We start from the raw sequence: 57,671 nt of genomic DNA, 5'->3' as shown, positions 1-57,671 counted from the left end.
CACGAGTCTATCATCATAAAAATTAGACACACCAAGTGCTCGTATCTTACCTTCCTTATAGAGTTCTATCATTGCCTTCCAAGAACCATAGTAATCACCGTAAGGTTGATGAATTAAATAAAGATCAACATAACTGGTTTGTAGTTTATTGAGCGACAATTGAAAAGCCTCTTTTGCTTTTTCATATCCTGAATCTTTATACCACAACTTTGTAGTTATAAAAAATTCTTCACGATCAATTCCACTATCCTTAACTGCTTGTCCAACAGATTCTTCATTCCCATAAATAGCAGCCGTATCAATTAAACGATATCCGATATCTATTGCATTCCTTATTGCCTTAACAGTATCGTCGGCATTAGTCATCTGAAATACTCCAAAACCAAGTTTTGGCATCTTCAATCCATTATTTAAGGTTAAAAATTCCATACTTTTTCTCCTTTCTTTAAATAGAAATTCTACTAAGTTATAACTTTAAGACCCCACTTCATTAAGTGACTAAAACTTAAACGAATGCAACCTTTTAACAAATTCAGGATCAAAGTGATTGACAATCTCACTATGACCAATATCCATAGTCTTGATTTTATCCATATCATCCTGTGACAGTTCAAAATCAAACACATCAAAATTCTCTTTCATTCTATCTTCATGCACAGTTTTAGGAATAACAATTACTCCCCTTTGAATGTTCCAACGAAGTGCTACCTGTGCAGCAGACTTTTTATATTTTGAACCTATACTTGTGAGAATTGGGTCATTGAAGAAATCTCTATTGCCTTCATTGAATGGTCCCCATGCTTCTGGCAGTACTCCATATTCTTTCATCATTTCTAAATTGAGTTGCTGTTGAAAAAATGGATGCATTTCTACTTGATTAATCATTGGCTTAATCTCAAAAGTCTCACAAACATCAACAAGAACATGCGGATAACAATTTGACACACCGATTGCTCTAATTTTACCTTCTTTGTAAAGTTTTTCAATACCCTTCCACGCACTCACATAATCACCCATAGGTTGATGCAACAACATATAAGATCAATATAATCACATCCTATACGTTCAAGCGTGCGATAGGTAGCCTCTTGTACACCCTCATATGAAAAATCATGCATCCAAAGCTTACTCGTTACAAAAACCTCTTCCCTCGATATGCCACTTTCCTTAATCGCATCACCGACTGCTTTCTCATTCATATAACGCTGGGCAGTATCAATCAGTCTATATCCAACCTTTAGTGCTGAAAGAACTGCTTTCTTTGCATTTTCATAATCCGGTATTTGAAACACACCAAAACCAATTATAGGAATTTCAACCCCATTATACATAGTCAAATGTTTCATAACAGCCATCCCCTTTCCCTACCCTAAGATTCAAGATTGCCTTCTCACATTTTCATTTAATCACATATCTTCCACCATTTTCAAGATGAAAACTTCCATTCTTAGCTCCAATCTCAAAATGGAGCATTGCAATTCCAAGATTAACAAGATCCCATTGATCTTCCTCATTAACTGACATTGTAATAATTTCATCTTTTATGTTAAGGACTGGACTTTGTTTGTTAACTGCACTTGGTGCAAGCTTTACAGCCTCCATTCCATCGACTACAAATTGAGGTATCGTAGAATCAGAAATAATACGACTATTGATGTTTTTCCTATTTTTACTTCTCATCACAGCACGAAGTGCCTTATCCTTAATAGAATTCTCAATATTACCAAAAGGTATAACACAAACTAATTCTTCTCCATCTTCAATTGTAAAAATACTGGCATCATATGTTACTCCAACCCAGCAAGCTCCAAGACCTAAGTCAGTAAGCTTCAAAACGAGCTCCTCTCCATAGTACCCAATTTTAATTCTTAAATTCTCCTCACTGGTTTTGCCTTTCATAACAAGTATCGAACGAACATTAGTAAAAACCCCATAACTTTTTTTAAAATTCTTGAATGCATCTCCACCATCTTCAATAAATTCAATATCCAAACCTGATCTTTCATTAATTTCATTAACCCAAGTTTTTATTTTAAGAATATTTTCATAACTTACAGGTATTTTCGTATAGTTTCTTCTTGAAATCCTTTTCTTGATTGCCAAATTCACGCAAATATCCCCTCTCAAAATCATTAATTTTAAAAACTCATATTGCTAACCAGCGACAAACATGATGATAATGGATATACATTTAAAAATCTACCACTAAAAGGTTAAAACTACGAAACCAAAAAATCCAAAATATCTTTGTAAATATCTTTAAGTCCAATTTCATTTAACAATTCATGTCTTTTATGTTTGTAAAGTTTGCTCAAAATATTTTTATACCCCAATCCATTCAAAAAATCTTTAAGCTCATAAAACTTTTTCTCACTCTGAATTACAGGATCATCAGCTCCTGCTATCAAAAAAATAGGTAAAGATGGATTCTTTACATCCCAATCTTGTTTGATGAATGCTTCCTTTAGCAATTTATATAAATTAATAAATCCATTTGTCGTAAATGTAAATCCGCACAAACCATCTCTATTATATTCATCTACTGTTTCAACATCAGAGCTTATCCAACCATTCTTAACATCGCATCCTTTGTTATAGGCTCTTAGAGATAGTTTATCCAAGAATTTATTTGGATCATATTTGCCATATAATGTTTTTGTAATCGTCGCCAGAGTTAAGGCAATATTCACAAGTCCATTTTTCGTAGGAGGACCACACAAAATAATTTTATCAATTTGGTCATCATACTTTTTTAAATAATTCCTAGCAACCAAAGTCCCCATACTATGACTGAAAATTGAAATACCAAGCTTTGTATATTTGGCTTTTATGTACTCCGTCACTTGAAATGCATCATCAACGATGAAGGAAATATCCTCGGTGTAAAAATACCCAAGATGGGAAGAGTCTTTTACACTTGCGCCATGACCTCTATGATCGTGAATGACACATACATAACCACGAGCAGAGAGATAGTCCATAAATTTAAAATAACGTTCTTTGTGTTCTGACATGCCATGAACAAGTTGAACAATACCAATAGGTGTGATTTGAGGACCACTAATAGCCATTTCAAGTATCAAATTGTCTTTTGAAGATTGTATTTTTTCAATTATCATTTACATTTACATCTCCTTTGACTTTAATCTCAAAAGCCGTTTTATTATCTACAAAAATGTTGAGAGCCTTTTTATAAAACCTTTCCAAATCTTTTTGGATTTCACAATACAGCTATAACCCTGCCAATATAACTTTAATTTTTTAAATTATTTTTCCTCATTAACGAAATATTATAGCTTTCTTCAGAAATTATCACTTTGAAATATTATACCACTTCTTAATCCTTTGTTAAAATATAAAACCCAACCACCTACTGTTATAATATCTGTTCTAAAAAAATCCTATAGAAGATTTACTCATCTCTTATTTTAGATTTCTCATAAAATAATTTAATAGAAATTAATTTTTTATGATCTCGACAGTGCTAACTACTTTACCTTCAGAATGAAAATATAAAAAGGTTAATCTAGACAATGTAGATTAACCCATGAATATAAAACGTTTTACATTTTGTGAATTTTAAATCACTTAGCTTCCAATATTTCTCGATTTACTTTTTCCGTTTACACGGACATACCACCTTAAAAATTCAGTAAAGTAATGTCCTACAAATACAAATAGTGCCATTATTGCAATATAATCTGAAAGGAAAGATATCAAAGGTTCTTCGAAATCAAAAAATACAAAATGATGCCTAAGAAACATATAGTTCCCAATATCTCTTTTGATAAATGCTAAAACACCATAGACTGCTAATAAAAATCCCATAAACCGAAATACCCAAACAAATCTTCCCACTTGTTTATTAAAGTGCTTTTTAAAAATTCCTATCATCATCAACCAATGGAAACCATATGCATACTCATTAAAATATAACCGCTATATGCACATACCATATGAATATTTCTCATAAGCAAACTCCCAATACGAATTTGCAAAAATGAAAAAATCGTCTGAGATAAAATGATTCCACTTATCATGGAACCTAACATCGTTACTAGTATACAAATAACTAATGCTGTTTGAAAAACACGGACCACCGTATAACGCCCTTTAAAAATATTCAATATCCATTTTCCATTCATAAAATGGTGAATGATAAAAAACACAAACATCGCTATCCCAATCCACTCATGGATTGCTTGACCAATTAGTTCGTAAGTCATTAGCAATATCAATATTACAGTCATGATAAGGTCAATTGCTATTTTTATCATCATTTTCGATTTTATTTCCACAACCTCCTTTGTTCTTTCTTACAAAACATGTAGATAAGTTCAATTTACTTATGTGATCATGCCCTCTTGAAAGATCCACTTTATGTAATGTGCTTCACCCTATAATCCCAAATCTTTCACCCATGATATTACATCATTCTCTGAAGCTCCAGATCGGAATCGACGTCCCTCTTGCCAATCACCAGTTCCAGATATTTTTGCAAGGAGCTCACCACTCTGTCTCATGCCAGAGCTAGTGGAAGTTGCAAAAGGTATAACTACCTTACCCGTAAAATCATTAGTTTCAACAAACTCATTAACTGGCCATGCAGCAATTCCCCACTAGATCGGATATCCAATAAACACAGTATCGTACTCACTCCAATCATTAACCACCATAGATACAAGTTTCACATCTCTCTCATTTTCATTTCTATATTCCTTTGTTACACGACTATTGTCATCTCTCCAATTTAAATCATCACTGTTATATGGATTGATCGGTTCAAGTTCAAACAAATCTCCTCCTATAGTATCTGCAATCACATTTGCCACATCTTTGGTACTTCCAGAAGCAGAGTAATAAACAACCAACTTCTTTTTACCAGACTCTTTCAACTCAGAAGTTACTGAATTTTGTGTTTCTAAAGTTATAGATTCACGTGAATTATTTTTGCTACAAGCAGCAAGACATAACACGAATACAAAACTTAAAATCAAAGTAATCAGTTTTTTCATTTTTATTAACTCCTTTCATGATTAAAAACACTCTTTGAATATCAAAAATATTTCTTCATGAATCATTTTCTTATAACATTCACATATAATTTTACAAAAATTAGCGATAGATTTCAAATCAATATTCTCATACAAACCTAATCCATGTAAAGAAGTAGGTAACCCAATTCTACAATGAAATCTTTCAACACCTCTATGCTAGAAAAACAATCTCCTAATCCGATTTTCCCATCAGCAGAAATTGCCCAAACATTCAAAGCCAGTACGTTTACCTAAATTTGATAATACGGTTTTTGCCATAGTCGACTCCCACATAAGATTGCTTCTTGCAATATAATCTTCTGGGTTATGTATAACAACTCGTACATCTCGGATTACACCACACAGTTTATAACCACACCACCGTTTACGCTCACTACCAGTACCTGCACTGTCACAATAACACAAAGATGTAATCAAGGAAATCCGAATTCAGATAACATTGTTATCTTCCCGCTCAACATTCTTGGTTTTTATCAGATGTAATCCTCATGATGCATTCTCTCAAACAATTTAACGCATATAATCTCCTCTAATAAATTTATCTGTTCCATAACAGCAACCTGAGTAATATATGCTTCTTCCGCTGCCTTACTAAAACTACCGCCCTCTGACTAGATACCCTCGATATCGCCTCATCTATCCTCTCTATCGCTTCCTCCGCATTCCCTACTCCTATCACATCTATTCCTCCTAGCCCTAACTCCCTGCTCCTCATGTTACCCACGCTCAATCCTATCATTTGCTCCCTATTCGCTCCTACTTGTAATCTTATACCTTCTTCTTCTACCTTAACTTCGTTGCTGAAGGTAAACCCTCCACTCTTTCCTGTATCTATCTTTGAATCCAAGTCCTTTAAATTTAACGTTATTCCTCCTAACTCAAATGTCTCATCAGCTTTAGGAGTATCTAATGTGAAACTATCTAATAAATATTTCTTTCCTCCATTAAACTCTGAATTGTCAAATAATTCAATCGTTACTGCATCTCCTTGAGCAGCGTGTGTTAACTTGAATTCAAACGTCCCCTCCCCTAATTTCAATAACTCTTCTCCTGTACCTGCAAATATTGCTTTTAAATTATCATTAGTTATACCAGCAGTATTAGTATTAGTTCCTTGTTTTACCTCATACTCCTTCCCTGATATATTCCCATTCAACACCTTGTTAGTTTAAAGTTCTAGCTTGTCCTCACACGTATCTCACACAAATCTTCCACACATCTCCAAATCTATCTAAATCTTTATTGTTATTTACACTTTTTTCAACTTATCAATTTTATAAACAATCATATCAACCATGATACAGCAGGATATAACCGCAAAATAATAGAGATCACTCAGTAAAGTGATTGATTGACCAAGATTATCATCTTCAAAGATAGTTCATCGTAGATTTCAAAATCTAAGATCACAATTAAATATTAAGTACTAAACCTACACATGCAGAAACGCCTCTGAACCTCAGTTGGTCTAGAAGCGTTTTTATTATTTCCCTTCTCCAATGCTGCTGATAGCAGTATAAGAATCCTGGGATATTATAAAATTTTTTATACTTAGATCACATGATACTCTCGCAGAAGTTTTTCAATATCGGTTCCCTTGATAAAGTTCAGTGCTTTTTCTACAACAATTTTTTGTTTAAAACTGAGCTTCATATCAGTTAAAGGAGCACCGTCACGCATACTGATCATTGCCTTTAGAAGATCTCGAATATCATAAATGCTTCCCCAAACCTCCGGCACGCCACGATCCACATTCATCAGAGTATAAACAGCAACCATCGCTGTTCGCATGGAATACTCTGTTGTAAATACTGTATCCCGTGGTACCTCAGCAAAATTTCCAATGAAAGCAAAGTTTATAGAACCTTTTGGAACAACATCTGGTCGATCTCCCGCTGCACGCGGCATAAAATACGAACTTGCAAATGGCATCATAACAGGAATTGTTTTTGCACTATTCTCTGCAAGTTCTTCAATTTGATCAACTGGCACCCCGATATGATAGAGCCACTCCATGCAGATTTCCTTACCCGTACAATCACGCATATTCTTTTTCACATAATCACCAAGCCGATTCGTATATAATCCGTAAAGCCAAATCAGGCACTGGTCTTTAGGCTGCGAATGGAACTGTGGCTGACGGTTGATCGTCCAACTTAAAAGCCATCCTGAATCTCTTGCGGTAACGATTCCACCTGTCACAACCTTACCTGAAAGAGGATCACGTTTACATATATTCCTGATATATGGCAAAATCTTATCATCCAATGTATTGACAGTAACCCCCATCCAGTTGCACTCCTCTGGATTTCCATAAAACTTTTCTGGACGCCCAAATGAAGAATCCTGTGCAGCGATTTTACGCCATAGATCAAATGATCCACCAGCACGAGGTTCTTTAATATACTCGCAAGTCTTATTCTGACCACCTATCGAAGAATTCTCTACATTACTACCGTTGGTGATGAACAAATAGTCATTTTCCGTAAGATCCAAAAACTCTTGATTCCCATCAGAAAGGAGTTCCACACGTCTTGCGATCTTTTTCTCGCTGCTTATTTCAAACTGCACGTCCATAACCTGCGTATTAAAATGAAACTGTACTCCGTGGTTCTCCAAATATTTTACCATTGGCATGATCATTGATTCATACTGATTGTATTTTGTGAAACGAAGAGCACGCAAATCTGGAAGACCGTCAATATGATGAATAAATCGTTGCATATAACGTTTCATCTCCAAAGCACTGTTACAATTGTAGAAAGCGAACATTGTACGCCAATAAGTCCAGAAATTACTATTCAGCACCTCGTCATCCAAAACATCAGTAATTCGCTTTTCCTCTAATTCCTCGTCCGTCATAAAGATCATGCGTGTTAACTGTAGTGCAGCTTTGTCACTTAGACAAAACTTCCCATCTGTATGTGCATCCTGTCCTCGCTTCTCCGTTACACGACATAGAGAATAATTTGGATCTTCCTTGTTGAGCCAGTAATACTCGTCCAAAACACTCACTCCCTCTGTCTCTATCGAAGGAATAGATCGAAACAAATCCCACATAACTTCAAAATGATTATCCATCTCACGTCCGCCACGCATAACGTAACCAATTTCAGGATAATTCCACCCATCGCATGCTCCACCAGCTATAGGATCACGTTCAATAAAGTGTATGTTCTTACCAGGCATCTGCGCATCCCGTACAAGAAAACACCCTGCCGAAAGAGCTGCCAGACCTGAACCGATAAAATAGGCTGACTTATGCTCTATCCCTTCAGGCTTTTTAGGACGGGCAAATGCCTCATAATTACCACTTGAATAATACATGTGAATACCTCCTTGAATTTCATCGTAATTTCCTTTCGGTATATCTAGATTTTACTCCTCGTCAAAAGGCATCACAATAAACAAAGCATCCCAGATATCGAAAATTCAGATATCCAGAATGCTTTGATGAATTTTACAACAAAACCTTTCGTTTGTCGAAGGTTTAACTATATTTATCAGTTCGACACTTTTCCAACATACGCAAAATATCTCCTCCAATAAATATACTGAGACGTTCAATGATTTTCTCAGGAGACGGTTTCATATCTTGTTTAATCCAGTCAAGCATGATTCCAACAAACGCAAATTTATAAAAATCAGCAATAAATCGTTTATCTTCATCTCTGACGGTCATTCCTTGTGAACACTCATTAACGACATTAATTATCAATTGATATACTACTCGATATAGATACTGTATAATTTGCTCATGACTTACATGGCGATAAACATTCAAAATTAACGGTCTATTCTCTTTTACAGCGTGAAAAATGTTAAGGAATCCCTGCTCCCATGTATCATAAGTTTTATTTCCATCCATAGCCTTTCGTGAATCCTCTTCACAGGACCACTCGATCAGATCATAAATATTTTGAAAATGATAATAGAATGTAGCTCTATTTACACCACAGTCTTCGGTAATATCGTTGATTGTAATTTTATTAACAGGTTTTTTCAAAAGTAAATTCTTCAACGAATTTTCTAATGCCTTTTTTGTGATTTCTGACATAGTACCACCTTTAGAATAGATTTTTATTTTACTTTACAGATCTTTCTGTAATGATATTGCTTTTATTATTTGGTATTCAAATAACTGTTACAACCCCATCATAAAAATATTCATACCACTGATTCAATCCTATACAAATTTTAGTCAATAATTTTATCAGAGCGATTTTTGATAACTAATTATTTCTCAAATACTGATACTCAAATGATCAAAAAGCTTTATTTTACACTACTTTTTCACACCTTGCAGTTTAGCTTTCTATATCAATGCTACACACAAAAGTACTCTCATTATTCTAACAAAGTTCCCCTGTCTTCCTATCACTGAAGTGCATTGGAAAACGAAACTTTATATGTTTAAGAAATCTTACATATGGATACTCCTGCTCATAAATATCCACTTATTTTACAAAATTATTCTTTCTCAGTACAATAGAACTCACAATGTAACCTATAAAAATAAATTGCTAGGCATTCCCTTCCAATATTTTATATTATTGGATATTTATCTAGAAATTCTCTGTATACTATTTTTCTTGACTATACTGCTGATAGTAAAGTCCCAACTATACTATCATCTTATTAGGAAGATAATCAAAACGGAAAGTATTTACAAATACCTAGAAAAAATTTCCAAAACGTTTCCTTAGGATATTTTCAACATAGGGAAAATCAAGTTTACAGATGAATAACCATAAAATATAAAAAATACTCTACCAATATCCTTCATATTAAATACATATAAAATTTATACCAATCTCTTACAGACATAAATTTTACAAATCATATACAAAAGAAAAAAATATACTAGATAATCATTGATAAATTTTAATGTAACTGACATACAGAACAATTTCTTTTTGCTTTAACAAAATATCGTTATCGGATTTTATTTACAACTAGAAGTAAGCTTACTGAATATGCTGTATTTCCATTAGATGAGATGGCTGGTTCTTCAGTACTATTCAAACTGGTTTCCGCTCATTTAACAATGTCCAAGACATTTTATAATAATCCTGCAAATAGTCTCATAAATAAATGTCCTAAACGCAGATATGCACTCTGTCCTATACGATATTCTTCTGTCACTTCCCGACAATCATCCATTGTTGCCTTCATATCATCTCTTATATCTAATACTACCTGACTGTTTACTATAAAACATCCATTTTCAAAATGGTGATATAGACTCCTGTAATCAAGATTTATCGTTCCACAGGTTGCCATACAATCATCTGCCACACTCATCTTAGCGTGACAAAATCCAGGTGTCCATTCATAGATCTTTACCCCATGCTTAACCAGTACATGATAAAAAGAACGCGTAATATTATAAATAAATTTTTTATCAGGAATCCCCGGTGTTATGATTCTGACATCAATTCCCTGCTTTGCAGCAAGACACAAAGCATGCGTCATCTCATCTGTTATAATCAAGTATGGTGTCATAAACCAACAGTATTTTTCAGCCTTATTTACTATACTAATGTAAATTTCCTCACCAACTCGTTTCCCATCCATAGGACTGTCCGCATAGGGTTGAATAAATCCTGTCCCCTTTACATGATAATCCGGTTGTAAAAGATACTTCTTAAAATCAATATCATTTTCTTCCTCATTACTGATAGCATTCCACATTTCTAAAAAAGTTATTGTCATAGATTGGACAGCCTCTCCTTCTATACGAACACCCGTATCCTTCCATTGTCCATACGGATGCGTATAGTTAAAATATTCATTCGCCAGATTATATCCACCTGTGAAACCCACTTTCCCATCAATGACCGTAATCTTTCTATGATCACGGTTATTTAGGAATACATTCAATATCGGTGTAAATGGATTAAATACTCTGCACTTAATCCCAAGCTGCTTCATCTTTTTGACAAAATTTGTATTGATAAATCCTATGGATCCAATATCATCATACAAGATACGAACCTCGACTCCTGCTTTTACACGTTCCACCAATACTTCCTGAAACTCTTGCCATGCCTTGTCATCTTCGATTGCATGATACTCCATAAAAATAAATTTTTTTGCCCTTGACAAATCATTAAGCTGTGCTCTCAAACCTTTTATCGCCTCGTCATAATATGAAATATCCGTATTCTGATACACTGGATAATACGTGTTTCTCTGGATATATTCACTTATATTTCCTGCTTTTGGAATTTTATCTCTGATTTTTTCCATGCATTCATTATTTTTCGGAAGCAACGGCAACAGTTTTCTATCGATATGTTCATATCGCTGTTTCATTTTATATGTACCACCATTTAGTCCGATTAGAAAATATAGTGACACTCCCATAACTGGAAATGTAAGAATTAAAATTATCCAGGGCATTTTCATAGAAGAAGTTTTGTCGGCTGAATACAACGACAAAACCAAAATTACTGCTAATAATCCTGTGATTATATTAACAGCCTCTGCATATTCATTCAGTTTCGTAAACATATTTATTATAAATATCGCCTCCAGCAAAATACAAAATACTGAAAAGCATAGTCTCTTTACACCATTTTTCATAAGTGCTCTACCTTCTAAGGTTTTTTGCTTCATACAAATTATCCCCTTTTTAAGTCTCTATATTTTTCCATATTTCGGCTGCAATTTTTATCGCTTTATTTCTTCACTCTTATTTATATAATGCTTCCTCTCTTCACAAACAGAATATTCCTATCTTTCATAAAGCTTTTATCCTTATAGCTACGCATCCCTCATTGAATTTCCGTAAAATCATTATCCAACTGCTCATATCCGCTATTAAATTCATTATCCATAACAGAACCCATCATTATACAACTCCACTTTCGTGGCATCTTAATCATCAAATGGTACATACGCCGATCACCAGAGCTTGTAAACAAAATCGGTCCATCACCCACATGGTCGAGAACATATTTCGTAACCTTAGATGGTAACTGGCCTTTATTCTTCTTAGCCTTTTTCGCAACTTTTTTATTAGAATCATTTTCTTTCAATAAGGATTCCTTTACTCTCATAAACTCTGGTGTTGCGATTGCACCCACCATAACGCCTGCTACTGTTACACCATACTTTCGCATTTCGTACCACAATCCCTCGGCAAGCGTCAGTTCAAAAGATTTTACTGCTCCATACACTGCGTTGGCACCACACCCTACAGCTGCTGCAATATTAGAACACAACAAGATACATCCTCTATGTTTCCGTGCCATATGCCTACAAAGATACCAACATAACTTCATAGGAACAATCGCATTTCCTACAACCCGTTTTTCGTAATACATTTCATCAACCTTAATAAAATATCCCACATGCTCAATAGCAGTATTATAAATCAACATGCCAATATCCAGACCACGGATATTTTCAATTATGGTATCAAAAGCGTTCTCTTCGTCAATATCTACCGTAAATTCCTTTGTTAAAATACCATACTTATCACGAATTCTGGCAGAGACTTCTTGCAACTTTTCAAGTTGCCTTGCACAAATAATAATATTGAATCCCCGTTTTGCACGCTCCTCTGATCAACAGACTCCTAATCCTATGGAAGCTCCCACGACCAGAGCCCATTCTCCAAATTTTTCTGAAAGACCATCATCTATTTTACTTTTTCTTAATTTTATCATATCCTACATCCTTTCTCTTTAGCATTATCGATTCTTAGTGAAATTAATACATTTTCTAATATGATATCTGCTTGCTATGCCTTGACGCATTACTAAAGGGATAATGTTATCATGTCTTATTACGTTTGAACCCATAATTATTTCTCCATTTTATTTTTTGCCTTTTGGTTATCAGGAAACTCTATTCGAAAGCCGCCAGAAACCACAACATCTTCTTTTTATTATATCCGCCGTGTCAACACTTCTTATTATTGTCATAAGTTACTCTGTCTTCGGCAATCATAATCAAATCCTAATTTTCGCTCTCTTTCAACATCTTACTATAAGTTAACTAACCAACCTTCCATATCATTATTGTCCATCCACAACTCGCACTGCGTCATTACGGTCTGAACAGCGTCATCCATGCCTTCCGGTGGATAACGATGTTTCTTCAAGAGTTTCTTAATCATCATCCGCATTTTTGCTCTGGCCGAATCGCGCTTCTGCCAGTCAATCGTGCGATTCTTACGGAGTGTATCCGCCAACTCTTTTGTGATGGCAATAAGTTCTTCATTTTCATAGAAGTCCTTAATCACCTGCGGTTTTATCAGGGCATCGTAGAATGCTAGCTCATCTGCTGTAAGGCCAAGCTGGTCGCCTTCCTTATGAGCTGCTGCGATTTGTCTTGCCAGATTGAGAAGCTCTTGTATGACTTCTTCATTTGTTAGCATACCGTTCAGGTAACGGTTCATAGCACTTTGGATGATCTCACTGAATTTTTCAGACTTGACCACATTGGTACGTCGGTAAATCTTCACCTGTTCTGCGATCAGCTTTTTCAGTAATTCGACTGCTAAGTTTTTCTCCTTCATCTTTGAGATTTCCTCAAGGAATTTAGGATCAAACAGTGAAAACTCCTCTTTAACATCTGAGAACAAATTGATAACACCATCGCTCTTGATACTGGATTTCAGAAGTTCGTTGATACGAGCATTCATTTCCGGAAAGGATATTTTCTTTCCCTCGCCTTGATTCATAAGGCGCATAACAAGCACACGAACCGACTCAAAGAATGTGGCTTCAATACGGAGGCTTTCCTCTACCAAGGAGGAACAGAGTGACAAAGCCTGATGGAGCATAAGTGCTTCCTTCAGAAAATCTTCGCGCTCACGTTCTTTATCAACGGCAACAATAAAGTTGACAGCACCACTAATAGCCCTTGAACGTTCAAGGCCAGTGCCGGTCGTAAACTTGGAATAATCATATCCGTAGAAAATATCGCGGCAGATAAAAAGCTTCTCCAAGAACTTCGGATAGGCAACCTTCGCAACATCGGTATCACCATAGTTCTTCTTATCACGGGAGGTGTAATCATTCATCGCTTCCTTAAGTGCAGCTGCGATGCCGACATAATCTACAACCAGTCCACCTTCTTTATCTCCAAATACACGGTTTACACGTGCAATCGCCTGCATAAGGTTGTACCCCTGCATGGGCTTATAAACATACATCGTGGCCAGCGCAGGAACATCAAAGCCCGTCAGCCACATATCCACAACAATAGCAATCTTGAGCGTACTGTCATTGTCCTTGAACTGCTTTGCAAGCTCATCCTTGCGACGCTTATTTCCGATAACAGCACGCCACTCCTCCGGGTCTTTATTGCTTTCCGTCATAACAACAGCGACCTTCTCTGTCCATGAAGGCCTGAGCTGCATGATACGATCATAGATCTTCATTGCAATGGCGCGGGAATACGCAACAATCATCGCCTTGCCGGTGAGCAGATTTGCGCGATAATTCTCATAGTGGTCAAAAATATCATCTACCAATGAAGAGATTGTCTGGTCATTACCGAGGATAGCTTCCATCTGACCCAGCTCACGTTTGCTCTTAGCAATAACATCCGGATCGGCGTTATTAGCCATAATGTCATACTCGGCATCAATCAGGCGCAGCGTAGTCTCATCCAGCTTAAGTTTAATAACACGGTTCTCATAATAAACCGGACGGGTAGCGCCATCCTCGACCGCCTGCGTCATATCATAAACGTCAATGTAATCTCCGAAGACTTCACGTGTGCTTCTATCTTTCATGGAAATAGGTGTACCGGTGAAGCCTATGTATGTAGCATTCGGTAAGCTGTTACGGATGATTCGCGCTGTGCCGATCTTGATTTTACCGGTTTCTACATCGATCTTTTCTTTTAAGCCATACTGCCCACGATGTGCTTCATCTGCCATAACAACAATATTTCTACGCTCAGACAGAGGCTCATGGGATTCTTGAAACTTCTGCATGGTGGTAAAGATGATACCGTTCGCTTTTCTGCCATCAAGCAGGGATTTCAGATGCTCCCGACTTTCAGCGTGCATAGGCTCCTGACGCAGGAAGTCCTTACACTTTACAAACTGCCCATACAACTGGTCATCCAGATCGTTACGGTCCGTGAGAACAACTATGGTCGGGCTATCCAATGCCTCCTGAAGCAGATTGGCATAAAAGACCATTGACAGGGATTTCCCGCTTCCCTGGGTATGCCAGAACACACCACCCTTACCATCTGTTTCCGTAGCGTGCTTGGTAGATGCCACAGCTTTATTAACCGCAAAATACTGATGGTAGCCTGCAAGAATTTTGAACTGCTTTGTACCTTCGTTGGAGAAACAAATGAAGTTCTTTATGATATCCAGCAGACGCTCCTTTTCAAAGATACCCTCAAAGAAGGTATCAAACTGAGCATACTGTGTATTCTCGTAGCTCCCGTCCTTCATTTTCCATTCCATAAATCGGTCTTCGCCGGATGTAATCGTGCCAGCTTTGGATGTCATAAGGTCACTCATGACACAGATACAGTTGTAGATAAACATGGATGGGATCTCATGCATGTAATTCCGGATCTGCGAGTATGCCTCTGATGCATCGGTTTCCTCACGGGATGGAGATTTCAATTCCACTAGTACAACAGGCATACCATTTAAAAACAACAGAACATCTGGACGCTTATTGCTATTCTCAACAAATGTCCACTGATTCGCCACGATGAATGAGTTGTTACCGAGATTATTATAATCCACAAGGTAAACAAGACCTGAACGCTCCTCACCTTTTACAAAATAGCACACTTCCACACCATGCTGCAGATAATCCATAAAAAGGGCATTCTTTTGCACCAGCTCGGCATTTTCAAAATTCTTCAGCTTATACAGAGCATCTGCGATTGCATCCTTCGGCATGGTCGGATTCAAATGGTGCAGTGCCTCGTTCAATTCTTCTTCATACAGAGGGCTTTTAAAGTCTCGCTCCAAGTCGGGGGCATAGACGTACCGATACCCCATGTTCTGAAGCAGCTCTATGACGGAATTTTCATAGTCTGCTTCGGTATAAAAGCCTGCCATAATTCACCAACTCCTTATCCGTAAATTTATGTCAAATTAGTGTCAACTCGTTTCACTGTTCTTTATCTCCTATTAAACAAGAATTTAGCAGTTTAAATCTCGATATCTGAAACATTAAGCTCACCGGACATTAGTTTTGGTAAAAGGGTGTCACGTGTTGTGGCTAAACGTACATTTTCATCTTTGTTATGACCAATTATCTCAAAAATCGGCTTTACGATTGATGTATAATTGTGAACATCTTCAGAGTTTAAGTTACTTATTGGCATAGCAGCTATGTGTTGAGGATAAATGTGAGGCTGCGCAGAGCCTGTTTGGGCATCGTAAATTTCTTTTTGTCGTTTTTTTAGCAACACATACCAAAAATAAACATCGTCTGTCATAGAACTATCAATGAAAGATGAGTCAGATGACCAAATAGGTATATTCCATAAGCTTATGTATCCAGCATTAGCACCTGAACCAGATATAGCAAGAACTGGAGCTACGGTGTTAGCAGTATTGTGATAAGTTGATGGTTCTAATCCGCCGGCTACTACTGGAACATTCCCCAATATAGCGTTTTTTAATAATAAACCTTTTCCTCTTTTGGGTGTTATAGTATCACTGATGGTGTTTTCACCATCGGAAATATTCGGGAACATATTATCAAAAATCGTCTGAGCTTGCTCCTCTAAATTCTTGTTTATCCTATTATTTAGTTCTATTTCGTCATCTAAGTCTCGGAGTATTGAAGCTACTACCTTCTGTTCCACTAGTGATGGTAATTCCACTTCAATACCATCAAATGTGTCTCGCGTAATAGTATCAAACACCGAGCCATGAGTATTCTTTTTCAAAACCACCACATTGTGATTAATCAAGTAATATAGATATTCCTCATCAACAAGACCTTCTTTTGTGCGAAGTCCATAACACGACTGATTAAAAGCCATGGGATATGGAATCATCGCCATTTCTCCGACAGTACCACGCGCTGAAATTATTGAATCATTTCGCTTTAGCAATTTCGTCGAACTATTATTAAGTCCAGCTTGTGTAATGGTCTTCTCTGTTTCATATACGTAGCGATAATCATTGTTAAAGTCTTTTACAGAAAGCCAAGGAATGTCACCATTCCAATATTCCGGCTTACTTGTCTTCGGAGTTCCACCACCAATAATATACATTATTTCTGAGAGTTTATATTTCATATCCAATCGCCCCCAGTTTCTTTCTGATCTCGTTCTCCAGTTCATGAGACTTTGCAAACATATCCGACAGTTCCGATGTCAGACGTGCCATCTTCTCCTCGAACGGCTCTCCATCATCTTCCTTCTCCTCAATGCCAACATAACGGCCAGGGATGAGAATATAGTCCTGCTTTGCAATATCCTCTAAAGTTGCTACCTTGCAGAAGCCCGGCACATCTTCCAATGTGCCGTTCTGGAATGCCTCAAAGTTATCAGCAAGTTTCTGGACGTCCTCATCAGTAAAATCACGATGCTTGCGATCAACCATGTGTCCCATCTTGCGTGCATCAATAAACAGTGTCTTGCCAGACTGCTTCTTGCCTTTTGTGATAAACCAGAGCATAACCGGAATTGTAACACTGTAGAAAAACTGTGTTGGCATAGCGATGATGCCTTCAATCAAGTCATCTTCGATGATATTCTTTCGAATGTTTCCTTCACCACTGCTCTGTGTAGACAGCGCACCATTAGCCAGAACTAGACCGATTTTTTCCGTTCGGTGCAAGGTGATGGATCATATGCTGAATCCATGCGTAGTTGGCGTTGCCCGCAGACGGTGTGCCGTACTTCCAACGTTTATCATCCAGCAGTTTTTCATGATTCCACGGATGATAGTTGAATGGAGGGTTGGCAAGGATAAAATCTGCCTTCAAAGTCGGATGCAAGTCATTGGTAAAGGCATCCGCATTGTAAGGTCCTAAGTCTGCATCGATACCTCGGATGGCCATATTCATCTTTGCCATCTTCCATGTATCTGGGTTTGCTTCCTGTCCATACACAGAAATTAAACCACGCTTATAGCCGTGTGCCTCGATTAATTTTTCACTCTGAACGAACATGCCACCACTGCCACAGCAGCAATCATATACTCGACAGTTATCGAACGGACGCAGAATGGATACCAGAGTCTTTACCACACTGGACGGTGTATAGAATTCACCGCCTCCGACACCTTCCTTTTCTGCAAACTGTGCAATACAATATTCATAAGTACGTCCGAGCAAATCTTCGCTTGCCATCGTATTGCTCATGTCTATATTGTTAGTGAAGATGTCGACCACATCGCCCAAGACACGCTTGTCCAGATCAGGACTTGCATAGTTCTTCGGCAACACGTTCTTCAGCTTCTTGTTCTCTGCTTCAATGGCTCTCATGGCATTATCGATAGCCGTGCCGATTTCTGGAGTATGCGCCTTGGATGCGATATTGTCCCACCGAGCCTCTTCCGGCACAAAGAATACACTGTCCATCTCGTATGCATCGCGGTCATCCTCAAATCCGTCACCTTCATTTATCAGCTTCTGATACTGCTTATCAAATGCTGCTGAAATATAACGAAGGAAAATCAGTCCAATGATGATCTTCCTGTATTCTGCCGCCGATGCCCCCACAGGACGCAGGCCGCATCCCACAATTGTTTTTCAAAGCCGATATTGGCATTAGTTTTATCAGTTATATGAATCTACTCCCAAGTAAACGCATGTATCCATGCTTATTTTATTCTTTCTGGTATACTAAAAAACGGACTCAGTCGTCATCGACCATTTCCATTATGTCGCTGACATCGCATTGCAAAGCTACACAGATTTTCTCTATAATCTCTGTGTTTACGTTTTCATTCTTACCAAGCTTCGTCACGGATGCCGCACTGATCCCAGCTACATGCTGCAAATCTTTTTTCTTCATATCTTTATCAATTAACAGCTTCCATAATTTCTTGTAACTAATGGCCATGTGCCAACCTCCATTTTCTGTCAAAATATCTATACATAAACTCTGACTTACTCGTTATATCATATCTCTCATCAAATTTCAAGATTATCTCCTGCGTTTGCAGAATTTATTTTCGTTTTCTATTGAATTTTACAATCTGATCTTCTATAATAACATAGACGACTGGCTTTTCAGTCGATTTTGCACTAAGGAGGTATGGCGTTCATGATCTTTATAAGCGGTGTCCACGGTGTTGGAAAGTCCTATTTTTGTGGTATGGTCAAAGAATCCACCGGCATTGAGTCCTACTCGGCCAGCACCTTAATCACACAGAAAAAGCATTCCTGCTTTGTCAAGGACAAGCTCATTCCAGATATTAACAACAACCAGCAATACCTTCTTCAGACAGTCAACGAATTAAGAGATTCCGGGGAAATCTTTATTTTGGATGGACGCTTTTGTTTATTGAATGCGTCTGGGAAGGTTACACGGATTCCTTATGATACCTTCACCGCTCTGAAACCAGAGGCGATCATTTTATTGATGTATAAGCCCGATGGGATTGAATCCCCGGTTCAAGACATTGAGGATTTTCAGCAGAAAGAATGTACCTACGCAAAAGAAGTCGCCGTTGATATCGGTGCAAAACTCTTTATCTCTGGCGGTTCCAGAGACCTTGCACAGGCAATTGATTTTATAAAGTCGCTTTAGGGAGGAAATGTTTATGGCAGGCAAATTTGAGCGAAAGCTATTCTCCGGGATTAATCTCGATGACACCTTCTTTGATTCTTTAAAATCCGATTATCCGGGAGCTACAACTAGTACCGGCTTTGTAAAATGGTTTGCTGCAAAATCTGCAGACGGAAAGAAAGCTCTGGTTTTTGAAGATAATCAGGGCATTGGCGCTTTTGTTAATCTCAAGCCCGCTGAAGCCGAAGAAATTAAACTTGCTGACGGCACCATATTGCCTAAAGTAGCTCGACTTAAAATCACTACAATCAAAATTGATGAGCGATATCGTCATCAAAGAATTGGCGAGGGTGCGCTTGGCTTAACACTTTGGTAGTGGATAAATCTCGGTACCGATGAAATATATGTGACTGTATTTGAGAAGCACACCAGTCTGATATTCCTTCTCGAAAAATATGGCTTTGTACATGTCGGAAATAATTTGAATGACGAACGAGTGTATATTAAAGATCGTAGAAACCTCGATTTTAGCGATCCATGCAAGACATTTCCTTTCTTAAGCAATCAGATACAGTACGCAGGATGTCTCGCCATTGATATGGACTATCACGATACGATGTTTGCTTATTCAGAACTTGCAAACACTTTGCAGGAACGCGTAGACTTACGTGTTGCTAACGGATTAAAAAAAGTATACATCGGTCGGCCTTACAGCTTAGCTTTTAAAGTGGGTGAACCTATCCTGGTTTACCGTAAGCACACGGGACCCGTTGGACGGGGATATAAATCTGTCATAACATCTTACTGTGTAACGACAAGAATTGAAAAGATAAAGTCGGACGGACGTGCTCTTTGCACCTATGATGAATTCCTCCATATGGTTGAAAACAAGTCTGTATATGGTGAAGATGAACTGAAAATAAAATATGATACATGGTCTTCTCTAACGCTGATTGAACTGCTCTACTACGGTTATTTCGGCGCTGGGAATAATGTGAATTGGAAATGGTTAAAGGATAATGACTGCTGGCCCAGAACCCACTCGATGAATTTCCGTTACACGAGAAGTCAGTTTGAGACAATTCTACGGGAGGGCAATGTCGATGCCGACAATGTTATTATCGATTAAACCTAAATATGCCAAAGTAATACTGGAAGGCAAAAAACAATACGAATTTCGGAAAAACAAACCCAAAGACGGCGTTACCCGCATCATCTTTTATGCCTCGTCCCCTCAGAAGCAGGTTGTTGGCGAAGCTACAATAGAGGAAATTCTGGAGGGCACACCAAAAGAGATATGGGAGGTTGCCAAGACAGTAGCTGGGATTACGAAGAAGTTCTACTTCTCTTACTATGCTGGCAAAAATAAGGCAATAGCTTATAAACTCGAAGATGTAATTGTATACGATACTCCCAAGAAGCTCTCCGATTACGGAATCAGTCAAGCCCCACAGTCGTTTGTATATCTAGATTAGTTCAGGAGCGACGTTATAAATGGCAACGTGGCTTTCTTTTACCATCTTAACCGATTCGCACTTTCTCACTATACTAATAAGCAAATTAGCAAAGTTGCTGATTAACGAAGAAAGGAGTTTTACTATGACAAGTGTTTTGGAAAATTCATCAACGAAAATAGGCTCGGACGTTCTTCTAACGGCAACAATATTCTTTTTAAAGATATCGCCCAAATGATAAGAACTAGCGCCACCTATCTCACCGACATCATTAAGGAAAGACGAAATCCTCCGAAAATGATCATGCTTCTAAGATAGCTGTTATGCTCCATCTAACGGATGAGGAACGTTCAGAGATGTTCGATCTCACTGGACGCGAAAGAAATGAGGCCGCGTCAGATCTTCCTGAATACATTATAGCCGAAAACACTCCTCATGTTCGTGCTGCTCTCCGCAAAGCCAATGATAAAAAGCTCGGTGACAACTTCTGGAAGCGAGTTCTTCTAAAGGATAAATATGACCAAAGGGGCATATCTCAGCTCCCTTATCCCTCGGATTTACAAATCCGAATTCGATAACAAGGCCAGCAGAAATCTTAGCGAAACACCGTCTGGAGGCGCTCGAAAGCCGATGTCGGTACCAATCAAAAAGATTGCAAGAGATAAATTGCATTTGCTCATCAAGGAGTATCACCTATCCGAGGGTCTCAGTATTCTCGGCCAGATACGCTTCACTGATGGACTTGCTGAAATTTATGATCCATCTGAAGATGAATATCGGGAAGTGTTCGTCAAGGCAAAGACCATGATCATAAATCCGGATACCTATCTGAAGCGTAACTTCGGTAATCGCCGTAATACCATAGCGTATAAATACGTCTACTGGACTACTATCGTAACTACTTTCTTGCTATAGAGACACTAAGGAAGGACGGTCTTATTATAAATACAGCGTTGTCCTGTTGAAGCTAAGGACGAATCTTTCAAGGATATATTTGAACCGATGTATTGGGGCTCGAATGGCAATCAAACAGTATCGTTACACGCATACTCATGCTAAAAGAGACGATTGCTGACGGATTCCAGATGATCATCGACCACAGTAAGAAAAACAAGTTTATATCCACAGGACTGATCTCTAAGTCAAAATAGATTTTGGAACAGTTCGCTGGATTTTATCAGGTATCGCGACTTCTGCTGCGATCAGACTCGCGGAGATGGGAATCCTCTATTGATCCATATGCCATCTCCTCTTTTTTTAGGGTATGGCTTCGCTAAAAAGCGGATCCACTAATTTATAAATTTGAGAAAAGGGGGATGCGGATGGGGGGAATTCGAAACTGTCTCGGTCGCTTGGCTTGCTGCGGCAATGCAGCAACTAGATATGCCTCTTCGCTGTATAAAGGCCATCGCACGACAGCGTACCTGTCAATCGGTGAAGCCTTCACTGTCGAAAAAGACAACACAAGAACCATAGTGACCCAGATCACCACTTCGGCTTTCAAAGTACACAGCTACAAAATTGCTACTTAACATGACCCCATAACTGAATAGAAGTCCGCAGAGCTGATTGACGACCAAAGGACATAATTTTATCCCGATAGAGATGACTAGCCTTTGGCCGTCTTTCCGTCTCTACGGACATAAATCGGCTCCTGCGAATTTCAACCTTATCTATTTGCAAATCCAAAGGAAACGTTTTTATGAAAAAGAATGGAAACAATGTAAAACGTATTTACGACAAGCAGACCAAGACATAGTTCGAGGTCAGCCCTGAACAGTATGAGAAATTCGACTACTGGCGTACTAACCTTAGAAAACGCGAACAATATCATCACCACTGCATGTGTACGCGTAGTAAATGGTGGCTTTACGACGGAATGTGTCAGGACTGCGAATTTCACGCACCCGGTAATACACTCTCTCTGAACATGCCCGTTTCAAATGAAGATGGCAACGAAATCACTCTTCTTGACACACTCGTAGATCTTACTCCTTCTATTGAAGAGATCATCTTCGACAAGGCCGAGCTTGACCAACTCTTTTACCGTCTGAACGAACTCATACCGGAAGCAATCTGTATTGAACAGCTCCATCATAATGGTCTTTTCAATGAGGTAATTGCTGAAATTATTAGCATCAAGCATATCATATTCCTGTCTCGCTTGAAGAAGGTAAAGGAGCAAGCTCGCCACAGAATTCTCCGATCACTTCTAATAATGTATGGCTCCGATTGCCGTTACGGTGGCCGGGGTTTTTTCAAAATTTTTCTCCATTCCTTCGTTAAACTGCCTTCCTCACCTCCAGTGGAAAGTGTAAGGAACATGAAACCATAAGCTCCGGACAAGAAGATTAACGACATGTACGACACACGCAACAAGAGCACTGCAGACGCAGAAATCATCGAAGTGCTGAATACGATCAGCCGTGTATCTGCAATGTTGTCAAGGAAACTCATACTACTTGCCACTCAAAAGCAAATCCAAGGAAGGAGGAAAACATCATGAGCAAAATGAGCGATATGGCTGTGACCATCGAAGAGCTCCGAAATGCTGCTGCCGCTATTAATGAAGCAGCTGACTGGCTGACCAGATAGTTTATCATCGAAACCGAAGAGCCTGCAACTTGCACCCGCGAAAGATCTGGAACTTAAGCTTGAGGATGTCTGCGCAGTGTTGACGGATATGTTCCACAAAGGTCATACAGCAAAAATCCGTGCTCTGCTTCAGAAGTACGGTGCCACCAAGCTCTTCGGCTTCGACTCAGAGAACTACAGCTCACTCTTAAAAGATGTGGAGGGACTGGACCATGCCGAATAAACACGTATTACTTTTCGCATCATCGTCAGACCACTGGATTCACTGCTAGCCATCCGCAAGGCTCTCTGAAAGCTATGAGTATAAAGGAAGTGACTATACCATCGAGGGCACCGATGCCAGAAAAGCCCGGAAATACTGCACTTTTCTGCACCTTACCGGTCAAACCCTTGACATCAATACCACCGTCTCAACATGGTAAGTTCCAGCAAACATATCAATCCCTTGTATAGTTTTTATTTTATATTTATTCTCTATGAATACTTTTAAATCGTCGACCAAGGTTTTTGGGTTGCAAGAAACATAGATGATATTTTTCACATTAAACTTACATACGTTATGCACACTCTTTCCACCTATTCCAACCCTAGGTGGATCAATTATTATAACTTCAATATCATCATCCATTCCCTTTATGATTTCTGTCACATCTCCATTTATAAATTCACAGTTCAAACCATTCAAAAAAGAATTTTCCCTTGCCATCTTAACAGCATCTTCATTTATCTCAATTCCTATAACCCTATTTTTCATTTTAGAACTTAAGACTTGTCCCATTGTCCCTATTCCACAATATAAATCAAGAACAGCTCCTTTAATGTCCCCAACATTATCTCTAACTCTTTCATATAACAATTTCATTCCTTCAGTGTTAGTTTGAAAAAACGAGGATAGACTTATTTTAAATTTTAATCCAAATAATTCTTCATATATATAGTCATTTCCATAAATCACATTGATGCTTTCAGGTATTATGGCATCGCTTAAGGAATCAGATACTAGATGAATTAAACTTCCAACTTTTTTATTCAGGTCCAATTTTAAAATTTCATCTCTAAAACTATTCAAATCAATGTTCTCTTGACTTGAGGTCACAAGACAAATCATAATCTCATCTTTCCCATCTCTAAGGATTAAATTTCTCAAATATCCTTCATGGTTTTTTAATTTGTACGCCTTAATACCTCTCTCTCTGAAATATTCAATAGTAAATTTCATTATCTTCCTAAAATCTTCACTCACAAGATGACAATCATAAGTCGGAACTATCGAAAATGGATTTCCCTTTTTATGAAGTCCAAGTTCGAGTTGCCCACCCTTTACTTCATCACCAAATGAAAATTCCATTTTATTTCTATACTCAAACTGTTTTGGAGATTTAATAATTCCTAAAAACTTTTCGTACTCTATGTTTTGGCTATCTAACAAATCAAGAAGTGCCTGTTCTTTAAACCTTATTTGGTCGTCATAACTCAAATTTAAATATGTACATCCTCCGCATTCACCAAACTTCCCACAAATAGGCTTTATAGAGATTGGAGATTCCTGAACCCTCTCGATAATCTTACACATGTTCCTTCCAGATTTTATCTTCACAAATCTAACTTTCAATTTTTCAAATGGGATACACCCTTTTACAAAATATGTGTTTCCTTCAAACTCTCCAAATCCCTCATTGTTAAAATTAATACCCGTTATTTCTAATTCAAATACTTGTCCTTTCTTCAATTTACCATACTCCCTAAAAATTTTAATAAATTTACTCTACCCTGTAACAGCATTTCTATTTTGTAAAATAACAAATTTCACTATTAGAACCATCATTTAATATTTCTAAATAAACAAAGAATCAAAATTAGGCAAAAATATCCCTGCCAAATAAAAAAACAAGACTCTATGTTTATGGGAAATACCTTAAGAAATCATTGATATGAATTGGAAATGAATTAAATATACACAAAATACAAAACATCTTTATAGAAGATTCCTAAATCTATAAATCTCGAGAAAGAGAAACAAAACAGCATCTCTCCCCAGTATTTAAATCAATTTTTAATCACATTTAGTACATCCATTAAATCATTTACATAATAATCAGCATCTGCCTTTAATAGTTTGTCCTTCATAAAACTATACAGGACACCGCAAGTTTTAGTTCCCGCACCCCTACCGCTTTCGATGTCGTAAGCAGAATCGCCAATCATAAGACACTTACTTGGAGAAACTCCTAGCTCATTACACGCTTTTAAGATTGGTTCAACATGAGGTTTATGATTTTTCACATCATCACCTGCTATTATTGCATCAAAATAATTTATTAAACTCAAGTGAGTTAATCCTTTCAGAGCTGGTCCCCTACTCTTCGATGTCACAATCCCAAGTTTGTATCCTCTATTTTTAAGAATCTTCAGTAACTCATGAGCATTTGTAAATGTAGAAACTTTGTCATCATGATATTTCAAATTAAACTCTCTGTAAATTCTTACCGCATCCTCAACTTTATCTATATCGTTAAAGAACTTGTACATCGTGTGAATTAAATATTCTCCAAAACAATCTATGATTTCATCTCTTGAAGGTCTGGGCTTTCCTAATACATTAAACGTATGCACAAAAGATTCTATTATCAATTCATTTGTGTCTATCAATGTCCCATCTAAATCAAACAAAATTGCATCAAACAAAATAAACCCTCCTTTACTTTACAAAGTTATATCTATTTAAAATTCTACCATTATACATATCTAAAAACAATAATTTATCAGATTTTTTAATACTAAGTAAAATTTTTGTACATAATAAATCTTAACCGTAGTTTAAAGATTTAAGATTTATGAATTTATCAGAGATCGTTGTGCAAGGGGGGCATTAACATACAAAGTTCAATATTAACAAACTTAAAATCACAAACGTTTTTTAGGACAATGCTGTTTCATAAAATTGGAACTATAGTAATCCTCAGTGTGTTTTCGGTTTTTATATATTTAAACATCATAATAAATACATCAAACAATATTTTGATTAATTACTATCAAAGTGTTCTCTTAAACCTTACTTCAAATTTTGATTATAAGCTTACATACGATCTGATTCAAAATCCTAGTAAATCAAATCCAGTTTTTAATGAAATAAAATCATACCTTCTAGAGTTTAGCAACAATTTAGGTATAAACGATATTTATCTATCTACAATCGATGCAAAGGAAAATCACGAAATAATGTTAGTTCATGTTGATGATACTGAATTTGAAGTTGGTCAAGTGATCTATTCACAATTTGGGATAGATGCATTTAAGAATCGAAAAGTTCTATCTGGGAATTTAAAAAATAAACGTGAAACCTTTTATAGCTTTTATTCTCCAATTTTAAATGAAAATGGTGGACCCATAGCTCTTATATCTTTTAATATTCCAAGAAGAATATTTACCCAACTTACTTTGACAAAGTTTGTCCATACATTGTTGTCACTTGCAATCATAAATATTGTTTTAATTACTATCTACATTGTGATTGCCACAACTGGACTCTGGAGAATTTTAAGACCCATTTATGTAATTAAAAATGAAGTTCTGAGAGTTTCAAATAAAATTTTTTCAATAAACAGAAATTTAATATTCCCAACTCATGAATTCAATTTAATTCAAAAGCTATTAGTTAAATCTGTGAATATGCTGAAAGATTTTATACTATACCTTGTTATTTATCTTGAATATATACGTTTTTCAATTTCAAAAGTAAAAATAGGATCCATAGATATGATCAATAAGATTAAATCTTCGATGGCATTTATAACAAAGGTTTCAAAGTCAAATGAAAACGTAAATGTCGAAGTCTTCAAACTCAAAGAGGAAATAGAAATTTTTTCAGAAGATATAAGTGTAATAACAACTGAAATCAAAAAGATACTTGAATCAAATACATCTGCCATAGAGATTTGCCAAAACAATAATGAATTTCTAAATGAATTTCTTCTTGAAATATCAATGCTAATTAACAAATTGAAAAATGAACAAATCGAATGTAAGAATCTCACAATTTTATCAAACAAAATAAATGACATTCTAACAAACATATTAACCATTACGAATGAAACAAAACTCCTTTCTCTAAACGCATCAATAGTTGCTATATCAGCCGGCGAACATGGCAAAAGTTTTGGTGTTATAGCAAAAGAGGTTGGAGATTTATCACAAAATATAATAAAGTCCACTGGATACATCCAGCAGACTCTAATCAAAATAAGCAATACCATAAACTTATTAAACAAAGAATCAATCGAAGTATTTGAATCATTTAAACAACATTCAGATAAATCGAGAATATTTTCTTCAAATTTATCTGAAATCTATAACTCCATTAAAAACATAACCTTATACCTAAAAGACATTTCGTTTTCATCAGAAAAGCTCAATAGCAAAAATGAAATTATTTTAGACAACGTTACCTTTTTAAGTTCTAATTCTTCGTCCAACTTAAATTCAATAAGACAAATAGAAAATCTTATATCAAGAGTAAATGAAAATACATTGGCATTTAGAGAGAGTTTTGAGGATTTGGATAGTAACATAACTCAAATAAAGCTAAATTTAAGTCAATTCAAATTATAAATAAGATGGTGCATTTTCGATGAAACAAACCCCAAATAGATTTTTACAAAACAAAATTTATGAAATCAAAAAAAATTCTATAACAATTAAGTTTTTTAAAATCCATATTTTGATATTGTTTATATTGTTTGTATCCCTTGTTTTAAGTTCGATTTTCCTTGTGAGTAAAACAGGTAAAAATACTTTAGAGAGTTACGGTCAAGTGATACTTAGCAATTATATCAAAACCTTTGATAAAAATTCGTATTTAGATTTTTTGAAAGATCCTAATTTGGATAATCCCTATTTTGAAAAATGCTTTAAATCACTTAAAAATTTTAAAAACATGATAAATGCAGTTTATGTGTATACCATTAAAATAGATGAAGATGGAAAAGAAATAATGTTAATTGATACCTCAGAAGGAGAACTCTTTCTTTCACCAGGATATATTTTAAGGGACAATCCAACAAAAATAGTTAAGAGGACTTATAAAGAACGTAAATTCGTCGGTGCTCAATATGTAAATAACTCTTGGGGAGAATATTACTCGTTTTACACTCCAATTTTAGATTCAAATGGAGATGTAATTAGTCTTTTAGGAATGGATCTCGATATGAGTTCTTTAAATCGAATAGTATCCGAAGATAAATCAAAGATTTTCAATTTCATAGTGAAGTTCTCGATTATTCTCTGCATCTTTTCATTAGTAATAACAGGCTTATCAATTTCAAGATTAACGCAACCGGTGAAATCTATAAATTCATTTTTAAAAATAATATCAAATGGAAACCTATCTCAAAAATTTGATTACTCTAAACACAAAAATGAATTTTCATCCATACAAAATCTATTTATTGACATGATTGAGAACATAAAAGTGATTTTAAAGTCAATTATTTCTACTTCACAGAAAGTGAATATTACATTTAGTGAAGTCGAGTCCAAGAAAACTGATATAATAACAAAAGTTTCAGATATAGAATCCTTAACATCAAACATAACAAAATCAAATGAAAAGATATTTTTAAATACAAATAATGTAAAAGATGAAATAGCATCCTTCAACCTATCCATCAATAAAGTATCGAGTGAAATTCAAAATATGAAAGAAATTAGTCAGAATACTCAAAAAATTTGTATAGAGAATACAGAAAATATTCAATCGTTCATGAATGAAATATCTAAGCTCATGAAGAAGTTTGAAAATTTTAAAACAAATATATCAATATTAAACGAATTGTCAATCGAGATAAAACAGATATTAAAAGAAATACATGAGATATCGAATCAAACCAAATTGCTATCTCTAAACGCATCAATAATAGCTGCATCAGCTGGAGAACATGGAGATGGATTCGCAGTAGTAGCAAAACAAATAGGTGAACTCTCGTATAAAACAAATCAATCTGTATCTCATATACAGGATACATTAGCAACAATTATAAAAACAATTTCTTTTATAAATTCAGAAACTGTAATTACATCAAATATATTTAAAGAACATGCTCTAAAGTCATCTATGTTTTCCAGAAACTTAAGTTCGATAAACCAACTTATATTGAGTACATCTACCTCTTTAGAAAACATCTCTGAAAAATCAAAAACACTGACAAACAAAAATGATTCAATTTTAAAATCAATAAAGTATATCCATGATGAATCTAAATCTAATAACTCTATAATCAAATCGATATCTGGAATAACATCTAAACTATCAGAATTATCTTCGAATTTTAGATTGGAATTTAGAAAAATAAGTAAATATATTCAAAACATACAAAAATCATACAAAGTATTTAAAATTGAAAAAGAGGAATAGAGATCTTTCATTAAGATTACTACTCCTCTTTTTCATTGCATCATTTAAAAATTGATAACAATAGTCCTGCGACTATAGCCGAACCTATAACCCCAGAAACATTTGGCCCCATAGCATGCATCAACAAAAAATTTGATGAATCTTCCTTTATTCCCATATTGTGAACGACTCTAGCAGACATTGGGACAGCACTTACTCCAGCAGCACCTATCATGGGATTAACTTTTCCTCTTGTTATAAAATACATTATTTTTCCAAATATCACGCCAAAAAACGTCCCAAATATGAATGCAATCAGTCCTAAAACAAGTATCTTTAATGTAGATAGTTGCAAGAACGTATTCGCTGTTGCCATTGCTCCAACTGTCAATCCTATAAATACAGTCACTACAAATAATAGTGCATTTTTTATGCTCTCAACCATCTGTGGAACAACTCCACTTTCCTTTATTAAGTTCCCAAACATGAGCATCCCAATCAATACAGCTGAACTCGGTACGATTAAAACTGACATTATCGTTACCATTATAGGAAATATTATTTTTTCAACTTGTGAAACTTTTCTAGACTGTACCATTCGCACACGTCTTTCCTTCTTAGTAGTAAGTAATTTTATAATAGGAGGCTGGATAATTGGTATAAGTGCCATGTACGAATACGCAGCAATAGCAACAGAACTAAGTTGATGTGATGCTAGTTTTCCTGTTAAATATATAGCTGCAGGACCGTCAGCACCACCAACCATACCAATGGATGCAGCTTCATTAGCATTAAACCCAAGCATGATAGCAATCATAAATGCTATAAAAATTCCTATCTGAGCAGCAGCACCTAACAAAAAATTTTCGGGATTAGAAATTAATGGTCCAAAATCAATAGAAGCTCCTATTGACATAAAAACTAAAGGAGGAAATATACCAAATTTTATTCCATTATATAGATAATATAAAAATCCTCCTTCCTCCATAAGACCGTCCCCTGAAGTGAAAGGAAGGTTAACAATTAACATACCAAAAGCAATAGGTAAAAGCAAATATGGCTCATACTTTTTAACTATAGCCAAATACATAAGAACCAATGAAATAAATATCATTATTAGGTTTTTGGGATTACTTACTAACAATTTTATACCTGAACTATCATAAAAATTGTTCATTATTTCTAAAAAATTAGAACTCAACCTATCATCTCCCCTGACTTATTACTAATAAAACATCCCCACTATTTACATTTTGTCCTTGAGAAACAAATATATCTTCCACAACTCCAGAAGTATTAGAAATAATTTCATTTTCCATTTTCATAGCCTCAAGAATCATTAAAGTACTCCCCTTAGAAACCCTATCTCCTTTGTTTACCTTTAAAGATACCACAGTCCCTTGCATAGGAGATTTAATATGTTCATCTAAATCATCCTTCACACGCATCGAATTACTCTTAAAGTCTTTAGCTTGGAATTCACCATCCCTATTTTCAACAACCTCTATCTCTACTTCATAAAGTTTTCCGTTAACCTTTATCCTATAAACTTTCATCGCTACACCTCCATTATATCCTCTTGATACTTTTGATCTTAACTGTCTTATTGTCTTCATTACCTACAGCATCAATGGAAGCTACAAATGCTGCAATCATCATATCTTCATCATTTATTTCTTCAAATTTTATACTATAATCCCTTTCCAAGGACTTTTTAAACTCAAAATTCTCAGTTTCTTTAGATACAGATTCACATTTATATATCACAATCTTAATTAAATTTATACTCAAAGATATAATTATCAAAATAACAAAAACTATTAATATACAAAACACAGAAAGCATAAAGGCATTCATAACCTCAATATTTGTATCCATATATACACTTCCTCACCTTAATCAAACTCTAAATTTATATTAATAGCTTTATTATCATTTTGACCATACTTCTTCTCTAAAAACTTTTTCGCCACCTGATTAAATAAAATATAACTCAGTACATCTTCATCGTTTTTTGCAAAACCATTACTTTCTTCCTTAAACTTCTGAAACTCATTTTTAATTAAGTCAGCTGGTCTACATACAATTTCTTCCTCATCACCTATTATCTTATATTTTAAGTCTTCATCAATTTCCAAAGGAGGTTTACCGTATAAACCTTTCACATAATCCTTTATCTCCTTTGATACTATTTTATATTTCTCTTTGCTCAAAATATTCATAATGGCTTGCGTTCCAATCATTTGAGAGAGTGGAGTCACAAGAGGAGGATACCCTAAATCTCTTCTTACATTTGGTATTTCCCTCAATACATCTTCAAATATATCTTCATTTCCTTGGGACTTTATTTGATTTACCATATTCGAAATCATACCTCCCGGAAGTTGAGTTTCTATTATTTGAGGATTTATAAAATATGATTTTGGCGTCAACGTTCCATCTTTCAAATATTTCTCTCTTATAGGTTTGAAATAATCTGATATTTCTTTCAGGCTATCAAATCTAATCTTGGTATCGTATTCGGTGTTTTCAAAAATCTTAACCAACGATTCAGTAGAAGGCTGACTAGTCCCTCCGCCAAATGTTGAAATAGATGTATCTATTATATCAACACCTGCTTCAACTGCTTTTAAATAAAGCATCTCTCCAATTCCACAAGTACAATGAGTATGTAATTCTAATGGTATAGAAACATTTTCTTTAATCTCTTTCACAAGGCTATAGCCATCATATGGTAATAGGATTCCAGACATATCCTTTATACACAAAGAATCTGCTCCCATGCTCTCTATATCCTTCGATAGTTTTACATAATAATCTTTGGTATGCACTGGACTTATTGAATAACTCATCGCAACTTGAATATGTACATTATACCGTTTGGCTGATTCAATAGATGTCCTCAAATTTCTCAAATCATTCAAAGCATCAAATACCCTTATTATATCAATACCATTTTCTATTGATTTAAATATAAACTTATCCACAACATCGTCCGCATAATGTCGGTATCCTAAAATATTTTGACCTCTCAAAAGCATTTGAAGTTTTGTCTTTTTAACTATCTTTCTAATACTTCTCAGTCTCTCCCATGGATCTTCATTCAAATACCTGATACAAGAATCAAACGTAGCACCTCCCCAAACTTCCAGTGCATTATATCCAATATCATCCATTCTATCCAATATAGGTAAGATTTCATCTGTAGTTAGCCTAGTTGCAATAAGACTCTGATGACCATCTCTTAAACAGGTTTCGGTTATTTTAAGTTTCAACTTGCAAAACCCCTCTACACTAACAATATTTTTATTCTTTTATAGTTAACCTTACACTTTCTGGAACAACACCTCCTATAAATTTGAGAACATTTCACTGAGGATACCGAAAATTTATTAAGGATATTTTCCTAAAACTATAAATCACACTAAGATTATGTATTTTTACCAAATCACATATAAATTATTAGCAATGACTTCAAATTTTAAACCGCTCAAGAAGATTATAACATATATCAAAATAAAAATATCCATGTAACAAAATCACATGGATACTTTTGAGCTCTATATTATTTCATTTAAGGTATGCCAAGCTAAAGTAGCACACTTTACCCTAGCAGGCATATTCTGCATATTTTGGAATACTATTCCATCTCCCAATCTTTGTATTTCACCCTCTGTTGCTTCTCTCTTAATCATGCGTATAAAAATATCAATGAATTCTCTCGCTTCACTAACGCTCTTACCCTTTACAAGATCAATCATAATAGAGGTAGATGCCATAGAAATCATACACCCATCTCCTAGAAAAGAAATATCATCTATAATTCCATCTCGTAATCTTATATAAATCGTAATTTCATCTCCACAGCTATGATTCACGCCTCTCTTCTTAACATCAAAAGGTGAAACTTCTCTCCTATTCTCTGTATTCTTACCATAGTATAGTATCGTATCTTTGTACAATTCATCAAGATTCATAATTCATCACCTCAAAACTTTAAAATTCCCTTAACAAGTTTAACCTTATCAAAAAAGTAATCTATCTCTTCTTTTGTATTGTAAAAACATAAACTGGCTCTAACGGTGGAGTTAATCCCAAGTTTTCTCATGAAAGGCTGGGAACAATGATGACCCGACCTTACTGCAATTCCAAAAGAATCTAATATTGTTGAAACATCATGTGAATGAACCCCTTTTATGTTAAATGAAAAAACGAGAGCACGCCCATCTAAACCACGAGGTCCATATAAAATAAAATCCACTTCTTGATTTGACTTATTTAAAAAATAATCCTTGAGCTTATCTTCGTAATCAATTATGGCTTCCATTCCTATTGAATTTATGTAATCAATTGCACATCCTAATCCTGCAATTGAAGAAACATTTTGAGTTCCTCCCTCAAATGCTTCAAAGTAATTTTTAAAAGTCACTTCATCCTCAAAAACATAATCAATCATGTCACCCCCATACAAAAAAGGTTCCATATCATTTATAATGCTCTCATTAACATACAAAACCCCTATACCCTGTGGGGCTAAAATCTTATGACCGGAAAATACTAAGAAGTCAATATCATCTTGAGATACATCAAACTTCATGCTCATCATAGCCTGAGAAGCATCAACAACAACTTTGGCATCAGCTTCTTTACACAGACTTATTACTTTTTTGTAATCGTGCCTAATTCCAAAAGTATTGGTAACAGGAGTGAATGAAACTAACTTTGGATTTCTACTAAGCTTCTCAATAAAATCATCCCATATAATTTCGCCATTCGAATTAACATAAAAGTAATTTAGCCTAATTCCTTTCTTATCACAAACAATTTTCCAAGGAACCAAATTAGCATGATGAGAATCTATTCCAATCAAAATCTCATCATTTTCTTTAAGATGCTTCATAGCATACGAAAACGCAATTATATTTAAAGCTTCTGTTGCTCCCTTTGTAAAAATTATATTTCTACTATTTGGAGAGACAATAAAGTCCTTAACCTTTTCCCTTACCGTTTCCATAATATGAACAGCCCTAGTTCCCATTATATGTGAACCTCTATTGGCATTTCCAAAGGCATTTACATAAACATTAGACGAAGCATCAATTACACACTTAGGCTTCAAACTGGTTGAAGCATTGTCAAAATAAACAATTGGAAAATTTTTTTCGTTTCTTTCCAAAAGACTTGGAAAATCATTTCTAATTTCATGAATATCCACTCAAACACTACCCCTAGCCTCATTAATATTTAATTCAAAATCATAAAATGCCTGTAACACAATTTAAAAACTCTACTAAACACATTCCAATAGAACATTCATAAACTTTTCTATAACCTCATCATCCTTCACCCTAGTTAACAAATTCAAAAATTTACCCTGTAAAATCAATACCCTAGCTTCTTTCTCGCTGAATCCTCTACACATCAAATAAAATACTTTATCTTTGTCAATTGAATTTGCTGTAAATCCATGAGAACCTTTAACATTTTTCTCATTACAGAGCAACAATGGAAGCGATTTATTTTTAGCACATTTACTTAAAATGATAACTTCCTCATTTTCACACCCTTCAGCATCAGAACATCCTTTTCTAAAGTCCACAGTTCCCCTAAAAATTTTTCTAGAATTACCAATCAATATTCCTTTGCCAAATATAGTTGAAATGCTTTTCTTACCTATCATAGATGATGTCAGGTTATAATCAAATTCACAATTATCCGAACATATGTAACATGCATCAATATTACTAGATGATTCCTCTCCATTTAAATAAACATTACAGTTAGTGTAAACATTATTTTTATTTATATTTACAAATAAAATTTCTATCCTACTTTTGTCATCACAATTGGCACATACATTTATAAATCCCTTTGAATTCGAATTAGAAAAAATAACTAAAGTTAACTTCGATTTATTTCTGAGATTAATATTATAAAGATGATTAAACTGACATCCATTTCCAGATATATCACTATACAAATATAGCTGAGAGGTATCGCCTTCACAATCTACGTTGAACGTTAAGGTAGAAAAATTTCCTTCCATGAAGTTCTTTACATTAAGTATCGACTCATTTTTAAACTTAATATTTACCAATTTTCCATTTTTCAGATTATTTATAATCGACTCATTAACACCTGCATTTATATTTTTACATACCGACTCAATATCAAAATTATTACTTTCAATAAAATCTACATAGACACTATCTCCATGGCTAATTTCAATTCTGGAATTATTATTTGTAGTATTTATAAAATCATCTTCACTAAAATTTCCATTTAAGTAGCTATAAGTTTTAACAAGCGATTTATTAATTCTAATTTTTTGAGTATCCATATACCTACAACCCCTGCATTTCAACATTTATAAGATTATTCATCTCAATCGCATACTCAAGAGGCAATTCTTTAGAAATTTCCTCAGCAAATCCTCTAACAATTAGTGCCTTTGCATCTTCTTCACTAAGACCTCTAGCTTGTAGATAAAATATTTTCTCATCGCTTATATTCCCAATCCTTGCCTCATGTCCAACATTTACATTTTCACAATTAACCTCAACGTACGGTATTGTATCAGACGAAGACTTATCATCCAGTATTAAAGAGTCGCATGTAATATTAGATCTAGATCCTTCAGAATTTTTCTTGAAAGATATCATACCTCTATAATTACTTACCCCACCAGATTTAGCAATCGACTTTGAACATATATTAGAATAAGTATTTGGTGCAGCATGAACAACCTTCGCCCCAGTATCTAAAAACTGACCTTCTGATGCAAAAGATATTCCTAAAAAATCACACGTAGCATTCTCTCCTCTAAGTATGCTCATGGGATATAACATGGATACCTTAGAGCCAAATGATCCAGAAACCCATTCAATTCTTCCATTTTTCTCAACAGCACAACGCTTAGTATTCAAGTTAAACATATTCTTGGACCAATTCTCTATAGTTGAATATCTAAGTTTTGCATTTTCTTTAACGAATAATTCAACACAACCTGCATGCAAATTATAAACATTGTGTTTAGGTGCAGAGCAACCTTCAATAAAACTCAATTGAGCACCTTCATCTACAACAATTAAAGTATGTTCAAATTGTCCAGCCCCTTTTGCATTCAATCTAAAATAAGATTGTAGTGGAATTTCAACCTTGACACCCTTCGGTATGTACACAAATGATCCACCTGACCAAACAGCACCATGTAGAGCCGCAAACTTATGATCTGTTGGAGGGACAAGCTTCATAAAATATTCCTTGACAAGTTGCTCGTATTCTTTTAGTGCTAACTCCATATGCATATATATAATACCTTGATTCTTTAAATCTTCCCTCACATTATGGTAAACAACCTCTGAATCATATTGAGCTTCAACGCCTGCTAAACTCTCTTTTTCAGCATCTAAAATTCCCAATTTATCAAAAGTATCCTTTATGTACTTAGGCGTTTCCTCCCAGTTATCAGAAAACTTACTATTTGGTTTAACATAAGAAACTATATTTTTAATATTTAATTCTTCAATATTGGGTCCCCAAACTGGAAGATCCATTTTATTATATATCTCGAGCGAACTTAATCTAAAATCAGTCATCCACTTAGGCTCATCTTTTTGTTTAGAAATTTCAATAACTACTTCTGACGATAAACCTCTGCTACTTATAAATTCTTCATACCCCTCCTGCTTAAAATCATAGCGACTCCTATTTATGTCATCTATTCTCACAGACTAATCGTCCCCCTTTATAATACTGGCATATCCATTTCTATTTATCTCATTAAAAAGATTCATATCCCCAGTTTTTATATTTTCTCCGTCTTTCAATACATGCACATGTGTAACATCTAATTCCCTTATAACTTCTTCTCTGTGAGTTATAATAATTACAGCTTTATCATTTGTTAATACTTCTTTGAGCGTAGAGCAAACTGATTTAATGGCATCAACATCTAATCCTGAATCAATTTCATCTAACATAATCAATTTAGGATCTAGAAATTTCATTTGAAGAAGTTCACTCTTCTTTTTCTCTCCACCTGAGAAACCTTCATTTAAATATCTAAACATATGAGATTCATCAAGCCCTACATCTTTAAATTTTTTAACCAAGCTTATATTAAACATCAAATCCGGCTTTTCATTTTTTATCTTTGCTTTAAGCTCTCTAAGATAGTCTTTAAAAACAAGCCCCTCAATTTCTTGTACCTGTTGAAAACACAAAAATATGCCCAGCCTAGTTCTTTCATCAGGTTTTAAATCATTTATCCTATGCCCATCAAAAATTATATCTCCGCTTTCAACCACGTACTTAGGATTTCCGAGAACACTCATAGAAAGAGATGATTTCCCACTACCATTTGGACCAAGTATAATATGTACTTCACCTTTATCAACAGACAGATTGACATCATTCAAAACCCTTTTTCCGTTTACATTTACAGTTAAATTCCTTATATTTAAAAGATTCATAAATGAACTCCTTCTAAAACTTGCAAAATATATAATCTATATCTTTTTAGTATGAATTAAAATTAATTTATATTTTACCCACATAAATATTAAATTGCAATATCAATTAGAAATAATTTAGAAAATGAAAAAGGTAACATTTTCAACAAATGTTACCTAACTTAATACCTCGATTAAAGGTTTATTATCTATTTTTATTCTCTGTTCTCTTAAATTTAGATCATTTACTTTAGCAAGTTGCATGTATGTATGTATGTATGCTTCGTCTTTAAAAAACATCAAGGTTGATAAATCATAATGCGTGAATACCATTATATCAAGCTTATTGAAATAAAAACTTGGAAAATGTATTTCTCTTGTACAAAGAGTCAAGAACATTTTAAATACATCAAAGTCAATAACCTTATATATTTCCTCATCTCTTACATGAGAACGTAATATATTTATAAGCTTTATAGAATCCTTATAATCTAAATCCCTTAGCATATATAAAATTTTCATATTTTCAATGGTATTAATATTGAAATTTCCTATAAAAACAGAATTATTGTTCAATTTAAAAATATCCTCAAAAAACCTAAATATTTTATCCTCAAACTTCAAATTATGATCCTCAAAATTTAGACTATTCCTATCATTAAGATTATCCAAACCATTTACATCTAAAACTCTTAAGAAATATTCTTCTTCAATATTTTCAATTCCAAAACTTAAAAAATTTATGAATCTTTTAGAAAATTCTCTCTCAAGAGTATTAAGTATATATAACATAGCTACCCCCTAATTCCCATTCTTTTACCATGTTAAGGTAATTATACATAATTATTTTTTATAAATAAAGTTAAACTACCCACAAAAAAAGTATGATTTTTTACAAAAATTTACTAATAATTTTCTAGTAGCCTTTCTATGGCATAAGCCACTCCATCTTCCGAAACATTCAAAGTTATAAAATCCGCTTTATCTTTAAGTTTATCTATAGCATTACCCATAGCAACCCTACACCCACTCTCACAAAACATAGATATATCGTTCTCTCCGTCTCCTATGCACATAACATTTTCTGTATTTAATCCAAGATATCCTTTTAGAACCTTTATACCATTGCCTTTACCATCACCTTTTTTCAATATTTCAACGGTATTAATCCATGAATATTCAACTTCGAATTCATCTGTTTTCCTAATTTCTTCTAACACAATTTCTAATTTCTTATTATCATCACATGCTATAACTGCCTTACATATTTGATCTCCCTTGTTTTTAAATATACTTTTCCAATAATCCTCACTATACACAACAAACACATTCATAGCATACTTACCTTTTACATGTTCATTAACATAGTCTTTCATCTCGGTATTGGAATAAATAGTATCTATTGTAGAATAATGTACATTAAAATTTTTTCCTTTTACAAATTTATATATTTTTACTAAATTATCTACACCTAAAAAGCTTGAATATAACAAACTACCGGATATAGTATCATAAACATAAGTTCCATTATTACAAATTATATAAGGTTTTATGCCTATAACTTGTGAAAAATACATACTGTGTACAAATAATCTCCCCGTTACAAATGCAATTTTTATTCCCATATCATAGGCTTTTTTTATACTATATACGTTTCTATCTGATATAGTTGAAATATCCCTAAGAGTAGTACCATCCAAGTCCAGACAAATTAACTTAATATGTTTATCCATAAATCCTCCATTTAAAATTAAAACTTTTTCACGATATAAGTTTTATTAAAACTATACAAAATCGAATTCAATACAACTCCACACACTGCTATAAAAATATAATATCTTTGTATCAAATAAAATATATTAGTAGATAATATTATTAGTAAGGTGTTCATCAATACTAAAATAAAAAAATCGTATTGATTATTCCTTGTAATATAAAATTTATATCCTTCTAGTTTTAGAAATACCATTGTATAAAATGAGTAAATAATGGCTAATGTAAATCCAAAAAATATTATAAACACTATCCTTAAATTACTAAAAAACAATATAAGCAAAGAAAATAAAAAAATAGCTAATAAACATAATATAAATGTACAGAAATTTATTATCACAACCTTATGAACGATTAAATTTTTAATTAAAATTTTCTTGTTTTTGAACTTATCTATGCATAAAATCAAACATCTTAGAATTTCCATTGATAATTGGAAAAAGTATAGTAAAACTACCATGAAAAATGTGTTCAAAATACTTATATTATTTAAATATTTAGGTACAAATTTATATAACAACACTCCCATAACAAATGCTAATATAACAAAAATCATATAAAATATAAATGAATTTGATTTAATATTACTTGACTTAAGTTTCTTCTTCACAATATATTCTTTCAAAATCTCACACCTTTTAAATATTTAAAAATGATGAAAATATATATGATTTTAAATACTATCTTTATTACAACAAAAAGTACGTGTTCATAAAACACGTACTTAAATATACATCGACAAATATTAAAATAATTTTTAAAACTATCTAAATTTAAGCTATTCTAAATTTAAATTTATAAATGTAACATTAACTATATAATCTATCAATCCTTCAGTATTCCTTGAAGTAATACATTCCATATTAAATATTTTTAAATTTTCATATTGATTAACTTTATCTATAAATTTTTGAATATCTACTTTAATTTGATATTTATTTGGTATCCTATTGTATTTCAAAATCAATCTCTTATATTTGAAAATTGGAATGCTGTTGAAAGAATATAATCCAGAATTATTAACATATTTCATATCGTCTAATAAAAACTTATAATTTTTACTATATGAGTTTCCCAAAATTACATCTGAGAAATCATCTCCACTATTAAATCTCATTCATGCAAAATCCCCCTTGATAAATATATTAGATCACTAAATTAAGAGAATTCCACTGACTTATACATCATTTTTCGTTTTCAAAATCACTTTCTTTATAAAATATTTTAATTATAATTCCTTTATTCTAGATTCTAGATAAAAATCAAAAATAGTAATTCTAGAAAATTAAAACCACTACATCAATTGCTTCATTCTAAATTATTAGATATAACCTTATCAAAAATGTCTTTCGACTCAAACAAATAGGAAACAATAATTTGTAAATACATACTCCACATGAATCGCAATGTATTTCTAATCCTATCTTTCTCATACAAATTGTAAATATACGTATCTGAACCTTCAAAAGTAAATCTTAATTTTGATAAATCAGAGTTCAACATTTTATCTATTAGCATCAAATCATTTACGGATTTTATATTAAACTCAAATTCATGTAATGATATTCCATCAGATTCATATCTACTGTTATCTTCGTACTCAAATTCGAGTTCTATAGATTCGTCGCCCAATAAAAGTTCCACTTTATCTATATTTTTCTCAAACCCCTTATTTGTAATTCCCAAACCAAGAGTCACAAAATTAAGTCTCTCTCCTTTATTCATTTGTAAAAATGATGATATATATACTGACTTATCCACACCATAAGGAAACTTTATATCATAGTCTAAGGAATGTACAATCCTACGAATCGTTCCGTCAGAGACACTCACTAACTCCTCATATTGACCTTTATTTTCTTGATTCGTGAATATAGGAAGAAGTTCATAGGCATGCTCTACGTTTCGATCTATATTTTCAACAGAATCATTATGTAAATTTTCCCAGAGCTCAGCAAATCCCTTATAAAAACTATTTATATACTCAATTTTACTATCACTATAATCTTTTTTAAGGTCACTTACACCTAAATCATTCAAATTTTTAAAATTAAATGTTACGCCTAAATCACTACTTATTTCCTTTAGAATTGGTTCACTAAAAATCATTTTTCCAATTTTTAACCTTGTATCTTTAACATTTCTCAAAGTTTTATTTTCCTGATATAATTTCTCCATCCAATAAATCTTTTCGTCGTCGTTAATATCTCTATTAAATAATATCCTATATATCATATTTAAAAACTCTTCATCACTTACTTCTCTAGACGAAAATTCATCACCAGATAAAAAAGATATCATATAGTCATACAGTGACATTTCGTGATTTCTTATCAAATAGCTCCAATATTCAACACCAATATCATCTTTAGCATCTCTATATAAGAAAACCTCATAGGTCCTAGCTACGAAATTTTCTATAGAATTATAGTTAGCACCCGCCCTGACACTCATAGTAAAAACATTCAAAGTCACAAGCGTTGTGCATAAAACTTTAAAAAATCTTTTCCTCAAGATAAACCCTCCATGATTAAAAACAATATTTAGAATAGTTGAATCTCTTAATTTCATCTATCGAAAACATATATTCTAAAACCTTTGAATATCCAACAGGAAGAATAAAACTTATTTTCTTGTTTCTATTTTTCTTATCCCTAATTAAAGAATCATAAAATAATTTACTATTAAATATTTTTAAATCTATATCAATTTTAAATTTCCTTAAAATATTAGTTATGTAATCAAAATATTCCCTATTTATAAAACCACATTCATAAGAAATACACGCCTCATAAAACATTCCTATAATAACCGCTTCACCATGAGTATATCTATTATAATCAGTAACACTCTCCAAAGCATGTCCCAGAGTATGTCCATAATTCAGGATCTTCCTCGTAGAAAAATCAAACTCATCCCTCTCAACTACACTAACTTTGAATTTACAGCTAGTGATAACTATTTTTTGTATAACCTCAAAATTCATATCAAAAATATCATTTAAATTTTCGTCAATATATTTCAAAAAATCATGATCGAATATTATACCATACTTTATGGTTTCTGCCAACCCAGAGATTAGCTCTCTCTTCGAAATACTTTCTAAAAACTTCATATCTATAATAACTTGATCAGGTTGTTTAAACGTACCTATAAGATTTTTTGAATTTCCAAAATTCAAGCCATTTTTACCACCTATAGAACTATCTACCTGGGAAAGTAAAGTGGTAGGTATGTTGATAAATTTAATACCTCTCATATATACAGCGGAAATGAATCCACATATATCTCCAATCATTCCTCCACCGATTCCTACTAAAACAGAATTCCTAGATAAATTAACCTCATTTAACTTTCTAATTATATCCATAAATGTATTTATATTTTTGTATTTTTCTAGACTTTCAACAAGATAAATATTCTCACTAGAAATACCTTCTAAAAAATTTTTTAAATACATAAATTGAAAATTTTCATAAAGTAGCTTGTCTATTACAAAAAATTTATTATCATCTTTAATTTGATGTTTTATTTTATATAGAATATTTCTACCAATCTTTATATCACATTTATGATTTTTCAAATTGAGGACAAATTTTTCCAATTTCTACTCACTTCCTCCATGCTATCACCTGAAAACTTTTTTAAAAACTCTTGACATATGACGGTATTAGCAACATTTTCTCCAACTATAGAGGCTGCAGGTACAACATTACAATCACTTCTTTCAATATCTGCATAGTCCTCCTGATTAGTCAAAATATCAATAGTTCTGATAGGATTATATAAAGTCGGTATAGGCTTATGATAACACTTTATAACTATTTCTTCTCCATTACTCATTCCTCCTTCTATACCGCCAGCCATATTAGTCCTTCTCCTAAATTTCCCATTTTCATAAACTATTTCATCGTGAGAGTCACTACCAAGTTTTTCACTTGTCCTAATTCCATCTCCAAATTCAATTGCCTTCATCGAATTTATACTCATTAAGGCTGCAGATAAAACCGCATCTAATTTTCTATCATACTGTACATAACTTCCTAAACCTACTGGTGTATTTTTTATCCTTATTTCATACGCTCCCCCCAAGGTATCTCCTTTTCTTTTAACATCATCAATTAAACGCATCATATCTTTAGATATTCTTTCGTCTAAACATCTGATAGGAGAATTGTTTTCATCTCTTATCTGATAAAAATCGTACTTTTTATTATTATAAATGTTTCCAATCTGTATAACATGAGAGGCACTTTCTATACCAAATTTATTTAAAAATTGTGTGCAAATAGATCCTATAACAACTCTAATAGCTGTCTCTCTTGCACTACTTCTTTCTAGTACATTTCTACAATCATTAAAATTATATTTAAGAACTCCCGATAAATCTGCATGACCTGGTCTTGGTTTCAACACCCTTCTAGAGCTAACATCGCATCTTACAGGATCCATTAGATCCTTCCAATTTTCATAATCCTTGTTATATATAATAAACGATATAGGCGATCCTATAGTCATAGAATTCCTAATTCCAGATAGAAATTCAACTTCATCGCTCTCAATTTTCATACGATCACCTCTTCCGTATGAATCCTTACGCTTCTTTAATACCTCATTAATTTGATCAATATTTATATAAAAGTTAGATGGAAATCCTTCTATTATGCCTAAAATTCCCTTACCATGTGATTCACCTGCAGTAAAATATCTAAATATATAAATCCCATCCCTTCTCATTCTAGAATCTTCCTTAAATTTTCATAAAACAATGGAAATGAGATATTAACACAATCTCTATTGTGCATTTCTATTTCAACTCCACTTATGTTACTCAATATGTCTAAAGCCATAGCAATCCTATGGTCATTGTGATTATTAACAACTGCTGATCTAATACCTTTCCCTCCATGTATTTTTATCCCATTTTTTATTTCACAAATATCTATACCCAATTTCTTGAACTCACTAATTATACTATCTATTCTATCACTCTCTTTGTGCCTGAGCTCATCAATATCTCTTATCACACTCTCACCATCGGCAAAACAACATAAAACACATATAATAGGAATTTCATCAATAAGCCTTGGCATAATATCTCCACTTATAGAAATTGGTTTCAAAATACGTGGACCATAAACTTTTATATCACAAATTTCCTCAAAACAATTTTCACGAATATTTAATAACTCAATGTCTACACCCATAATTCTTAAAACATCAATTATTCCTGTTCTCGTCGGATTTATCCCAACGTCCCTAATCAAAATTTCTGATCCCTCAATTCCTGCTGCCAAAACCATAAAAAAACTTGCAGAAGATATATCTCCAGGTATCAAAACATCATTGCAAATTAATTCACTCTTTTCAATGGACACCACCTTATCATCAATAGTTATTTTAGAACTAAAATGTTTAAGCATACGCTCTGTGTGATCACGCGTTTTAACATTTTCGTAAATCTTAGTCACAGAATCAGCATAAAGTCCTGCAAATAAAATACAAGATTTCACCTGAGCACTATCCATTTCCATTTTATAATTAATCGATTTTAGATCGTTTCCTTTTATATAAATAGGAGCAAACTTATTTTCATCACTTCCAAATATATTTGCACCCATAAGCGATAGGGGTTTTATTATTCTATCCATAGGACGCCTCCTTATGGATGCATCGCCATCTATAATAGACTTAAACTTATTCCCACTTAAAATCCCACTCAAAAGTCTAATCGTTGTACCCGAATTTCCAACATCCAAAACCCCATCATAAAATCTAAAAGAATATAATCCATTTCCATGTACCCAAACATTGCATCTATCTATTTCTATATTAACTCCTAGATTTCTCAAACATTTTAATGTGCTCATGGAATCTTGGCTAAATAAAAAATTACTAATCTTTGTTATTCCTTTTGATATAGCCGAAATCATAAGAGCTCTATGCGATATTGACTTATCTCCAGGTACACTAATTTCCGATTTAATCCTTCTCAATCTTTTATTCAAAGTTTTATCCTCCTGAAAAATCAAAATAAAACTTTTCTAATTTCATCTATTTTATCACTAATCTCCTTAAAATGCTCAGGCTTTATGGACTGGTTACCGTCTGACAATGCCTCATCAGGATTGTCGTGAACTTCAACCATAATACCATCACATCCAGCTGATACGCCTGCCAATGCAAGTGGAAAAATTAAATCACGTCTACCAGATGCATGACTAGGATCAATTATAATCGGAAGATGAGAAATGCTCTTCACAAGTGGCACTACTGATATGTCTAATGTATTCCTCGTTGATTCCTCAAAAGTTCTAATTCCTCTTTCACAAAGTATAACATTCATGTTCCCATTGGAAACAATGTACTCAGCACTAAGCAAAAGTTCCTCTAAGGTAGCACTCATACCCCTTTTTAATAAAATTGGTTTTTTTAATTTTCCCAGACGCTTCAGCAAATCATAATTTTGCATATTTCTGGCACCGACTTGAATTATATCTGAATATTCGTTAAACAAATCAATGTGTTCAATAGACATTATTTCACTTACAATTTTAACATCAAGTTCATCTGCAATTGTCCTCATGGATCTAAGAGCTTCCTCACCAATACCCTGAAAAAAATACGGAGACGTCCTCGGTTTAAATGCCCCTCCTCTAATTATGTTGACCCCAAATCCTTTTAAAGATGAAGCAATTTTCCTAAATGTCTCTTCATTTTCGAAGGAACATGGACCACCTATTTTCTGAAAATGTCCATTTCCAATTTTAAAACCTCCAACATCTATGATGGTATCTTGATCTTTAAACTGTCTGCTTACAAATTTATATTGTGCATCAATTTCAACGATCTTTTCAATACCAGTAAACCTTTCTGCAATATACCTTTTTGTAATTTGATTCGATAGTAAATAAACACCCCTTAGTTTTTTATCAAAATTAAAATCTATAAACTTGAAATCTGAAATAAAATTTCTGATTTTATCTACCTGATCAATAGAAATATTTTCTTTAAAAAATATAAGCATTAATTTTCTCCTATTATCAAATCTTGTACGGAAAAATAATTTAAAATTCCATTATCAATTTTACCATCAATATTTCCTTTTTCCAATTTTGAAAATATTTTTAGAAATTTCATGTGAATAAAATAGGTTTCCTAAAATTTTTTTTTCTGTTAAAATATCTTCAACTTTAAATACTGAAGGGTGGTTACACATGGAAAATATAGGTAACATGTTAAAAAGATATTTTACAAAAACACTTGAGGACAATCCTTCCCTTAGTGTCTTTGATTTATTTAAATGGAAAAGAGTAGATGTTATACTCAAAGATTACAAAACAGGAAAAACGTTGCATGAAATGAGAGATTTAGAATTCCCCGAACACTTCTCTCAAACTGCTTGCGATATAATTGCTACAAAATATTTTAGAAAAAGCGGAGTTCCAAACGAGACTGGTGCTGAAAATTCATTTAGAATGATCGCTGATCGACTTGTCAAATTTTGGCTATCTTCATTAAAAGACGAAGGTCTCATCAAAAATGAAAATCAAGAGAAGATATTTTATGATGAAACGGTTTATGCATTTATTGATCAGAGATTTGCTCCAAATTCACCTCAGTGGTTCAATACAGGTTTAAATATGGCCTATGCTATAAAAGGAGAACCTCAGAGCACTTATTACTACGATGTCAGCAAAAAAAGCGTAGTGAAATCAATCGATTCTTATACTAGAACTCAAGCATCTGCATGTTTTATATTATCAATAGAGGATACCTTGCTTGGTCCACATTCCATATCTGAGCAATACATAACAGAAACTAAATTATTTAAATTTGGCTCAGGAACAGGTACAAATTTTTCAAATATCCGTGCTGTGGGAGAAAAACTTTCAGGAGGAGGTTTCTCATCTGGTTTAATGAGTTTCTTGAAAGGTCTTGATAGAAATGCCGGAGCTATAAAATCTGGAGGTACAACTAGAAGAGCTGCCAAAATGGTGTGTTTAGATATAGACCACCCAGAGATTGAAGATTTCATAAATTGGAAATCGATAGAGGAAGACAAGGTACGTGCCTTGAGTAAAATGGGATATGATGGTAGTTTTGAAGGAGAGGCTTACAACACAGTATCAGGGCAAAATTCTAATAACTCAGTTAGGATTAATGATGAATTTATGAAAAAAGTTATGGATTTGAATAAAAATCCTGATTCCACAATCACTTTAAAAGGAAGAGTAGATTCATCCGTCGATAAGATTGTTAAAACCGAATTCTTATGGAATATTATGAATGAGGCTTCTCATAAATGTGCTGACCCAGCTCCACTATTTGATGATACTTTTAATGCGTGGCACACGTGCCCTGCAGGTGAGGATGGGAAATTTGGAGCGAAGTACAATCGAATTAATTCAACTAATCCATGTGCTGAATACGCATTTTTAGATGATACATCTTGTAATTTAGCATCAATAAATATATTAAAATTTTATGATAATGAGAACAATAAATTTAAACTCGATGAATATACACACATGATAAGAATATGCCAACTTATATTAGAGGCATCCATACATTTTGGACAATTTCCTACCCAAGACATTGCAAGGAAAACCCACATGTTTAGAACAACAGGACTCGGCATATGCAATCTTGCATCTCTGCTCATGATTATGGGAATTCCTTATGATTCAGATGAAGCCAGATGTTTTGCATCAAGTATCATTGGCATATTAACAGGAGAAAGCTATTTTATATCATCAGTCATGGCAAAATCCATTGGTGCCTTTGAAAAATTTGAGATAAATAGACCATACATGTTGAAAGTTATACGAAATCATTCTCGTGTTGCAGGATATCTAAATGATGATTTTGAGGACCTTAATTATACTCCTGTGAAAGTTGATCATTCCATCTTATATTCAATGAATTTAGGTGAAATATCAAAATACTTAAAAGAGGTTTGGGGAAATGTTTGCACACTTGGTGAGAAATATGGATATAGGAATGCTCAAGTATCTGTGATTGCTCCAACTGGTACGATATCTTTTGCCATGGATGCAGCATCTACCTCCATTGAGCCGTTTTTTTCACATATAGTATATAAAAAACTCTCAGGTGGTGGATATTTAACACTTTCAAATCCTGTAATAAGAGATACTCTTAAGAATCTCAAATATTCAGACAATCAAATTAAGGATATTTTATATTACATAGAAAAGACTGAGTTAGTAGAAAGTAATGGAGTGAAATATGAAAAAGTAGTTGATGGTAAGATAGAAGGTGCTCCTCATTTGAAAAGCGAACATCTAAATATTTTTGATACTGCAAATACATGTGGAAGTGGTTTAAGGTTCATCTCACCGGAAGGTCATGTGAAAATGGTAGCTGCAATAACACCATTGGTATCTGGCTCAATCTCAAAAACAGTTAACCTTCCAAACAATTCAACAGTTGATGATTTCAAAAACATAACTATGCTGAGTTGGAAACTTGGAGTTAAGGGAATTTCTTTGTATAGAGATGGTAGTAAGTTTGCACAACCTTTAAATAAGAATTTAGAAGACACAAACGATGCTCATGACTTAGAAAATCTTACATACTACGAGCTTCTATCCGTATCGAAATCGATGAAAGACAGGATGAAAAATCATTCTAAACGAAATAAGCCTTCTGGTATTAGAACTGGCACAACACACCCAGCCGAAATTGAGGATATAAAAATTTATACAACAGTTAATAGAAATACAGATGGTGAAATTTGTGAAATATATATAACAACAGATAGAGAAGGAACTTTAATAATGGGTTTATTGAATTCTTTATCTAAATCTTTGTCTGTTATGCTACAACATAAAGTCCCACCTCAAGATATCTCAACCATGCTTAGAGGACAAAAATATGAGCCTCATGGATTTGTCAAAAGACATCCTTATATAAAACATGCATCATCAATTTCAGATTTAATATCTAAAATTATTGATATAGAATTAGGTGACTACAGCTACTGCCAAATAAAACCTAATATAAACACTGAATCATTAAGTTTCCTATCTGATACCATCGATATGGTAAATTATGAAAAAATATATAATAAAACTTGTTCCAACTGTTCGAGTACTAAGATGTTTAGGAATGGGACTTGCTATGTATGTGGAGAATGTGGTTCAACAACAGGATGTAGCTAAGATTTTAAACAAAGTATATTTTTTATTTATTTAAAATATACTAAATTAAAATCAATATTAAAGGACACACTATGTCTAAAACTTTTATAAAAGGTATCTATTATAAACCTGATAGTGTTGATGAAAACCCGTATTATATTTTGAAAAATGCTAATAAAAACAAACTTAATTTTGTAATAATCGAATATTCAAATAGTGATTTGTTTTCGAACATAAATATTGATAAAAAACAGTTTTTAAAACTTAGATACATTCAAGAAAAAATAGAATTGTTTGAAAAAAAGTATAGAAGCATCGTTGGAATACTTTGTTTTAAATGTCGATCTATCATAGGTCCAATTAGGATATTACTGTCAAAGACTATATTTTGTAGTGAGATACTTAAACTCAACAATTTTTATTTATGGTGTTATGTAAATCAACCAACATTAATTTTATCTAAAATCAATTATCCATACGTTAAAAATAAAGCAATAAGGAAATACTTTTCCTTATTTTCTGATAATTTTATAAAATCTACTGATAATTTTATAGATATATTAAATAATAATTTTAATGTCGCCCCTATATATACCGATAAAGGCTATATATACATAAAAAATATTTATGAAAACTCTCATCTACTAAACTTTTCAGAAATAAAACAATTTATAATATCTCAAATCAAGAATGGTAATTTTTATACATCAAATTCTGATGATCTTTATTTAAACTTAGGGGTTAATAGACGTAAAAATATTACTAAAATAAATCTTCGTATTCAATCTCCATATTTTCTATACCAAAAATTTACTATTTTAAATAATCAAAACAACACTATTAAGATACAAGATTTATATAATTTAAAAAATGTATCATACTATCTTGACATAAAAAATAATGCAAATAAATTTATTGTCTTCAAAATAATTTCAAAGAACAATTTATTTGCATTAACTCCACCTATATTTATCAGATGAATTTCTTACTTTTTGGCTCTATTTGATTTAGGCTTTGGTCTATGCTTTATAACTTTCCTATTTTTATTCTTAATTTTTTCCCGTCGGTCATCCATGTACAAATCTATAAACCAAAGCAACAAAATAACATATACCCACTGAACTATATAAATTATGTAGTTAGGAAGGTTTACAAAAACTGAACCAGCGAACGAAATTAGAAACAGACTAAACACTATCCATTTATTTATTTTCAAATTTGATAAAATAAATATCTTAAGCAAATTATAACTAAAGAAAGCTATTATTATAAATAAAACAATACTTAAAATTTTCATGTATCTAAACTCCTCAATACCAGTTATTTTTTAAAAATTACCAAACCAGATGCCATACATTACCTTAATATTTAAATATACTTTAGACAATACTAAATTAGGAATCATAGAAAACCTAATTTAAAAAGGAGGATTTTTGATAAATATGAAATTTTTAAATAGTATAGCTCTAGTATTGGTAATCGTGGGAGCAATAAATTGGGGATCCATAGGATTTTTTAAATTTGACTTTATATCTTATCTTTTTGGACAACTAACATTACTAAGCAGGATAATATTTGCTGTAGTTGGAATATTCGGAATATACTCTATAAAATTTCTGCTAGATCTCACATCCGAGTAATAATTAAACCAAGTTAAAGGCTTTAATTTTACCTTTAATTTGGTTTATTTTTTATTATATCAAACAAATCTAATGCTGCGTTTTTAGGACCATCTTTTTCCATTCCAACTATACCTAGACAAGTTTTTATTTCACCAATTTTAATTTTAAATTCAAACATTTTGCTAAAATACCTGTCAAGAAGTACATCTACCTCTTCTCTTCTCTGCAAAGGACCGAAAGGATTTGCAAAATACGAAGACACCAGTCCTTTCTCATGTGTTGTACCCTTAGCTATTCTATTTCCATCCTTGAAAATTTTAAGAATATCTTTTTTAAATTTTTCTTCGTATAATTTTATAGTGCTACCTTCGACTCTTTCATAATTATTAGCATACAAAAATAAATCTACTTTACTTCCCCTGATAATATCTCTATAATTAGAAACTGGCATCACAAGACGAGCGTTAGTTTTATCTGGATTCATAAATATACTTCTGTTTATTTCCTTAAATGCATATCCTTGATCTAAATCATCCAATCTAACAAATGCACCTATTTCAGTTCCATAACCGTATACACCATCTTGCATGATTTTTAATACGCCCATATCATCAAATATCACAACCATATCTGATATATATTCCTCACCTAGACTTCTAAAAGCCTCCAACGATTCTGATTTTCCAACTCCCGAATCTCCTACAATTACAATATTAGAGGAAGTCCCATCCTTTAGGGTAATTGAAACCATAGCACCATGAACTGGTAAATATCCTCTTTTAATCATGAATATATTGTGAAGAGTTAGTGCCATTTTCTTCAAGTACCCAAAATAGTCGATCTCCTTACCATAGGTGATTACTCCAACTAATATTCCATTTTTTTCATCGTCATAGAAAACCGTTCTATGCTTACTATTTTTATCTAACGTAATATCTTCAGCTCCGTAAAGACAAACCACATCTGGTTTAACTCCAATATATTCATCTCTGTGGGCAATTTCAAATAAATTTGATAAAGCAATACCATTAGCCATAAAGTCCCTGTGAAAATAAATAAATGCTAATAATTCACCAATCTTCGCAGGGTAGCAAAACCAATCTTCATCCTCTATCTCACAATTCAGAAATGGGTTATCATAAACTTCCTCAAAGCATCCTTCTCTCGTATTTTTCTTAGGATAACATATAAAAGGTGCTTCCAAAGAAATAGTATCCACAAATTTTATATTCTTCACTATTTTATATCCTTCGAAGTCCCAACTATAATTGTTTAAAATTATCGATGCATTATTTCCGGATTTTAATTGTCTATAAACAAGCGGTTCCTTTGAAGTAACTGACTTCTTGACCTTCCTATACAATTCTGTAACAAGATTTGTAAAATTTGTATTTGCACTAACAAATCCAAGTTTTATTACACCCTCATTTAAATAATTTTGAGTTAAAATAGTATACCTTTCAAGTTTTATCCAATAAGAATACAAATCATCTATAAAATTATCAAATTTATATTTGTCTTCAAGTACATAAGCATACTTGATTTTCATATTAATTACTTCTTGTCTATCAAAAATAGTCAATAATTCAATTATTCTTATCAATGATAATACAAACTCATCCATGTTCTCTATACCTCTCAAAAGGTATTTAAAAACACTATCTTTTCTTTCTATCTTCTTATTTAAGTAGTTTGTCAATACATTTCTAAATCCACTACTCTCAAGCACATCTTCAAAATTATTACAATATTTCTTGGTAAAATTCATCATAACTTTATCATTACTTAGTGAAAATTCTTTTATCATTAACTCCCTCACCTACCTTAAAAACTCAAACAAACTCCTTATAAACTTCATTTATCTTATTACGCACAATATTATTTAAATCATTTATCTCATCAGTACTTAATTTTGTAACATCTATAGACTCTAAGAATATTGCCTTTACATCACCCTTCGAAATCTTCTTGTTGTTATCCTCGTAAACACTTCTAGTACCTACCAAAACTAAAGGAAGTATCTTAGCACCTGATTTCAAACTCATCTTAAAACTCCCTTTTTTAAATTCACCAATTTCACCTGTGGTGCTTCTAGTTCCTTCTGGGAAAATACACATGCTGATACCATTTCTTAAGTTATTAACTCCCTTATTTATTTCGTTTATAGAATTACGGACACTATCCCTATCTAAAAAGATACACCCACACATACGCATCCAATTACTCAAAACAATTATATTCGATATCTCTTTCTTACAAACGAAATTAAAATATTTGGGAAATGCCTTTATAATCACAGCAATATCTGCAAGGCCTAGGTGATTGGAGACTATAAGATAAGTTTCATCAACATCCACATTTTCTATACCCAAAACCTCGAAATTCATACGTGAACTTCTAAACATAGTATCAGAATAAAGCTCGTAGGACTTAGATGCAATTTTATAAAATGTTTCCATGTCCCCACTAATATAAGACGCTTTAAACTTTCTATAATTAAAGGCCAAGTACAGCCAAAGCTTTGCTGATAAAATCCAATGAATAAATGTTTTAAACACAACATCACCCTAATTCTAAACCAAAATTCAAAAATACTTTTTATTTTAATTATATTAACTAACTGTAAGAAATTACAAGTAATTTTTTATTTCGTGAATATTACTTAAACACTATGAAAAAATACCTAAATATGTACCAAATCTTTCCTTAAGAGGTGAACAGATGAAAATATTCTATAAATTCATTTTTATAATTTGTTCTTTTTTATTAATATCTTGCTCCAAACAAGAAAATATTTTAGACATTTTTTTCTTTGATGTAAAACAAGGTGATTCAAGCTTTATAAATTATAACGATATATCCATTCTTGTTGACACGGGTGAATCAATTTTCACAGATACTGTAGTCGATATTCTAAAATCTAAATATACTCAACATAGACTACATGATATTAACTCATGATCACTCAGATCATTCTTCAGGATTTTTCAAAATTCATGATAATTTCGAGATTAAGAATTTAATTTTACCTGATACGTTAAGAGATAAAACATTCAATGAAATTGAAAATTTTTTAGAAAATTCCAATACTAAAATACACTACATAAAAAATCCAAAAATTTTAAAGATTATGGATAATTTTCAACTGAAATTTTTATCATCATTTGATTCTCCTCCAACAGAATTTAATGACTCCTCATTAGTGTTCATGTTAAGTGTTTTCGATTTTGATGTACTATACACTGGAGACATAGAAGAAGATGGCCAATTAAATTTGCTAAATCACAATATTGAAAGTGAAGTATTAAAAGTTCCTCATCATGGAGCGTACAATAACGATAAAAATAATGTAGAAAAATTTTTAAATAAAGTGAATCCTCTAATATCCATTATAAGTGTTGGAAACAATCCATATGGTCATCCTAATAAAAATACTTTAAATATATTAAAAAATTTAGATTCTAAGATTTTAAGAACAGATATTCAAGGAACCATTAACATAACTTGCGATTTTAAAAACAATTCTCTAGTCATAAATAATTCATTTTAGTGTATTTTAGTAAACCAATTTTTTATGTATAATCTTATTGTAACGATTTAAAGGGAGGTCATAGTCTCGATGATTAGAACACGCTTTGCTCCAAGTCCAACTGGATATATGCACATAGGAAATTTAAGAACTGCTCTATATGCATATTTAATTGCAAAAAAACAAAATGGAAAATTTATTCTTAGAATAGAAGATACTGACTCTGAACGCTATGTCGAAGGTGCAATTGATATAATTTTAAATTCATTAAGAGACACTGGATTAAGTTATGATGAGGGACCAATTGTAGGTGGGAATTTTGGTCCGTACATTCAAAGCGAACGAAAACAACTATATGAAGAATATGCTGAGAGGTTAGTCAATGAAGGACATGCGTATTATTGTTTTTGTACAATAGAAAGATTATCAAAACTAAGAGAGGAAGCAAATAAAAATAATACAGTCTTCAAATATGATAAACATTGTTTAAACTTAAGTAAGAATCAAATCGAAAATAAAATTAAGAACATGGAACCTTATGTTATAAGGCAAAACAATCCAACGGAAGGGACAACTACATTTAATGACATCCTATATGGAAAAATAACTGTTCCAAATTTCGAATTAGAAGACATGATCCTACTTAAGTCAGATAAAATGCCAACATATAACTTCGCAAACGTTATAGACGACCATTTAATGAAAATAACTCACGTAGTTCGTGGTAAAGAATACTTGTCTTCAACTCCAAAATATAAAAGGCTTTATGATGCTTTTAATTGGGATATTCCAACATACATACACTGCCCTCATATTATGAAAAGCGAGACTGAGAAACTTTCTAAAAGAAATGGTGATGCATCTTATGATGATTTAATAAAAAGTGGATACTTAAGTGAAGCAATTATAAACTATATCGCCCTTCTTGGCTGGAGTCCAGATTCTAATAATGAATTTTTTACATTAAATGAATTAGTCAAAGCTTTCAATTACAACAATATATCAAAGTCATCATCTATTTTTGATATCAAAAAACTTACATGGATGAATTCAGAGTATATTAAAAGCATGGATAAAAATAAATTTCATATGATCGCAGAAAAATACTATTCAAACATACCAACACAAATCGACAGAATCTTACTATCAGAAATGCTTCAAAACAGATTAGAAATTCTTACACAAATTCCCGATGTAATTGATTTTTTAATCAAGCTTCCAGATTATGACTTAGGGATATTCGAGCACAAGAAAATGAAGACTTCTGTCGAATCATCTAGAAAAATATTATTAGAAGTACTTCCAATTTTTAAAAACACCTCAGATTATTCAATATCAAACTTAAACTCAGTAATAGAAAACTATATAAATTCAAATTCCTATAAAAACGGATTCGTATTATGGCCAATAAGATGTGCTCTATCTGGAAAATCATCAAGTCCAGGAGGTGCTTGTGAGCTTGCATATCTTCTTCAAAAAAACGAAACAATACGAAGAATTGAAATAGCTATAAATAAATTCTAAAATCACAAAGAAGACTTTAAAGAATATTTTCAAAGTCTTCTTTATACCCCACATGATCTTCTTTGTCCATGAACTTTTTTATTCTTTGCCACCTCACATATATATAAAATAAGTTAATCACATCATCACAATTATAATTCAATATTTTAACAACCTTCTCTTCAGGAATCCTATTTATGTAATCACTATCTTTAATTATTTTTGAGAACGTCTTAGCTATAGTGGCACCGCTCATAAGTTCACCTTTCCTATTTATTCCCGCTATCTTTTCAAGATTTTTAAGACCAATATTTTCCTTGTTATGAGAAATCTTTGAGAATTCTTTCTGCAAATCTATCTCCTCAAAATAATCTTTTATATCAAAATCTATCTTGTGCTGATTAAAAAGATAATTTATAACTGTAAAATCATTGTTACCAGAA

At 33.1% G+C, this 57,671-nt stretch carries 53 protein-coding genes and 3 pseudogenes (2 of these 56 running past the window's edge); 14 read left to right on the top strand and 42 right to left on the bottom strand.

What is annotated here, in order from left to right:
* From AALI31_RS01485 to AALI31_RS01400, 18 genes and pseudogenes are all read right to left on the bottom strand, one after another.
* On the bottom strand, nucleotides 1–429 hold the 5' portion of the coding sequence (locus AALI31_RS01485) for an aldo/keto reductase (protein ID WP_489884754.1). It extends 87 nt beyond the left edge of the window; 429 of the gene's 516 nt are visible here — the first part of the coding sequence; the start codon lies at nucleotides 427–429; its stop codon lies beyond the left edge, outside the window.
* Between the two features lie 69 nt (nucleotides 430–498).
* Nucleotides 499–1,017 carry an aldo/keto reductase gene (locus AALI31_RS01480; RefSeq protein WP_489884753.1) on the bottom strand — a complete coding sequence of 173 codons (519 nt, stop codon included), beginning with the start codon at nucleotides 1,015–1,017 and terminating at the stop codon, nucleotides 499–501.
* Nucleotides 1,002–1,346 carry an aldo/keto reductase gene (locus AALI31_RS01475; protein WP_489884752.1) on the bottom strand — a complete coding sequence of 115 codons (345 nt, stop codon included), beginning with the start codon at nucleotides 1,344–1,346 and terminating at the stop codon, nucleotides 1,002–1,004. The genes AALI31_RS01480 and AALI31_RS01475 overlap by 16 nt, the downstream gene beginning before the upstream one ends.
* A 52-nt stretch (nucleotides 1,347–1,398) precedes the next feature.
* Nucleotides 1,399–2,109, bottom strand: coding sequence for a nitroreductase family protein (locus AALI31_RS01470; RefSeq protein ID WP_489884751.1), 711 nt, complete (start codon nucleotides 2,107–2,109; stop codon nucleotides 1,399–1,401).
* 110 nt (nucleotides 2,110–2,219) lie between these two features.
* Nucleotides 2,220–3,119: an alpha/beta fold hydrolase gene (locus AALI31_RS01465; protein WP_489884750.1), complete on the bottom strand. Its 900-nt coding sequence runs from the start codon at nucleotides 3,117–3,119 to the stop codon at nucleotides 2,220–2,222.
* Between the two features lie 469 nt (nucleotides 3,120–3,588).
* On the bottom strand, nucleotides 3,589–3,828 hold the full coding sequence (locus AALI31_RS01460; protein ID WP_489884749.1) for a hypothetical protein: 240 nt from the start codon (nucleotides 3,826–3,828) through the stop codon (nucleotides 3,589–3,591).
* A 68-nt stretch (nucleotides 3,829–3,896) separates the two neighbouring features.
* Nucleotides 3,897–4,280 (bottom strand): hypothetical protein, encoded by a 384-nt coding sequence (locus AALI31_RS01455; protein WP_489884748.1) that lies wholly within the window; start codon nucleotides 4,278–4,280, stop codon nucleotides 3,897–3,899.
* Between the two features lie 117 nt (nucleotides 4,281–4,397).
* A pseudogene (locus AALI31_RS01450) lies at nucleotides 4,398–5,015 on the bottom strand (flavodoxin).
* Nucleotides 5,016–5,530: 515 nt separating this feature from the next.
* Nucleotides 5,531–5,626 carry a hypothetical protein gene (locus AALI31_RS01445; protein ID WP_489884778.1) on the bottom strand — a complete coding sequence of 32 codons (96 nt, stop codon included), beginning with the start codon at nucleotides 5,624–5,626 and terminating at the stop codon, nucleotides 5,531–5,533.
* Nucleotides 5,596–6,216, bottom strand: a complete 621-nt coding sequence (locus AALI31_RS01440; protein ID WP_489884747.1) for a hypothetical protein — start codon at nucleotides 6,214–6,216, stop codon at nucleotides 5,596–5,598. Before AALI31_RS01440 ends, AALI31_RS01445 begins: the two co-directional genes overlap by 31 nt.
* Before the next feature lie 392 nt (nucleotides 6,217–6,608).
* Nucleotides 6,609–8,384, bottom strand: a complete 1,776-nt coding sequence (locus tag AALI31_RS01435) for an oleate hydratase (RefSeq protein WP_489884746.1) — start codon at nucleotides 8,382–8,384, stop codon at nucleotides 6,609–6,611.
* 163 nt (nucleotides 8,385–8,547) lie between these two features.
* Nucleotides 8,548–9,114 (bottom strand): TetR/AcrR family transcriptional regulator, encoded by a 567-nt coding sequence (locus AALI31_RS01430; protein WP_489884745.1) that lies wholly within the window; start codon nucleotides 9,112–9,114, stop codon nucleotides 8,548–8,550.
* A gap of 1,004 nt (nucleotides 9,115–10,118) precedes the next feature.
* A complete protein-coding gene (cls, locus tag AALI31_RS01425; RefSeq protein ID WP_489884744.1) occupies nucleotides 10,119–11,678 on the bottom strand; it encodes a cardiolipin synthase in 1,560 nt (519 codons plus the stop codon).
* Between the two features lie 158 nt (nucleotides 11,679–11,836).
* Nucleotides 11,837–12,613 (bottom strand): annotated as a pseudogene (locus tag AALI31_RS01420) (SDR family NAD(P)-dependent oxidoreductase); the annotation flags it as partial.
* A 440-nt stretch (nucleotides 12,614–13,053) separates the two neighbouring features.
* Nucleotides 13,054–16,113 (bottom strand): type I restriction endonuclease subunit R, encoded by a 3,060-nt coding sequence (locus AALI31_RS01415; RefSeq protein ID WP_489884743.1) that lies wholly within the window; start codon nucleotides 16,111–16,113, stop codon nucleotides 13,054–13,056.
* Between the two features lie 92 nt (nucleotides 16,114–16,205).
* Complete coding sequence (locus tag AALI31_RS01410; protein WP_489884777.1) at nucleotides 16,206–17,282, bottom strand: restriction endonuclease subunit S; 1,077 nt, start codon at nucleotides 17,280–17,282, stop codon at nucleotides 16,206–16,208.
* 13 nt (nucleotides 17,283–17,295) lie between these two features.
* Nucleotides 17,296–18,801 (bottom strand): annotated as a pseudogene (locus tag AALI31_RS01405) (type I restriction-modification system subunit M).
* A 71-nt stretch (nucleotides 18,802–18,872) separates the two neighbouring features.
* Nucleotides 18,873–19,079, bottom strand: a complete 207-nt coding sequence (locus AALI31_RS01400) for a helix-turn-helix domain-containing protein (protein WP_489884742.1) — start codon at nucleotides 19,077–19,079, stop codon at nucleotides 18,873–18,875.
* Nucleotides 19,080–19,283: 204 nt separating this feature from the next.
* On the opposite strand from AALI31_RS01400, the gene AALI31_RS01395 reads away from it, so the two are divergent.
* The 6 genes from AALI31_RS01395 to AALI31_RS01370 all read left to right on the top strand — a co-directional run bounded on the left by AALI31_RS01395 (nucleotide 19,284) and on the right by AALI31_RS01370 (nucleotide 22,734).
* Nucleotides 19,284–19,769: an ATP-binding protein gene (locus AALI31_RS01395; RefSeq protein WP_489884741.1), complete on the top strand. Its 486-nt coding sequence runs from the start codon at nucleotides 19,284–19,286 to the stop codon at nucleotides 19,767–19,769.
* Between the two features lie 13 nt (nucleotides 19,770–19,782).
* Nucleotides 19,783–20,124 carry a hypothetical protein gene (locus tag AALI31_RS01390; protein WP_489884740.1) on the top strand — a complete coding sequence of 114 codons (342 nt, stop codon included), beginning with the start codon at nucleotides 19,783–19,785 and terminating at the stop codon, nucleotides 20,122–20,124.
* 30 nt (nucleotides 20,125–20,154) lie between these two features.
* Nucleotides 20,155–20,877 (top strand): hypothetical protein, encoded by a 723-nt coding sequence (locus AALI31_RS01385; protein ID WP_489884739.1) that lies wholly within the window; start codon nucleotides 20,155–20,157, stop codon nucleotides 20,875–20,877.
* A complete protein-coding gene (locus AALI31_RS01380) occupies nucleotides 20,852–21,223 on the top strand; it encodes an ASCH domain-containing protein (protein WP_489884738.1) in 372 nt (123 codons plus the stop codon). Before AALI31_RS01385 ends, AALI31_RS01380 begins: the two co-directional genes overlap by 26 nt.
* A gap of 495 nt (nucleotides 21,224–21,718) precedes the next feature.
* A complete protein-coding gene (locus AALI31_RS01375) occupies nucleotides 21,719–22,117 on the top strand; it encodes a hypothetical protein (RefSeq protein ID WP_489884737.1) in 399 nt (132 codons plus the stop codon).
* 407 nt (nucleotides 22,118–22,524) lie between these two features.
* On the top strand, nucleotides 22,525–22,734 hold the full coding sequence (locus tag AALI31_RS01370) for a hypothetical protein (RefSeq protein WP_489884736.1): 210 nt from the start codon (nucleotides 22,525–22,527) through the stop codon (nucleotides 22,732–22,734).
* A 407-nt stretch (nucleotides 22,735–23,141) separates the two neighbouring features.
* On the opposite strand, the gene AALI31_RS01365 is transcribed toward AALI31_RS01370, so the two are convergent.
* The 3 genes from AALI31_RS01365 to ppaX all read right to left on the bottom strand — a co-directional run bounded on the left by AALI31_RS01365 (nucleotide 23,142) and on the right by ppaX (nucleotide 26,482).
* Entirely contained in the window at nucleotides 23,142–23,396 is a 255-nt protein-coding gene (locus tag AALI31_RS01365) for a hypothetical protein (RefSeq protein WP_489884735.1), read from the bottom strand.
* Between the two features lie 783 nt (nucleotides 23,397–24,179).
* Nucleotides 24,180–25,526, bottom strand: a complete 1,347-nt coding sequence (rlmD, locus tag AALI31_RS01360; RefSeq protein WP_489884734.1) for a 23S rRNA (uracil(1939)-C(5))-methyltransferase RlmD — start codon at nucleotides 25,524–25,526, stop codon at nucleotides 24,180–24,182.
* A 317-nt stretch (nucleotides 25,527–25,843) separates the two neighbouring features.
* Entirely contained in the window at nucleotides 25,844–26,482 is a 639-nt protein-coding gene (gene ppaX, locus AALI31_RS01355; protein ID WP_489884733.1) for a pyrophosphatase PpaX, read from the bottom strand.
* Nucleotides 26,483–26,761: 279 nt separating this feature from the next.
* Here ppaX and AALI31_RS01350 point away from each other — a divergent pair, with 279 nt between their 5' ends.
* A complete protein-coding gene (locus AALI31_RS01350; protein WP_489884732.1) occupies nucleotides 26,762–28,405 on the top strand; it encodes a methyl-accepting chemotaxis protein in 1,644 nt (547 codons plus the stop codon).
* Nucleotides 28,406–28,424: 19 nt separating this feature from the next.
* Nucleotides 28,425–30,206 (top strand): methyl-accepting chemotaxis protein, encoded by a 1,782-nt coding sequence (locus AALI31_RS01345; protein WP_489884731.1) that lies wholly within the window; start codon nucleotides 28,425–28,427, stop codon nucleotides 30,204–30,206.
* Nucleotides 30,207–30,246: 40 nt separating this feature from the next.
* On the opposite strand, the gene AALI31_RS01340 is transcribed toward AALI31_RS01345, so the two are convergent.
* From AALI31_RS01340 to aroF, 17 genes are all read right to left on the bottom strand, one after another.
* Nucleotides 30,247–31,386, bottom strand: a complete 1,140-nt coding sequence (locus AALI31_RS01340) for a sodium ion-translocating decarboxylase subunit beta (protein ID WP_489884730.1) — start codon at nucleotides 31,384–31,386, stop codon at nucleotides 30,247–30,249.
* 4 nt (nucleotides 31,387–31,390) lie between these two features.
* Nucleotides 31,391–31,741 carry a biotin/lipoyl-containing protein gene (locus AALI31_RS01335; RefSeq protein WP_489884729.1) on the bottom strand — a complete coding sequence of 117 codons (351 nt, stop codon included), beginning with the start codon at nucleotides 31,739–31,741 and terminating at the stop codon, nucleotides 31,391–31,393.
* 13 nt (nucleotides 31,742–31,754) lie between these two features.
* Nucleotides 31,755–32,063 (bottom strand): OadG family transporter subunit, encoded by a 309-nt coding sequence (locus AALI31_RS01330; protein ID WP_489884728.1) that lies wholly within the window; start codon nucleotides 32,061–32,063, stop codon nucleotides 31,755–31,757.
* A 17-nt stretch (nucleotides 32,064–32,080) separates the two neighbouring features.
* Nucleotides 32,081–33,460 carry an oxaloacetate decarboxylase subunit alpha gene (locus tag AALI31_RS01325; protein ID WP_489884727.1) on the bottom strand — a complete coding sequence of 460 codons (1,380 nt, stop codon included), beginning with the start codon at nucleotides 33,458–33,460 and terminating at the stop codon, nucleotides 32,081–32,083.
* A gap of 285 nt (nucleotides 33,461–33,745) precedes the next feature.
* Nucleotides 33,746–34,162: a Fe-S cluster assembly sulfur transfer protein SufU gene (sufU, locus tag AALI31_RS01320; RefSeq protein ID WP_489884726.1), complete on the bottom strand. Its 417-nt coding sequence runs from the start codon at nucleotides 34,160–34,162 to the stop codon at nucleotides 33,746–33,748.
* 11 nt (nucleotides 34,163–34,173) lie between these two features.
* Nucleotides 34,174–35,400 (bottom strand): aminotransferase class V-fold PLP-dependent enzyme, encoded by a 1,227-nt coding sequence (locus AALI31_RS01315; RefSeq protein WP_489884725.1) that lies wholly within the window; start codon nucleotides 35,398–35,400, stop codon nucleotides 34,174–34,176.
* Nucleotides 35,401–35,475: 75 nt separating this feature from the next.
* Nucleotides 35,476–36,525 (bottom strand): SufB/SufD family protein, encoded by a 1,050-nt coding sequence (locus AALI31_RS01310; RefSeq protein WP_489884724.1) that lies wholly within the window; start codon nucleotides 36,523–36,525, stop codon nucleotides 35,476–35,478.
* 4 nt (nucleotides 36,526–36,529) lie between these two features.
* Complete coding sequence (gene sufB / locus AALI31_RS01305) at nucleotides 36,530–37,915, bottom strand: Fe-S cluster assembly protein SufB (protein WP_489884723.1); 1,386 nt, start codon at nucleotides 37,913–37,915, stop codon at nucleotides 36,530–36,532.
* A gap of 3 nt (nucleotides 37,916–37,918) precedes the next feature.
* Nucleotides 37,919–38,659, bottom strand: coding sequence for a Fe-S cluster assembly ATPase SufC (gene sufC / locus AALI31_RS01300; protein ID WP_489884722.1), 741 nt, complete (start codon nucleotides 38,657–38,659; stop codon nucleotides 37,919–37,921).
* 156 nt (nucleotides 38,660–38,815) lie between these two features.
* The gene (locus AALI31_RS01295; protein ID WP_489884721.1) at nucleotides 38,816–39,430 is read right to left on the bottom strand and encodes a hypothetical protein; all 615 of its coding nucleotides are present in this window, start codon (nucleotides 39,428–39,430) and stop codon (nucleotides 38,816–38,818) included.
* Nucleotides 39,431–39,543: 113 nt separating this feature from the next.
* Entirely contained in the window at nucleotides 39,544–40,371 is an 828-nt protein-coding gene (locus AALI31_RS01290) for a Cof-type HAD-IIB family hydrolase (protein ID WP_489884720.1), read from the bottom strand.
* A gap of 818 nt (nucleotides 40,372–41,189) precedes the next feature.
* Complete coding sequence (locus AALI31_RS01285; RefSeq protein WP_489884719.1) at nucleotides 41,190–41,528, bottom strand: hypothetical protein; 339 nt, start codon at nucleotides 41,526–41,528, stop codon at nucleotides 41,190–41,192.
* A 191-nt stretch (nucleotides 41,529–41,719) separates the two neighbouring features.
* Nucleotides 41,720–42,925: a DUF4214 domain-containing protein gene (locus AALI31_RS01280; RefSeq protein ID WP_489884718.1), complete on the bottom strand. Its 1,206-nt coding sequence runs from the start codon at nucleotides 42,923–42,925 to the stop codon at nucleotides 41,720–41,722.
* Between the two features lie 16 nt (nucleotides 42,926–42,941).
* On the bottom strand, nucleotides 42,942–44,015 hold the full coding sequence (gene aroB / locus AALI31_RS01275) for a 3-dehydroquinate synthase (RefSeq protein ID WP_489884717.1): 1,074 nt from the start codon (nucleotides 44,013–44,015) through the stop codon (nucleotides 42,942–42,944).
* Nucleotides 43,991–45,148 carry a chorismate synthase gene (gene aroC, locus AALI31_RS01270; protein WP_489884716.1) on the bottom strand — a complete coding sequence of 386 codons (1,158 nt, stop codon included), beginning with the start codon at nucleotides 45,146–45,148 and terminating at the stop codon, nucleotides 43,991–43,993. Before aroC ends, aroB begins: the two co-directional genes overlap by 25 nt.
* On the bottom strand, nucleotides 45,145–46,419 hold the full coding sequence (aroA, locus tag AALI31_RS01265; protein ID WP_489884715.1) for a 3-phosphoshikimate 1-carboxyvinyltransferase: 1,275 nt from the start codon (nucleotides 46,417–46,419) through the stop codon (nucleotides 45,145–45,147). Before aroA ends, aroC begins: the two co-directional genes overlap by 4 nt.
* A gap of 20 nt (nucleotides 46,420–46,439) precedes the next feature.
* Nucleotides 46,440–47,438 carry a 3-deoxy-7-phosphoheptulonate synthase gene (gene aroF, locus AALI31_RS01260; protein ID WP_489884714.1) on the bottom strand — a complete coding sequence of 333 codons (999 nt, stop codon included), beginning with the start codon at nucleotides 47,436–47,438 and terminating at the stop codon, nucleotides 46,440–46,442.
* A 190-nt stretch (nucleotides 47,439–47,628) separates the two neighbouring features.
* Between aroF and AALI31_RS01255 the strand changes: the two genes are divergently transcribed.
* The gene (locus tag AALI31_RS01255) at nucleotides 47,629–50,595 is read left to right on the top strand and encodes a vitamin B12-dependent ribonucleotide reductase (protein ID WP_489884713.1); all 2,967 of its coding nucleotides are present in this window, start codon (nucleotides 47,629–47,631) and stop codon (nucleotides 50,593–50,595) included.
* A 71-nt stretch (nucleotides 50,596–50,666) separates the two neighbouring features.
* Nucleotides 50,667–51,554 carry a hypothetical protein gene (locus AALI31_RS01250; RefSeq protein ID WP_489884712.1) on the top strand — a complete coding sequence of 296 codons (888 nt, stop codon included), beginning with the start codon at nucleotides 50,667–50,669 and terminating at the stop codon, nucleotides 51,552–51,554.
* Nucleotides 51,555–51,559: 5 nt separating this feature from the next.
* On the opposite strand, the gene AALI31_RS01245 is transcribed toward AALI31_RS01250, so the two are convergent.
* Nucleotides 51,560–51,871: a hypothetical protein gene (locus tag AALI31_RS01245; protein ID WP_489884711.1), complete on the bottom strand. Its 312-nt coding sequence runs from the start codon at nucleotides 51,869–51,871 to the stop codon at nucleotides 51,560–51,562.
* Nucleotides 51,872–52,016: 145 nt separating this feature from the next.
* Here AALI31_RS01245 and AALI31_RS01240 point away from each other — a divergent pair, with 145 nt between their 5' ends.
* Nucleotides 52,017–52,214, top strand: coding sequence for a DUF378 domain-containing protein (locus AALI31_RS01240; protein WP_489884710.1), 198 nt, complete (start codon nucleotides 52,017–52,019; stop codon nucleotides 52,212–52,214).
* A 34-nt stretch (nucleotides 52,215–52,248) separates the two neighbouring features.
* Here the strand turns inward: AALI31_RS01240 and AALI31_RS01235 are convergent, their stop codons facing one another.
* Nucleotides 52,249–54,003 (bottom strand): phosphoenolpyruvate carboxykinase, encoded by a 1,755-nt coding sequence (locus tag AALI31_RS01235; protein WP_489884709.1) that lies wholly within the window; start codon nucleotides 54,001–54,003, stop codon nucleotides 52,249–52,251.
* 25 nt (nucleotides 54,004–54,028) lie between these two features.
* Nucleotides 54,029–54,754 carry a lysophospholipid acyltransferase family protein gene (locus tag AALI31_RS01230; RefSeq protein ID WP_489884708.1) on the bottom strand — a complete coding sequence of 242 codons (726 nt, stop codon included), beginning with the start codon at nucleotides 54,752–54,754 and terminating at the stop codon, nucleotides 54,029–54,031.
* Nucleotides 54,755–54,917: 163 nt separating this feature from the next.
* Here AALI31_RS01230 and AALI31_RS01225 point away from each other — a divergent pair, with 163 nt between their 5' ends.
* From AALI31_RS01225 to gltX, 3 genes are all read left to right on the top strand, one after another.
* Complete coding sequence (locus AALI31_RS01225; RefSeq protein ID WP_489884707.1) at nucleotides 54,918–55,157, top strand: hypothetical protein; 240 nt, start codon at nucleotides 54,918–54,920, stop codon at nucleotides 55,155–55,157.
* Nucleotides 55,141–55,746 (top strand): ComEC/Rec2 family competence protein, encoded by a 606-nt coding sequence (locus tag AALI31_RS01220; RefSeq protein WP_489884706.1) that lies wholly within the window; start codon nucleotides 55,141–55,143, stop codon nucleotides 55,744–55,746. The genes AALI31_RS01225 and AALI31_RS01220 overlap by 17 nt, the downstream gene beginning before the upstream one ends.
* 69 nt (nucleotides 55,747–55,815) lie before the next feature.
* Nucleotides 55,816–57,249 (top strand): glutamate--tRNA ligase, encoded by a 1,434-nt coding sequence (gene gltX / locus AALI31_RS01215; protein WP_489884705.1) that lies wholly within the window; start codon nucleotides 55,816–55,818, stop codon nucleotides 57,247–57,249.
* Between the two features lie 16 nt (nucleotides 57,250–57,265).
* Here the strand turns inward: gltX and AALI31_RS01210 are convergent, their stop codons facing one another.
* A protein-coding gene (locus AALI31_RS01210) for a ribonuclease H-like domain-containing protein (RefSeq protein ID WP_489884704.1) crosses the window boundary here: on the bottom strand, nucleotides 57,266–57,671 show its 3' portion. It continues 302 nt past the right edge of the window; only the last 406 of its 708 coding nucleotides appear in the window; the start codon falls outside the window, past its right edge — the gene reads right to left on this strand; its stop codon occupies nucleotides 57,266–57,268.

It is taken from the genome of Anisomitus miae (SeqCode) (assembly GCF_054906395.1).
The sequence above is the reverse complement of the archived record's forward strand: the minus strand, read 5'-3'. Positions and strand labels throughout refer to the sequence as shown.

Coding starts and splice junctions, on each gene's coding strand:
- cls (WP_489884744.1), bottom strand. CDS start 11,678: ATGAAGCAAAAAACCTTAGAAGGTAGAGCACTTATGAAAAATGGTGTA.
- AALI31_RS01255 (WP_489884713.1), top strand. CDS start 47,629: ATGGAAAATATAGGTAACATGTTAAAAAGATATTTTACAAAAACACTT.
- AALI31_RS01220 (WP_489884706.1), top strand. CDS start 55,141: ATGATATTAACTCATGATCACTCAGATCATTCTTCAGGATTTTTCAAA.
- AALI31_RS01390 (WP_489884740.1), top strand. CDS start 19,783: ATGGCAGGCAAATTTGAGCGAAAGCTATTCTCCGGGATTAATCTCGAT.
- AALI31_RS01400 (WP_489884742.1), bottom strand. CDS start 19,079: ATGGCCATTAGTTACAAGAAATTATGGAAGCTGTTAATTGATAAAGAT.
- AALI31_RS01235 (WP_489884709.1), bottom strand. CDS start 54,003: ATGATAAAAGAATTTTCACTAAGTAATGATAAAGTTATGATGAATTTT.
- sufC (WP_489884722.1), bottom strand. CDS start 38,659: ATGAATCTTTTAAATATAAGGAATTTAACTGTAAATGTAAACGGAAAA.
- AALI31_RS01335 (WP_489884729.1), bottom strand. CDS start 31,741: ATGAAAGTTTATAGGATAAAGGTTAACGGAAAACTTTATGAAGTAGAG.
- AALI31_RS01345 (WP_489884731.1), top strand. CDS start 28,425: ATGAAACAAACCCCAAATAGATTTTTACAAAACAAAATTTATGAAATC.
- AALI31_RS01375 (WP_489884737.1), top strand. CDS start 21,719: ATGACCAAAGGGGCATATCTCAGCTCCCTTATCCCTCGGATTTACAAA.
- AALI31_RS01410 (WP_489884777.1), bottom strand. CDS start 17,282: ATGTATATTATTGGTGGTGGAACTCCGAAGACAAGTAAGCCGGAATAT.
- AALI31_RS01460 (WP_489884749.1), bottom strand. CDS start 3,828: ATGGGATTTTTATTAGCAGTCTATGGTGTTTTAGCATTTATCAAAAGA.
- AALI31_RS01465 (WP_489884750.1), bottom strand. CDS start 3,119: ATGATAATTGAAAAAATACAATCTTCAAAAGACAATTTGATACTTGAA.
- AALI31_RS01435 (WP_489884746.1), bottom strand. CDS start 8,384: ATGTATTATTCAAGTGGTAATTATGAGGCATTTGCCCGTCCTAAAAAG.
- AALI31_RS01225 (WP_489884707.1), top strand. CDS start 54,918: ATGAAAATATTCTATAAATTCATTTTTATAATTTGTTCTTTTTTATTA.
- AALI31_RS01380 (WP_489884738.1), top strand. CDS start 20,852: ATGCCGACAATGTTATTATCGATTAAACCTAAATATGCCAAAGTAATA.
- AALI31_RS01285 (WP_489884719.1), bottom strand. CDS start 41,528: ATGAGATTTAATAGTGGAGATGATTTCTCAGATGTAATTTTGGGAAAC.
- aroC (WP_489884716.1), bottom strand. CDS start 45,148: ATGAGAAGGGATGGGATTTATATATTTAGATATTTTACTGCAGGTGAA.
- AALI31_RS01430 (WP_489884745.1), bottom strand. CDS start 9,114: ATGTCAGAAATCACAAAAAAGGCATTAGAAAATTCGTTGAAGAATTTA.
- AALI31_RS01240 (WP_489884710.1), top strand. CDS start 52,017: ATGAAATTTTTAAATAGTATAGCTCTAGTATTGGTAATCGTGGGAGCA.
- aroF (WP_489884714.1), bottom strand. CDS start 47,438: ATGCTTATATTTTTTAAAGAAAATATTTCTATTGATCAGGTAGATAAA.
- AALI31_RS01310 (WP_489884724.1), bottom strand. CDS start 36,525: ATGGATACTCAAAAAATTAGAATTAATAAATCGCTTGTTAAAACTTAT.
- AALI31_RS01290 (WP_489884720.1), bottom strand. CDS start 40,371: ATGGATAAACATATTAAGTTAATTTGTCTGGACTTGGATGGTACTACT.
- AALI31_RS01295 (WP_489884721.1), bottom strand. CDS start 39,430: ATGTTATATATACTTAATACTCTTGAGAGAGAATTTTCTAAAAGATTC.
- AALI31_RS01250 (WP_489884712.1), top strand. CDS start 50,667: ATGTCTAAAACTTTTATAAAAGGTATCTATTATAAACCTGATAGTGTT.
- AALI31_RS01455 (WP_489884748.1), bottom strand. CDS start 4,280: ATGATGATAAAAATAGCAATTGACCTTATCATGACTGTAATATTGATA.
- AALI31_RS01370 (WP_489884736.1), top strand. CDS start 22,525: ATGGGGGGAATTCGAAACTGTCTCGGTCGCTTGGCTTGCTGCGGCAAT.
- AALI31_RS01330 (WP_489884728.1), bottom strand. CDS start 32,063: ATGGATACAAATATTGAGGTTATGAATGCCTTTATGCTTTCTGTGTTT.
- sufU (WP_489884726.1), bottom strand. CDS start 34,162: ATGAATCTTGATGAATTGTACAAAGATACGATACTATACTATGGTAAG.
- AALI31_RS01480 (WP_489884753.1), bottom strand. CDS start 1,017: ATGGGTGATTATGTGAGTGCGTGGAAGGGTATTGAAAAACTTTACAAA.
- AALI31_RS01415 (WP_489884743.1), bottom strand. CDS start 16,113: ATGGCAGGCTTTTATACCGAAGCAGACTATGAAAATTCCGTCATAGAG.
- AALI31_RS01395 (WP_489884741.1), top strand. CDS start 19,284: ATGATCTTTATAAGCGGTGTCCACGGTGTTGGAAAGTCCTATTTTTGT.
- AALI31_RS01475 (WP_489884752.1), bottom strand. CDS start 1,346: ATGAAACATTTGACTATGTATAATGGGGTTGAAATTCCTATAATTGGT.
- AALI31_RS01245 (WP_489884711.1), bottom strand. CDS start 51,871: ATGAAAATTTTAAGTATTGTTTTATTTATAATAATAGCTTTCTTTAGT.
- gltX (WP_489884705.1), top strand. CDS start 55,816: ATGATTAGAACACGCTTTGCTCCAAGTCCAACTGGATATATGCACATA.